This is a genomic window from Nocardioides sp. Z40_12, assembly GCF_058215795.1.
In genome coordinates, this window is the sequence record NZ_JBZAJA010000005.1 from 1 (window position 1) to 55,219 (window position 55,219).

Below are 55,219 nucleotides of genomic sequence, written 5' to 3' on the forward strand. Positions count from 1 at the left end.
GAATAGGTCGTCATCTAGACACCTCTCCGTGGTCTTTCGACCACTGTGACGGTGTCCACGAGACCGGGGGAAGACCACCTCGCACCAGGTGGCGGGAACGGTGCATCCCTCGGTGCCGCAGGTGTGTTGGGTGAGCATCGTGGCTTCGCGTTGCCAGTGCTTGAAGAACCGGGACTCCGCCCCCATGTCGAGGGGGACGGAGTCCGAGCCGAGCACCACGGGGACCAGACCCGCCTGGCAGGCCAGGCGGCGGACCTGGTGGGCACTGATCCGGGTGAGCTCGTCGCCGTTGGTCAGGATCGTCCCGACCCCGCCACCGCTGCTGCCCATCCCGCTGCTCGCCACCCCGCTGCTCCCCGTCCCGCTGCTGCCGCCGGGGTGGTCGCAGTCGCCGTGCCCGCTGAGCTGGTCGCGGAGCGCGGCCAGGGGGATGGTGATGAGGATCTTGGTGGCCGAGCCGCCGTGGGCGGGGATCCGCGTGGGGTCGGCGGCTTCGAGGAACGCGCAGAAGGCCTGTCCGCGGAGCCTCTCCTGCGGCAGCCGCACCCCGGTGGCGGCGTCGGTGTGGGGGAAGGCGCCCAGCCTGGTGGCGGCGCCGTGCTCGTTGCCGGAGTCCTGCTTGGGAGAGGTCCAGGCCTCCAGCACGGTCTTGAGCCGGGCGGCGACCGCGTCGGGGATCCGGGCGGTGAGGTCGGTGGCGCCGTCGCCGCGCCTGCGCAGCACGAGCCGGGTGGCGGCCTGGGCCCGTCGTTCGGCGCGTTCGAGGATCTTGCGTTCGTGCTCGTCGGCGGTCTCGGGCGCGACCTTCTCGAGGATCGCGGCACCGAGGGTCTCCAGGTGGGCGGGCCCGAACGTGGCGGCCGCGGCGATCAAGTGGGCCTCGGCCCGGTGCAGGACCTGGGCGGGGACCTCTTCGCCGGGGAGGGGGTCGGTGACGAGCGCGTCGAGGGCTCTCACGATGACCTTGGCCTGCGGGAGGTTCACCCGCCCGTCCTCCAGGGCCGCGGCGACCTGGCGCCACCTGGAGGCCAGCGCGACCGCGAGCTTCTCCGCGCCCCTCGGGGCGCCGTACCCGGTGCGGGTGCGCGCGTTGAGCCACGCCGCGGCACTCTTCGCCCCGTCGGCCTCCACCACCCCACCGGGCTGGATCGCGGCCTCGATGACCCGCATCCGCAGCGACTCCACCCGGTCGCCCAACCTCGTCAGGTCCAGCAGGGCCTGCCGGTGCGCGGCCGAGGTCAGGTAGAGCGGGTCGACCTCGACGAGGGAGTCCAGCGCCGACGCCATGGTCGCGCAGGCACGGGTGATCGGATGCGTCCCGGCCTGTCCGCCACCGTCCTCGAGGCACATCGCACGACCCCCGTCGCCTGGGCGCCGGGACCGCCGAACCGGCCCCGTTCACTGGTAGGAGTCAACCAGGGAGCGCCGACAGAACAGGCGCAGATCAGGGAGCTGGTGCCACGATGCGGACACCCCTCGTTCGTGGGGATCGTGTCCACCGGATCGAGGTGCGAGACCGCGTCGAAACGAGAAGAAGAGCCACGAGAAGAGAGGCCAACGACGAGGCTCAGTACCGCAGGCCTCCCCGGAGCGTCAGCGCCCGGGTCTTGCCATCACTGAACTACTCCTGCTCGTCTTGCCGCAGCATCCGACGAAGCCGTACCGCACTGATCACGAACATGCCGACAGGCAAGGGCAGGAATATGTACAGGAACGTCGGGTCCTCGGGTCGCAGAACGAACAGCACGAACAGGACGACGACGAAGATGCCAGCGAAGAACCACAGAGCCACCTTCTCCGTACGCACGGCAAAGGGGCCTACGAGACCATTCGAGTACTGCTTGTCAGCCGGCGTCATGCCCAGAATGTTCCACATGGCTCTTAACCGTTAACCGTTCAAGCGCCCTGCGGTCCCCGTTCGAGAGGATCGGAGGAGCGCTGCGGGGCGCTCTGACCCGACCCTCAGGCCTGAGCGAGCAGCCGGTCCACCGCGAGCCTCGCCGAGGCGATCACCGCCGGGATCCCGACGCCGTCGTACGCCGCCCCGGCGACCGCCACCCCGTCGGGCAGGCCCGCCCGGGCCCGGGCGACCAGGTCGAGGTGACCCACGGCGTACTGCGGCAGCCCGCCGCCCCAGCGCTGCACGTGGGTGTCGACCGGGACCGCCCGCAGGCCGGTGGCCTCCTCGAGGTCGCGCAGCGACCAGTCGACCAGCTCGTCGTCGCTTGCCTGGAGCGCGGTCTCCTCGCCGTGCCGCCCCAGGGAGGTGCGGAGGTGGACCACGCCCTGCTCGGCACCGGCCGCCCGGACCCAGCCCCACTTGGCGAAGGAGAAGGTGGAGGCCTTGATCCGGTGCCCGTCGACCGGGGGGACCAGGAAGCCCGACGAGCCCGACGCCTCCAGCTGTGCGACGTCCTCGGTCCGGAAGGCGAAGGTGACGACCGCCATCGAGGCGTACTCGATCCCGGCCAGCTCCGCGGCGGTCGCGGGAGCCACCTCACGGAGCAGGCGGGCGGTCGGGGCGGCGGGCGTGGCCAGCAGCACCGCCGAGGCCTCGACCCGCTCCGGCGCCGTGGTGGGCCCGACGGTGAGGGCGAAACCCTCCGGTGTGCGGACCAGCTCGCGCGCGGTGTGGCCGGTCCGGACGTCGAGCCCGGCGGCGAGCGCCTCGGGGAGCCGGCCCATCCCACCGGGGATGCCGGCGAAGACGGGGCGGTCGTAGGTGGTGGGGATGGCCGCGCCCTGCTCCAGCAGGGAGCCCCGCTCGGCGAAGGCGACCAGCTGCGGCACCGACGCGCGGGCCGAGAGCCGGCGCGCATGACCGGCGTAGACCCCGCCGAGCAGCGGCTCGACGAGCCGGTCGACCACCTCGTCACCGAAGCGGGCGGCCACCAGGTCGCCCACCGAGATGTCGCCGTCCACCGGGGTCGGCGGCAGGGAGGGCTCCCGGCGCACCCGGGCGACCCCCTCGTCGGAGAGGACGCCGGAGGCGACCAGCGCGTCGAGGTCCAGCGGCACGCCCATCAGCGAGCGCGGCAGCGGCCGGAGCCCTCCTCGGGTCCAGATCCGGGAGGAGGCCACGGTGGGGTGCTCCACGGGCAGGCCGACCTCGGCCGCCAGGTCGACGCCCTCGGGACGCCGGTTCAGCATCGCCTCGGCGCCGACGTCGACCTGGATGCCGGCGACCTCGTCACGCCGCAGCTTCCCGCCGACCTGGGGTGAGCCCTCCAGGACCATGACCTCGCGCCCCGCCCCGGCCAGGAGCCGGGCGGCGGCCAGGCCGGCCACACCGGCGCCCACCACCACGACGGGTCCGCCACGCGGCACAGCCTGTTGCATGCTCCCAATCTCTCAGACCTCCACGGGCTCCCGGTCGCCGGGGACCCGGGGCCGGTCGGCCCGAGGGGCGTCGTCCGCTCCCCCGTCCAGGGTGTCCAGGTCGCGCCCCAGCGTCTCGGGGAGGAACCGCGCACAGGTCAGCGAGATCACCGCGACCGCCACGTTGTAGGTGGCCACCCACCACAGCGTCCCGTCGCCGCGCGTCACCAGCCACGCGGCGATCAGGGGGGTGAGGCCCGAGGCCACGATCCCCGAGACCTGGTAGAGGGTGCTCAGCGCGGTGTAGCGGTAGCGGGTCTCGAAGAGCTCGGACCAGAAGGCCGCCAGCGGGCCGTAGACCACGCCGTAGATCAGGCCGAGCCCGCCGACGAAGGTGAGGAAGATCAGCCCACGGTGGCCGGACTGGACCATCGCCGCCGCCGGGAAGGCGAAGAGCAGCCCGATCCAGGCGCCGATCCGGTAGACCGGCTTGCGGCCGAACCGGTCGGACCAGGCACCGGCGAGCGGCACCAGCAGCACGCCGAGCCCGGCGCCGACCACGATGCCCTGGAGCGCCCAGTCGCGGGGCAGGCCCATGTTGGTGACGACGTAGGCGAGCAGGTAGACCGAGAAGAGGTTGAAGGTGAACCCCTCGATGAAGCGGGTCCCCATGCCGAGCAGCAGCGGACGCGGCTGGCTGAGCACCAGGTCCTTGAGCGGGAGCCGAGAGACCTCCTTGGCCTCCTGGACCTTGGCGAAGGCGGGCGTCTCCATCACCGACAGGCGGATCCAGGTGCCGACGGCGAGCAGCAGGATGCTGACCACGAAGCAGGCGCGCCAGCCCCAGGCCAGGAACTGGTCCTCGGGGAGCAGCCCGGCGATGGAGAAGGCGATGGCGGCGAGGAACATCCCACCGGGCACCCCGATGTGGGCGAAGCTGCCGAAGAAGCCGCGCCGGCCGGGCGGTGCGTACTCGACCGCCATCAGCACCGCACCGCCGTACTCCCCGCCGACGCCGATCCCCTGCAGCACCCGCAGCACCACCAGCGCGATCGGGGCCCAGACCCCGATCTGGTCGTAGGTGGGGAGCAGGCCGATGGCCGCGGTGCCGACCCCCATGATCAGCAGGGTGAGCAGCAGCATCTGCTTGCGGCCGATGCGGTCACCGAAGTGACCGAAGATGATCCCGCCGACCGGACGCGCCAGGAAGCCGACCGCGAAGGTGCCGAAGGCGGCGAACTGCGCCGCGGGCCCGCTGAGGCCGTTGAAGTAGAGCTTGTCGAAGACCACCGCCGCCGCGGTGCCGTAGAGGAAGAAGTCGTACCACTCGATCGTCGCGCCGACGGCCGAGGCGACCGCGACCTTGCGGGGGCGGGCGGTGGCCGAGTCGACCGCGGCCTTCACGCCGCGTCCTCCGCGCCGGAGCCGCCCGCGTCGCCCGCCTCGCCCGCGTCGCGGACGGGCTCGCCGTTGATCCGCCCGTGCAGGGTGGCGGGGTCGAGGTCGTCGCGGTGCAGCCGCTTGAAGCCGCTCTCGTGGAAGACCAGGGGCGAGCGGTCGCCCTCGGCGCGGACGCCGTGCACCCGCAGCAGCACCAGGGAGTGGTCGCCCGCGTCGACCTCCTGGTGGATCGTGCAGGTGAAGGAGGCCACGGCCTCGTCGAGCAGCACCGCGCCGCCCGGCGTGGTGCGCACGGCCAGGTCGTCGAAGCGCTGGTCGGCCGGACCGGCCAGCTGGCGGCAGAGCTGGTCGTGGTGGTCGGCCAGCACGCTGACCCCCAGCTGACCGGCCTCCCGCAGGGCCGGCCAGGTGTTGCTGGTCCGCGCGATGGAGAAGGAGACCAGCGGCGGGTCGATGCTCACCGACGTGAAGGAGCTGGCGGCGAGGCCGACCAGCCGGCCCCCCACCCGGCCGGCGACGGCGACCACCCCGCTGGGGAAGGTGCCGAAGACGTCACGCAGCACCCGCGGGTCGAGGTCGTGCTCGGCGGTCTCGGGGACGACGGTCATGAGAGGGCTCCTGTCAGGTGGGGCGAGGCGGACCCCGGCGGCGCCAGGTCGAGCAGGGCGGCGACCACCGGGCGGGCGGCGGCGAGCCACGGCTCGTACGCCGCGGGGTCGTCGTGCCGGCTGTCGAGCAGGTAGAGGCTGCGCACCGGCGTGGAGGCCCCGATCTCGGCCAGCACCGGGCGCAGGGTGAACTCCGGCGCCAGCGCGTGCGCCGGGCCGGCGCCGAGCATCAGCGGGACGGCGATCCCGCGCAGGGTGCCGGGGGCGAAGCGGTCCAGGAAGAGCTTGAGCAGCCCGGAGACCGATGCCTTGTAGGTGGGGCTGGCGAAGACCACCAGGTCGGCCTCCCCCACCTGCGCCACCAGCGACGCGACGTGCTCGTCGGACCAGTCGAGGATCGAGGGACCGAGGGTGGCCAGGTCGACCACCAGGTCGGGCTCGGAGCCGGTGAGCTCACGGGCCAGGTGGGTGGCCGCCGCCAGCGTCCGGCTCGCGGGCTTGGGGTTGCCGACGACGACGGCCACCCGTGGTCGGGCGCCGGTCACGAGGCGGCCCGGCCGACGGTGGCGAAGGGGACGGCGGCGGTGCTCGCCCGAGCCGTGGGGCGGGGGTCGTCCCACAGGCCGCGCTCGGCCAGGATCGGCAGCACGCCCTCACCGAAGGTGTAGGCGCCCTCGAGGTGCGGGTAGGCGGAGAGGACGAACTCCTCGATGCCGAGCGCGGCGTACTCGGCGATCCGGTCGGCCACCTCCTCGTGGCTGCCGACCAGGGCGGTGCCGGCCCCGCCGCGGACCAGGCCCACGCCGGCCCACAGGTTGGGGTAGACCTCGAGGTTGTCGCGCGAGCCGCCGTGCAGGGCGAGCATCCGCTTCTGGCCCTCGGACTCGCTCTTGGCGAGCCCGGACTGGACGTTGGCCAGCGTCTGCTCGTCGATCCCGGCGAGCAGACGGTCCGCCTCGGCCCACGCCTCCTCGGAGGTGTCGCGGGTGATGGTGTGGAGCCGGATGCCGAAGCGCATCGGGCGCCCGTTGCGGGTCGGCTCGGCGTCGGCGACCGAGCGGATCCACTCGATCTTCTCCTTGACCTGCGCCGGCGGCTCCCCCCAGGTCAGGTAGACGTCGGCGTGCCTGGCGGCCACGGTGCCGGCCGCGGGGGAGGAGCCGCCGAAGTAGATCTCCGGGATGGGGTCGGGCAGCTGGTTGAGGCTGGCCGCCTCGACCGAGAGGTGCTCGCCGGAGAAGTCGACGGTCTCGCCCTCCCACAGCCGCCGCACGATGGTGAGGAACTCGTCGGCGCGGGCGTACCGCGCGTCCTTGTCGAGGAAGTCGCCGAACATCCGCTGCTCGTGCGGCTCGCCGCCGGTGACCACGTTCAGCAGCAGCCGCCCGCCGGTCATGTTCTGGAAGGTGCCGGCCATCTGGGCGGCCAGGAACGGCGCGACCAGGCCGGGACGGAAGGCGACCAGGAAGCGGAGCCGGTCGGAGACCTGGCTGAGCATCGCGGTGGAGAGCCAGGCGTCGTCGCACCACGCGCCGGTCGGCGTGAGCGCGGCGTCGAAGCCGGACTGCTCGGCGGCCCGGGCGACCTGTCCCAGGTAGGGGACGTCGGAGGGGCGCCCCGCGGCGCCCGGGTTGACCCCGTGGCCGCCGCCGACGACGTGGCGGCCGTCACCGCCGTTGGTGGGCAGGAACCAGTGGAACTTCAGGGACATGACTTCCTCTCGGGCTGGGGTGGCCGGGGTGGCCGGGGGTGGTGGGTGGCGGGTACGCCGTCAGAGCTGGCCGTGGTTGGGGGGCAGCACGCCCTCGAGCGCCCAGCGGCCCAGGTGCTGGACCTTCCAGCCGGCGGGGTCGTGCAGGGTGTGGGTGCGGGCGTTGCGCCAGTGGCGGTGGAGGTTGAGGGAGTCGAGCGCCGCGCGGGTGCCGGCGACCTCGAAGAGCCGCGAGGAGACCGAGACCGACGCCTCGGTGGTGGCGGCGCGGGCCGCCGCGACGGCGAGGCTGGCGGCGCCGGCCGACTCCTCGGTGAGGTCTGCGTCGGCCTCGTCGACCGCCCGCGCCGCGGCCGCCAGCAGCAGCTCGCAGCCGCGCACGGCGACCTCCATCTGGCCGAAGGCCTGGACGACCAGCGGGTCCTCCACGGCGCGGGCGACCCCGGCGTCGGGGTAGGGGCGGCTCCTGGTGCCGACGAACTCGGCCGCCTCGAGGAGGGCGGTGCGTGCGATGCCGGCGTCCAGGGCCGCGTGGAGCACCTGGGCGAAGGCGCCGTAGGTCTGCGGACCGGTGAACGTCTCGGCGTATCCGGTGACCAGGTCGTCGGGGACGGCGACGTCGCGCAACGAGACGGTGCCGCTGGCCGTGGTGCGCTGGCCCATGCCGTCCCAGTCGTCGACCACCTCGACGCCCTCGGCGTCGCGGGGCACCCAGGCCACCACCTTCGGGCCCAGGGGCCCGCGGTGGGCGAGCACCGGGATCCAGTCGGCGAAGAGGGCCCCGGTGCAGTAGCCCTTCTCCCCGGTGAGCCGCCAGCCGCCGCGCCCGTCCTCCACCAGGGTGGTGCGGTGGTCCCGCACGTGCTTGCTGCCGATCTCGGACTGGGCGTTGCCGAAGGAGGCCCCGGCGAGCACGTCGGCGAAGAGCCTGGCCTGCTGCTGCTCGGTGCCCTGGTGCCGCAGGAGGTTGACGTAGACGAAGTGGCTGTGCGGGATCTGGGCGATGCTCGGGTCGCCGGTGGCGAGCAGGCGGAAGACCTCGGTCAGGGTGGCCACCGAGACGTCGGGGCCGCCGTGCTCGGCCGGCACCGTGAGGGCCAGCAGGCCGGACGCCTTGAGGGCCGCCACCTCCTCGTAGGGGGTGGCGCGCTCGGCGTCGCGCTGGGCCGCGCCCTTGGCGAAGAGGGAGCCGAGCTGCGCGGCCACCTCCAGGGCGGAGGTCTCGTCCAGCACCGGGGGTCGGCTCGTGGTGGGCACCCCCTCGCTCGTGCGTCCCATGCGGCACCCCTCCTGGTTGCTGGTCCTGGTCCCTCGGCGGCCACCCGGCCCCGAATAAGGTCAATCTGTATTGACTTGCTCGACTTTAGGGGTCACAGCCCCTCGCGGCCAAGGCGGATCGCCCGGCAGCGCGTCTCATTTCTCCGAGGGGGTGGACGGGAAAACCTATTAAGTCACCTGATTCGGTAGTCTTCTGCCATGCGTGTCGAACAGCTCGAGTGCCTGCTGGCCGTGACCCGTCACGGATCCCTGCGGCGCGCCAGCGAGCACCTCCATCTCTCCCAGCCCGCCCTGAGCGAGTCGATCACCCGCCTCGAGCGCGAGCTGGGGGTCGCACTGCTCGACCGTCGGCGCTCGGGAGCGCGGATCTCGCGCGACGGGCTCGAGCTGCTCCCGCACGTGGAGGCCGTCCTGGAGTCGGTGGCCCGGCTCCGCAGCGCCGCCGGCGACCGGTCGGTCGGCGAGCGGCTGCTCCGGGTCGGCACCGTCAGCGCCGCGACCTCCACCCTGCTCACCCCGGCCCTGCGGGCCTTCACCGCCGAGCAGCCCGGGAGCCGCGTCGAGGTGGTCAACGCTCGCCAGGTCGCGATCGACGCCGGCCTGCTCGACGGCAGCCTCGACCTCGGCCTGGTCAACGTGCTGGCCGGCGACGACCCGCCCGCCGGGCTGCTCGACACACCCCTGCTCAGCGGGCCGGTCGTCGCGGTCCTCCCGCACGACCACCGGCTCGCCGCGCAGCACTCCGTCGGCGTCGACGACCTGCGCCAGGAGCCCTTCGTGGCGATGCGCGAGGGCTACCTGATGCACCGGCTCTGCGTCCGGCTCTTCGGCGACGCCTGGCCACGGGCACTGACCAGCACCGACGGGGCCGAGCTGGGCAAGGCACTGGTCGCCGACGGCGCGGGACTGACCCTGCTCCCCCGGTTCAGCGTCGAGGGCGACCCGCTGCACCGGGCCGGGGCGCTGGTGTGCCGCCCGGTCCACGGGCTGGAGACCGCGGTCGCGCTGGTGCTGCGCCTGCGCCGTAGCACCAGGGCCGCCCCGCCGGAGCGTCACCTCCGCGACGCGCTGCTGGCCCAGGCGGGCCGGGTCGAGGCCCTCCGCGTCGTCGACGAGGCCCCGGCCGGCTGAGCGCCGGGGCCTCGTCGGCGACGCCGGCCTCAGGCCGTCACGGAGTCGGGCTCGACCTGCGGCCACGAGACCGGCCCGGCGCCGAAGGCGCCGCGGAGAGTCCCACCGGCGCTGGCGGCGGCGGGGCTGAGGAGACCCGTCGGGGAACCGTCGGGGAACCGTCGGGGAACCGTCGGGGATCCGCCGGCGTCCCAACGCCATGACGAGACGACACGCGGCACGGGGCCCGGCGTACGCCGCCCTGCTGATCACAGCCCTGCTCCTCACCGGCTGCGGGGGCGGTTCGTCGCAGGACGACGCCTCGTCCTCGGTCGGGGCACCCGCGGACGACGGCGCGGCGGCACCCGGCACGGACTCCGTCGCCCCGGGCCGCGACGGCAGCTCCCAGGACACCTCCGGGTCCGACGCCGAGGCCCCGGCGACCGGCAGCCGGGCGGCCCCGGCCGTGGCCCGGCGCGCGGTGATCGCCACCGCCACCGTCTCCCTCGACTCCCCCGACGTCGCCGTGGCCCGCCAGGAGGTGCAGCGGATCGCCGACGTGCTGAAGGGCGAGGTCAGCGACGAGCAGGCGAGGACCGACGAGGGGGAGCTGGCCTGGACCCGGATCGTGCTGCGGGTGCCGACGTCGCGCTACGGGGAGGCCATCGAGCGGATCGAGGCGACCGGGCGTCTGCTCGAGACCGAGCGCAGCACCGAGGACGTCACCACCCAGGTGATCGACAACGAGGTCCGGATCCGGGCCCAGGAGCGGAGCCTGCGGCGGGTGGAGGTGCTGCTGGACCGGGCCGACCGGCTCGCCGACGTGGTCAGCGTCGAGGCGGAGCTGACCCGACGCCAGGCCGAGCTGGACTCCCTCAAGCAGCAGCAGGCCTACCTGGCCGACCAGACGTCGATGGCCACCGTGACCGTCCACATCTCGCAGCGCGCCGCCGACGAGGAGCCGGTCGTCGAGGACGAGGAGACCGGCTTCCTGCACGGGCTCGCGACCGGGTGGAGCGGCCTCAGGGGCGCGGCGGTCGCGCTCGCCACCGTGGCCGGGGTGCTGCTGCCCTGGCTCCTCGTCCTCGTCCTGCTGGGCGCGCTCGCCCGGTGGGCCCTGCGCCGGCTCCCCCGTCGGGGCCGCGGCTCCGTCCGACCGGGTCAGGTCAGCGGGTAGGACTGCACGAACTCCGTCAGCCGGGCCAGCTGGTCGGGGTCGGTCGAGGGGATGACGCCGTGCCCGAGGTTGAAGACGTGGCCGCGCGCGGCCCGGCCGGCCTCGATCACCTGCGCGGCACGATCGGTCATCACCTCGGTGGGGGCGAAGACCAGGGTGGGGTCGAGGTTGCCCTGCACGGCACGGTCGCCGACCAGCTCGATCCCGCGCTCCAGCGGCGTGCGCCAGTCGATGCCCACCACGTCGGCCCCGGCCTCGCCCATCAGGCCCAGCAGGTTGGTGGTGCCGACGCCGAAGTGGATCCGGGGCACGCCGAGCTCGCCCGCGGCCGCCAGCACCCGGGCCGAGTGCGGCATCACGTGCTCGCGGTAGTCCTGCGGCGTGAGCGCCCCGGCCCAGGAGTCGAAGAGCTGCACGGCCGACGCCCCGGCCTCCACCTGCACCCGCAGGTAGTCGGCGGCGATGCCGGCGATCTTGCGCATCAGCGCGTCCCACACCTCGGGGGCGCCGAACATCATCGCCTTCGTCTTGGCGTGCTCCTTGGACGGGCCACCCTCGACCAGGTAGGAGGCGACGGTGAAGGGGGCGCCGGCGAAGCCGATCAGCGGGGTCGCCCCGAGCTCGGAGACGAGCCCCTGCACGGCCTGGGTGATGAAGGGGACGTGCTCGGGGGTCAGGTCGGGGATCGCCTCGACGTCGGCCAGGGTGCGCACCGGCGACGCCACCACCGGCCCGATCCCGGGCACGATGTCGAGGTCGACCCCGACCGCCTTGAGCGGCAGCACGATGTCGGAGAAGAAGATGGCCGCGTCCACGCCGTAGCGCCGGACGGGCTGCATGGTGATCTCCACGACCAGGTCGGGGTCCATGCAGGACTCCAGCATCCCGACGCCCTCGCGGACGCGCAGGTACTCCGGCAGCGAGCGGCCCGCCTGCCGCATGAACCACACCGGCGTGTGCGGCACCGGCTCACCCCGGACGGCCTTGAGGAACGCACTGTCACGGAGGGAGGGAGTCGAGGTCACACCTGCGATCATCGCAGGTCAGGCGGCGTGTTGGCACATCGCAGCACCAGCCCCGACGTAGGTTGGCGCCATGGTCGTCCACTCCGAGCCACACCCCGGCACGGGGCCGGCTGAGGCACCCGCGTCGTTCCGGACCGCTGTCGCGCAGCTGCGCGCCGCCACGCTGCGCCCGGAGGTCTTCTGCGAGGAGATGCCCGCGCCGCAGCGCATCGCCCCCTGGGCCTCGGCGCTGAGCGCCGACGTCACCGTGGGCGACCTCGAGGTCGGCACCGGGCGGCTCATCCTGCTCCACGACCCGGACGGCAACGACGCCTGGAACGGCACCTTCCGGTTCGTCGCCTACGCCCGCGCCGAGATCGACCCCGACCTGGTCACCGACCCCATGCTGGGCGCCGTCGGCTGGAGCTGGCTGGTCGAGGCGCTCTCGGCCCACGGGGCCCGGTGGGGCTCCGAGTCCGGCACCGTCACCCGGGTCGCCTCCGAGAGCTTCGGCGGCATGTCCCACGAGGACGGCACCGCCCAGCTGGAGGTCCGCGCCTCCTGGACCCCCCTCGAGGGTGACGACGACCTCGACCTGGCGCCGCACGTCGAGGCCTGGGGCGAGCTGCTGTGCACCGCCGCCGGCCTCCCGCCGGTGCCCGAGGGCGTGACCGCCATGCCCAGCCGCCGCGGACAGCGGGGTCCGGACGCCTGATGAGCCCCGATCCGCAGGAGAGGTCCGTGCCGGACCCCTCCCAGGCCAGCCCGGACGAGCCCCGCGAGACGGCCGGCCCCGACGACCAGCCCGAGGCCCCGCCGGCCCCGCTGCTCACCCTGCGTGACGGCGTACCCGACGTGGTCGAGACCCCCGAGGCGCTCGCCCGTGCCTGCGCGGCGCTGGCGGCGGCCACGGGACCGGTCGCCCTCGACGCCGAGCGGGCCTCCGGCTACCGCTACTCCAACCGCGCCTACCTGATCCAGCTGCGCCGCGGCGACTCCGGCACCTGGCTGATCGACCCCATCCCCTTCGGCTCCCGCCTCCCCCAGCTGGCCGACGCGCTGGGCGACGAGGAGTGGATCCTGCACGCGGCCACCCAGGACATCCCCTGCCTGCGCGAGGTCGGCCTGGAGCCGGTCAACCTCTTCGACACCGAGCTGGCGGGGCGCCTCCTCGGCTACCCACGCGTCGGGCTGGCCACCCTGGTGGAGCAGATCCTCGGGCTGAGGATGCGCAAGGAGCACTCCTCGGCCGACTGGTCGACCCGGCCGCTGCCCCGGTCCTGGCTCGAGTACGCCGCGCTCGACGTCGAGGTGCTCGTCGAGCTGCGCGACCACATGGCCGCCGAGCTCGTCGCCCAGGGCAAGGACGAGTGGGCGCGCCAGGAGTTCGCGCACCTCACCGGCTTCCAGCCGGCCGTCCGGGTCGAGGCCTGGCGCCGGGTCTCGGGGCTCAACAAGCTGCGCGGGCGCCGCGCACTGGGGGCCGCCCGGGCGCTGTGGGAGGCCCGCGACGAGATCGCGCGCCAGCGCGACGTCACCCCGAGCCGGATCATCCCGGACTCCGCCCTGGTCGCCGCCGCCGCCGCCATGCCCACCGACCGGCGGGCCCTGCTCCAGACGCCCGGGTTCCACGGCCGCGGCGCCGACCGCTACGCCAACCGGTGGATCGCGGTGCTCGACCAGGTGCGGACGATGCCGGAGTCGGAGCTGCCCACCCGCACGGCGCGCAGCGACGGTCCCCCGCACCCCCGCGCCTGGGCCGACCGCGACCCGGCCGCCGACCGGCGCTTCAAGGCCGCCCGGGAGGCGACCAAGGCGCTCGCGGACCGGCTCGGGCTCCCCGTGGAGAACCTGATCAGCCCCGACCCGGTGCGCCGTGCCATGTGGTCTCCCCCGGCCACCCGCGAGCCGGGAGCGCTGGCCGCCACGCTGGCCGACCAGCTCGCCGGGCTGGGGGTCCGCCCCTGGCAGGTCGACCTGGTGCTCGACCCCCTGGTCGAGGCCGTGCTCGCCGGCGACGTCGAGCCGGAGCCGGAGGAGCAGGGAGCGGAGCCGGCCTGAGCCGGTCCCGCCGCCCGGGTCACTCCTCGTCGTCGCCGCCCGGCTCCTCGGTCTCGGCCGCCTCGGCGGAGAGGACCACGCGCGAGGTCTCGTCGATCTCCTCGGTCACCGCCTCCAGGTCGAGGTCACCGGGCTCGGTGAGCAACGTCTGCAGCAGCGGTGCGACCGCCTGCTCCAGGTCGGGCCACGACTCCAGGAGCGGCTCGATGGCCATCCCGCGCACCGCGGTGTTGAAGACCCGGCTGCGCGAGGGCTGCCGGCCGGGCTGGAGGAAGTCGTCGGAGGCGGCCACGGCCAGGTTGGCGGGCACGATCGCCCCGGCGCGCGTCACCCGGGCCATCGCGCTCTCGCCGACGGCGTAGGCGACCAGGTCGGCAGCGGCCCCGGGGCTCTTGGTCCGCGCCGAGATGCACAGTCCGGTGACCTCGCCGACGGTGCTCGCGGTCTCGAGCGTCGGCATCGCCATGACGTTGAAGTTGAGACCCTTCACCTCCCGCAGCTCGGGGACCAGGTCGCGGTAGCCGGCGATCATGCCGAGCTTGCCGCGGCGGAACCAGTCCAGCGCGGAGCGCTTCTCCAGCTGCTCGTCGGTCAGCGTCAGGCTCGCGTCGCGGAGCACGGCCAACGCCTGCTCCAGCGCCGCCCGGCTGTCGTCGTCGGCGAAGCTCAGCGAGGTCGGGTCCTGGTCGTCGTCGAAGACCGAGCCGCCGCCGGACTGGATGAAGGGGGCGAGCCCGCGGATGGTGGCGTCGATGTGGAAGCCGCTGGTCCCCCGGCCCGGCCGCGCCGCGAAGTCGGCGGCGGCCTCGAACTCCGCCAGCGTCCACCGGTCCCAGCGGTAGGGGACGTCGAGCTCGCGCCGTTCCATCTTGTCGAAGTCGATCAGGTCGGTGTTGAGGAACATCACCATCGGCGAGATGGAGTAGGCCATGCACTGCAGCTCGCCGTCGAGGCTGAAGGACTCGACCGCGTCGCGGGAGAAGTCGTCACCGAAGTCGACCCCGCGCTCGTCGAGCAGCTCGCTGACGGGACGGGTCAGCCCCTCGCCGATCAGCTGGTCGAGGTCCTGGCGATCGACCATGAAGACGTCGGGGACCTCGCCCCCGGCGATCGCCTCCACCGCGGAGTCGTGGTCCTTCCACTCCACCAGGGTCGTGTCGCTGCCGTAGCCGGCGTTGAACTCGTCGGTCACCGTCGACCAGGCCGCCAGTTCCGCCTCGCTGCCGTAGACGCCCAGCGAGAGGGGCGTGGGCGCGCGGGGCGGCTCGGGCGTGGTCGGCGAGGCGGACGCGGAGGGACCGGGCGGGGCCGGCTCGTCGTCGGAGCAGCCGGCCGCGACCAGCGCCAGGGACAGCAGGGTGGCGGTCACCAGGGCGGGACGGCGGAACGGCATCGACGGGTCTCCTGAGGGGCGAGGAGGGCGGCCGGGGGTGAGCCACCCGCGCCGGTGGCGCGCGGCCACCTTATCGAGCGGCCGGTGGGCGCCTCAGAGCACGTCGTGGAACTTGCGCGCCTGCGCCACGACCGCCTCGAAGACCGACCTGTCCACGGCCGCCCCCTCCCGGCGGATGGCGGTCTCGTCGAGGCGGAGCAGCCGGTCCAGACGCACCTCGCTGGAGCGTCGCTGCCGGTCCCAGCCGCCGGCCCCGACGTCCATCCAGTGGCGCCCCCACCTGGCCTCGTCCTCGGCGTCCAGGTCGTGGTCCTTGCTGCTGAGCATCAGCCCCAGCCAGTCGCCCTCGTGGTGGGCCAGCAGCAGCACCGGGCGGTCCTTGCCCTGGGACGGGTCGTCCTCGTAGGGGACCCAGCCCCACACCACCTCGCCCGGGTCGGGCGCCCCGTCGGCCCGGGCGGCGTACTCCACGACCGGACGGTCGGTGGCGGGACGGCGGGGGACGGCCGGCCGGGTGGCGGGCCGGCGGGTGGCGGGCCGCGACGAGAGCACGCCGAGCGCGCGACGGAGGAGTCCCATGCGGCTCATGCTAGGCGGGGTGCGCCGGACCGGGAGCGCCTCACGGCGCGTGGCCGCTCGTAGCGGCTTATTTTGGGACCCGGGGCTGCCACGATCCGGCGCACCACCACGTCCCATTGTAGTCGCAGGACCAGGGCGGCCGCGCCGCTCAGGCCAGCTCGCCGCGCATCTCCAGGTGGGCCGCCGCCTCGAGCTGCTCGGCCAGGGTCAGCATCCGCGCGGCCGCGTCGTGCCGCGCCTCGGGCTCGGCCAGGGTCGCCCGGCCCACCGCCACCACGTGGGCGAAGGCCGCCGCCCGGTGCAGGACGTCGGCGAAGTCGCCACCGGAGATCCCGCGCAGCACCTGGTCGACCATCGCCTTGAGCTGCTCCACCCCCGGCGGGTCGGCCACCCCGGCCACCACCCGCGCGAACGGCGCCGCCGCGCGGCCCGCCTCGAACTGCTCCGCCACCTCCCGCGGCGCGGCGTGCACCCACGAGCGGAGGAGGTAGAGGCGCCACAGTGCCCCGGCCAGCGAGTCGACCGGCGAGCCCGACCACAGCTCGGCCAGCACCTCCAGCCCTTCGGTGTCGGCCAGGTGGACCACCCGCTCGGCGACCGAGGCGTCGCCGGAGGCGCGGGCACCCCGCACCAGCAGCGCGGCGGCGCGGTCCGCGGCCTCCTGCATGAGCAGCGGGTCCGCCCCCGCCTCGATCTCGGCGAAGAGCTTGTCCCCCGGCATCATCGGACGGTGGTGGGGTCGCTCGGCCATGCCCGTCAGCGTACGTCCGTGGCGGTGGCCGGACCGATCCCCGCCCGGGCGGACTCAGGTGGCGGCGAGCGCCTTGCGCAGGCGCTGGTCGGAGACCGGCTGGGCGGTGCCGAGCTGCTGGGCCCACAGCGAGACCCGGTACTCCTCGAGCAGCCAGCGCACCTTCCGCAGCGCCTCGCCCGGGGGGCGTCCGGGGGGCAGGGCGTCGACCTGGTGCAGGTAGGCGGCCTGCACGTGCGCGACCTGCTCCATCAGCTGCCGGTCGCGGGCGACCTGGCCGGCCAGCTTGTCGCGGCGGTGCTCGAGCGCGGCCAGGTAGCGGGGGTAGTGACGCAGCTGGCGCATCCCGGCCTCGCCCAGGAAGCCGCGGTGGACCAGGCGCTCAAGCTGGCCCCGCATGTCGGTCAGCGCCGGCAGCGTGTGCAGGTCGGCGCGGCCGGAGAGCGCCTTGTCGCAGGCGCGCCAGGCCGCCAGCACCTTGATCACGTCGTGGATCCCGGCGCGGACCGCCGACTCCAGGTCGCGGCCGGCCGCGGCGAGCAGCGCCTCGAACGCGGCGCGGTCGCGCACCGGCGGGTGGGCGTCGACGACGTCGGTCAGCACGGCGGCGCGCAGGTCCTCCAGCAGCTCGGCGACGCTCGGGTACGGCGAGGCCGCGAGACCGAGCTTCTCGGTGTTGGAGAGCCCCTCGAGCGCCGCCGCGGAGCCCGGCAGGGCGAGCAGCAGGAGCCGGCGTACGCCGAGCCGGTGCCGCGCCGCCGCCTCGTCGGCCGACCCGTAGACGCCGAGCCCGACGCTGGTCCCCTCGTCGTCGAGCGCCGGGAAGCCCCGTACCTCGTGGCCGGCCCGGCGCTGGCTGAAGGACTCCTCCAGGGTGCCGAAGGTCCAGTCGGTCTGCCCGGTCGCCGTCATCCCGGTGTCCTGGGCAACCTCGGCCACCGCCGCCGCGAAGGCCGGGCGCAGCGGGGCCTTGAGGGCCTCCAGGTCCTTGCCTCGGGCGGCCTCGACGCCGTCCTCGGTGACGACCCGGAAGGTGGGCCGCAGGTGCGCCGGCACCTTCTCCCAGTCCCACGCCTCGCGCGGCACGTGCACCCCGGTGGCCGCGCGCAGGTAGCGCTCCAGGGCGTCGAGCAGCGGCTCCTCCCCCGGCGGCACCGCGGCGAGGAAGTCCCGGGCGGTGTTGGGGGCGGGCACGAAGGAGACCCGCAGGTTCTTGGGCAGGCTGCGGATCAGGTGGGTGACCAGCTCCTCGCGCAGCCCCGGCACCAGCCAGGAGAAGTCGTCGACGTCGACCTGGTTGAGGGTCGCCACCGGCACGTCGATGGTGAGGCCGTCGTCGGCGGCGCCCGGCTCGAAGTGGTAGCTGATCGGGAAGGTCAGGTGGTCGCCCTCCCACTGCGTCGGGAAGTCGGCGGCCTCCACCTCGGCCACGGTGTCGTGGGTGAGCATGTCGAGGTCGAAGGTGAGCAGGTCGGGCCGCTCGCGTCGCTCCTTCTTCCACCACTGGGCGAAGTGCGCGCCGCTGACCACGTCGGCCGGAACGCGGGCGTCGTAGAAGTCGAAGAGGGTGTGCTCGTCGACCACCAGGTCGCGGCGGCGGGCGCGGTGCTCGAGCTCCTCGGCCTCCGCGAGCAGCTCCATGTTGTGGGTGTAGAAGCGGTACCGCCCGGAGGTGAGCTCGGCCCACTCCCCCTGGACCAGGGCGTGGCGGATGAAGAGCTCGCGGGAGACAGCCGGGTCGATCCGGCCGTAGTTGACCGGCCGGTCGGCGACCAGCGGGACCCCGTAGAGCGTCACCTTCTCCAGCGCCGTCACCGCCGCGCGCTTCTTGGACCAGTGCGGCTCGCTGTAGGACCGCTTGACCAGGTGGGCCCCCAGCCGCTCGGCCCACTCCGGCTTGATCGCGGCGTTCTGCCGCGCCCACAGGCGGCTGGTCTCGACCAGCTCCCCGGCCATCAGGAAGGCCGGGCTGCTGCCCTTGAGCACCGAGCCGGGGAAGATCGCGAACCGGGCGCCGCGGGCCCCGACGTACTCGCGCATGGGACGGCGGCCCGACGCTCCGGGGCGCGGCTTCTCCCGCTCCTCCAGGGCGCCGATGTGGGAGAGCAGGCCGGAGAGGAGTGCCTGGTGGATGCCGTCGGCGTCGGGGGTGTCGGCGGGCTGGCCGACGTCGATCTTCATCTCCTTGCAGACCTGGCGCAGCTGCGACTCGAAGTCCTGCCACTCCCGGACCCGCAGGTAGTTGAGGAACTCCCGGCGGCACATCCGGCGGAAGGCGCTGGAGGAGAGCTCGCGCTGCTGCTCCTTGAGGTGGCGCCACAGGTTGAGCCAGGTCAGGAAGTCCGACGACTTGTCCTTGAAGCGGGCGTGCAGCTGGTCGGCCTGGGCCTGCTTGTCGGCCGGCCGCTCGCGCGGGTCCTGCAGCGAGAGCGCGGCGGCGATCACGATGACCTCCCGCACGCACCCCAGACGCTCGGCCTCCAGCACCATCCGCCCCAGGCGCGGGTCGATCGGCAGCCGGGCGAGCCGCTGACCGAGCTTGGTCAGCCGTGGGCCGGACTGCTCCCCGCCCCGCCTCCTGCGGGACGTCATCGCGGCCGGCTTCGCCGGCGACCGCTCGCGATGACGTTGCGCGTCGGCGGGGGGCTGCGCACCCTCGGACGACCCGAGCGCGCCCAGCTCCTCCAGCAGCTGGATCCCGGCGGTGATGTTGCGCTGGTCCGGCGGGTCCACGAAGGGGAACCGAGCCAGGTCGCCCAGGCCCAGCGAGGTCATCTGCAGGATCACCGAGGCGAGGTTGGTGCGCAGGATCTCGGCGTCGGTGAACTCCGGACGGGACTCGAAGTCCTCCTCGGAGTAGAGCCGGATCGCGATCCCCTCCGCGACCCGACCGCACCGGCCCGAGCGCTGGTTGGCCGACGCCTGGCTGATCGGCTCGATCGGCAGGCGCTGCACCTTGGTCCGCGCCGAGTAGCGCGAGATCCGGGCGACGCCGGTGTCCACCACGTAGCGGATGCCGGGGACGGTCAGCGAGGTCTCGGCGACGTTGGTGGCCAGCACGACCCGGCGCACGGTCGAGGGGTGGCTGGAGAAGACCCGGTGCTGCTCGGCGGCGGAGAGCCGCGAGTAGAGCGGGACGATCTCGAGCCGGTCGGAGCCCAGCGCCTCCAGCGCCTCGGCGGTGTCGCGGATCTCGCGCTCGCCGGGCAGGAAGACCAGCACGTCGCCCGGGCCCTCCCGGGAGAGCTCGCGGACGGCGTCGAGGATCGCCTCGGTCTGGTCGCGGGTGACCGGCTCCCCCTCCTCGTCGGCCTCGGGCAGCTCGCGCAGGGCGCGGTAGCGGACCTCGACCGGCCAGGTCCGCCCCGAGACCTCGATCACCGGCGCCGGCCGGCCCCGGGAGTCGGCGAAGTGCTCGGCGAACCGGTCCACGTCGATGGTGGCCGAGGTGACGATCACCTTCAGGTCGGGACGGCGGGGCAGCAGCCGCTTGAGGTAGCCGAGCAGGAAGTCGATGTTGAGGCTGCGCTCGTGGGCCTCGTCGATGATGATCGTGTCGTAGCGGCGCAGCATCCGGTCGCGCTGGAGCTCGGCGAGCAGGATCCCGTCGGTCATCAGCTTGACCCGCGAGGACGCCGAGGTCCGGGCGGTGAACCGCACCTGGTAGCCGACCAGGTCGCCCAGCTCGGTGCCCAGCTCCTCCGCGATCCGCTCCGCCACCGAGCGGGCCGCGATCCGCCTGGGCTGGGTGTGGCCGATCAGGCCGCCGCGGCCGTCCTCGTCGCGCCGGCCCCGACCCAGCTCGAGACAGATCTTGGGCAGCTGGGTGGTCTTGCCCGAGCCGGTCTCGCCGGCCACGATCACCACCTGGTGGTCCCGGATCGCCTCGGCGATGTCGTCGCGGCGCTGCGAGACCGGGAGCTCGGCGGGGTAGGTGATCATCAGGTCACCGGGGCCGGGCTCCGCGTCGGGCCGGTCCCCGGGTCCGCTGACGGGATCGCTGCTGGGCATGGTGGGCACCATTGTGCCCGGCAGGTGTGCCGGGCACGCGCCAGCGGTCCGGGTGCGCCGCTCAGGGCGCGGGCGCCGGGACGCCGTCCAGCGTCAGCCTCGGGTCGGAGGCCGCGGCCAGGAGCGCCCCGGTCGGCGGCGGCTCGGTGCGAACCGGCACCTGCGAGCTGTTGCCGAAGAGCGGCTCGTAGGTGACCACCACCGTGCTCCCGTCCTGGTGGACCGCCATCACCGCCCGCCCGGTCACGCCGGGCGCGAGCAGCGCCTCCTGGGCCGCGCGCAGTCCGGGAGCCCGGAGCGAACGACAGACCGTCTCCTCCGGGACCACGTCGCAGGGCCAGACCACGTCCTCCCGGCTCAGCGCCACCTCCACCTGGAGCATCCCCAGACCGGACTGCCCCTCGACCCGCCAGTCGAACTTCGAGCCCAGCGAACGGAGCTCGCCGGCGGCCCCGGTGCTGGTCTGGAGGTTGGGGTGCGGCCCGGCGCCCGTCCCCAGGTGTGCCCGCTCCGGGTCCAGGTGCTCGGCGAGCACCGCGTGCCACGCCTGCAGGGTCGGGGCGAAGTCGCCGGGGGCGCCGGATCCCTCCCCCGACTCCGGTTCCGCAGTCGCGGTCTCGGTCGGAGTCCCTGGGGTCGGCGCGGCCGAGGGCTCGGTCGCGACGCTGGGGCTCCGGGCAGGATCGGGGTCGGCGGGGCCCCAGACGCCCGCCAGGGCCGGGACCGAGACCGCGACGGCCAGCACCGCCGCGGCCGAGCCCGCGGTGAGGGCCAGACGGCGACGGCGCAGCCGGCGACGACCGCGTGCCAGGTCGCCCGCGGCCGCCACCGCCGCCGGCAGCGAAGGCTCGGCCCGCTGCGCCAGCCGGTCCAGCTCGCGCTCCATGAGGGCGTGCTCGTCCATCAGTGCTCTCCGTTCGCGGCAGGGGCGAGCGCCACGCGCAGGTGCGCGAGGGCCGCCGAGGTCTGGCTCTTGACTGTGCCGACGCCGACCCCGAGGTCGCGTGCCGTCTCCTCCACCGAGAGCCCCCAGTAGTGACGCAGCACGACCACCCTGCGCTGGCCCGGGGCCAGCGCGCGCAGGGCCCGCCAGAGCGCGTCGTCCTCCTCCACCCGGTGCGGGCGGGCGGCACGGTCGGAGCGGGCGGCACGGTCGGAGCCGTCGAGCTCGGCGTCGGGCGAGGGCCGCTCGCGTCGCCAGGGACGCCTGGTCTCGTCGAGGTGGGCGTTGACCACGGTGCGACGGGCGTAGGCCTCCGGCGACTCCATCCGCGACACCCGCGGCCAGGCGACGTAGAGCTTGGCGAGCGCCACCTGCACGAGGTCTTCGGCCCGGTGGGCGTCCCCGCAGAGCAGGTACGCCGTGCGGTGCAGGCGGGCACGCTGGGCCACCACGAAGTCGGTGAACTCCTGGTCCCGCAGCTCGCCCATGGTCCTCCTGTCGCCTGCCTGTCACCTTCCTAACGGGGCGCAGGGGCGAGGGGTTGGCCCGGCGCGCCGATCACCCCGGATCCCCCGAGGGCGGCGCGGGCGGGCGGGGCGCGGCGGATCGGCCGTCGCCAGGCGGCGCTCAGGCGCCGGGCACGTCCGCGACCGTCGGGTGCGACCAGTCCTCGGCCCCGACCCTGCGCCCCGTCACGTCCTGGGCGGTGATGCTCAGCAGCAGCGAACGGTTGCCTCCGGCCCACGGCGCGGGAAGGTGCGCAGGCGGGTCGAAGACGGCGGCCGAGGGGTCCAGCACCCGCTCGCAGAGCCCCAGCACGACGACGCTCCACCCGCTCCGCATCTCGCGGTCGAGGTGGTCGATCTCGAACGCCACGGTGGCGCCGGGGCCGTGGGTGGCCAGCTCGGAGTAGGAGGTGGTGCGGATCTCCAGCACCCCGTCGTTCACGGTGTAGTTGACCGGCACGATCCGCGGCCCGTGCGGCGTGGTGAACGCGACCCGCCCGACCACGTCGGCGCGCAGCAGCGCACGGCACTCGTCGAGCGAGAGCTCGGCCACCTCGTCCATGCCCCCATGGTGGCACGGCTCGTTCCCCGCGGCGAGAGGTCCCGCACCGCTACGCTCGCCGCCATGAGGACACTGGACGCCAAGGTCGTCGCCATCACCGGAGCCGCGTCGGGGATCGGACGGGCGCTCGCCCTGGAGGCGGCGGGGCGCGGCGCCCTGCTCGCCCTCTCCGACGTGGACGAGACCGGGCTGGCCGAGACGGCCGAGCGTGCCCGGGCCGCCGGGGCACGGGAGGTCAGGGTCGACCGGCTCGACGTCGCCGACCGTGCCGCGTTCGCGACGTACGCCGACGAGGTCGCCGCATACTTCGGCCGGGTCAACATGATCGTCAACAACGCCGGAGTCGCGCTGGCCGGGGACTTCACCGACCTGGAGCCCACCGACATGGAGTGGATCATGGGGATCAACTTCTGGGGCGTCGTCCACGGGACCAAGGCCTTCCTGCCCCACCTGATCGCCTCGGGCGACGGGCACGTGGTCAACCTCTCCTCGCTCTTCGGCCTCGTCTCGATGCCGGGCCAGAGCATGTACTGCGCCTCGAAGTACGCGGTGCGGGGCATGTCCGAGGCGCTGCGCGAGGAGATGATCGTCGCCGGGCACCCGGTCGGCGTGACCGTCGTCCACCCCGGCGGGATCAGGACCGCGATCGCCCGCAACGCCCGGGTCGCCGACCCCGACGACAAGCAGCGCACCGCCGACTTCTTCGACAAGCAGCTGGCGCGCACCGAGCCCGAGGAGGCGGCGCGGGTGATCGTCAAGGGCGTGCTGGCCGGCAAGGCCCGGGTGCTGGTCGGGGCCGACGCGCACGCGCTGCACCACCTGGCCAAGACCACCGGCGCGCGCTACCAGGACCTGGTGGCCCGGGTCGCGCGGCGGGCGCTGCCGGCCCGCACCAAGGTCGTCTGACGACCGGGCTCGCCACCCGGGGGGCTCAGCGCTTCGAGCGGGCCCTGAAGACACCCACCAGCCGCGGACCGGCGAGCCGCTGCTCGAGCTTGCGCGCCTCCCGCTTCACCGGCTGGGCGACGTACTCCCCGAGGATCACCCCGGAGGCCAGCGCGATCGCCACCGAGGCTGCGGTGACCATCGCGAGCAGGCCCTGCGAGATCGCGTCGCCGCCCTCGGCCAGCAGCGAGAGCCCGCGATAGATCGAGAGCCCGGGCAGCAGCGGGACGATCGCGGAGACCACCACCACCAGCGGCGGCACCCGGACCCGGCCCGCCACCGCGTAGGCGACGAGGCCGATCGCGAACGCCGCCGTGGCCGCCGCCCAGGTGCGCCCGAGCCCGGCGTCGTCGATCACCCGGAAGATGGCCGCGGCAGCGCCGGCGACCACCGCGATCGGCAGCAGGATCCGCTTCGGCGAGTAGGCCGAGTAGGCGAAGGAGGCCGCGCAGAGTGCCGCCCCCACCGCCAGCACCCCGATGTCCTGCCAGCCGGAGCGTCCGGGCTCCAGCTGGCCCACGTCGACGCCGAGCAGCTCACCGAGGGTCAGTCCGCCGCTGACCCCCGCGATGATCCCCGCGGTGGCCAGGAGCGCCTCGATGATCCGTGCGCCCGCGGTGACGTAGAAGCCGGAGAGCGCGTCCTGCAGCGCACCCATGAAGCCGATCCCGGCGAGCAGCATGATGATGTTGGCCGTGACGACCAGCGAGGGGTCGACGTCGAAGCCGGAGGCGGCAGCCCCCACGGCGAAGAGGGTGGCCACCACCCCGCCGGCCACCTGGAGGTAGAAGGTCGGCAGCCGCCGGCGGCTCAGGAAGAGCTGCACCCGGTCGATGCAGGACGCCGCCACGAAGGCGATCGCGACCACCGCCGGGCCACCGCCGAGGAAGAGCGCGACCGAGGCGCACATCACCCCGGTGGCCAGCGTGACCGCCCAGCGCGGGCGGTTGTGGCCGACCGAGACGATCGTCGCCATCCGGTTGCGCGCCAGGTAGAGGTCGAGCTTGCCCGAGAGCAGGTCGCGGACCAGGTGGTCGACCTGGGTGAGGTCCTCGTAGTCGATGTCGCGCTGCTTGACCTGCCGCAGCATCACCAGCGACGGCATCGCCGCGTCGTACTGGTGGCCCATCGAGACCTGGGTGAAGGTCACGTCGATGTCGGTGTGCCGCAGTCCGAGGTGGTGGGCGACCGCGCCCATCGTCGCGGTCACGTCCGCGGCCCCGGCCCCGTTGGCGAGCAGCATCTCGCCGATCCGCAGGCACAGGTCGATCGTCAGGTTGAGCTCCTTGACGTCAACCTCGTTGTTCTGGTCAGGCACGGTCGTCATGCTGTCACGCGGCACTCGCGACGCCCCGGGCACCCGCCCCCTAGGCTGACGCCGTGCGCATCGACTTCCACGCCTCCCCGGCCCCCACGTTGGGGGTGGAGTGGGAGCTGGCCCTGGTCGACACGGAGTCGCGGGACCTCGTCAGCGCCGCCGCCGACCTCTTCGAGCTGGCGGTGCCCCGTCTGCCCCACCCGGAGCGGCTGCACCAGGAGCTGCTCCGCAACACCGTGGAGGCCGTCACCGGGATCTGCCACGACGTCCCGGAGGCGATGGGGCAGCTGCGCGAGACCCTCGGGGTGGTCGCCAAGGCGGGCGACGAGCTGGGTGTCGACCTCTTCGGCGCCGGGGCACACCCCTTCGCGAGCTGGTCGGCCCAGCAGATCACCGAGGGCCACCGCTACGAGGAGCTGATCAACCGCACCCAGTGGTGGGGCCGGCAGATGCTGATCTGGGGCGTCCACGTGCACGTCGGGCTCCCCGAGCGGGATCGGGTGATGCCGGTGCTCACCGGGCTCCTCAACTCCTACCCCCACCTGCTGGCCCTCTCGGCCTCCTCGCCGGTCTGGGCGGGCCAGGACACCGGCTACGCCTCGAACCGGGCCCTGATGTTCCAGCAGCTCCCCACCGCCGGGCTGCCCTTCCAGTTCCAGCGCTGGGAGGAGTTCGAGGCGTTCGCCCACGACCAGCTGACCACCGGGGTCATCTCCGAGCTCGACGAGGTGCGCTGGGACATCCGCCCGGCCCCCAAGCTCGGCACCCTGGAGAACCGGGTCTGCGACGGGGTCTCCACCCTCGACGAGCTCGGCGCCCTCACCGCCCTCATGCACTGCCTGGTGGTCGACCTCGACACCCGGATCGCCGCGGGCGAGCAGGTCAGCACGATGCCGCCGTGGCACGTGCAGGAGAACAAGTGGCGCGCGGCCCGCTACGGCCTCGACGCGATCATCATCCTCGACGGCGACTCCCGCGAGCGCCTGGTCACCGACGACCTGGCCGACCTGCTGGAGCGCCTCGAGCCGGTCGCCCGACGGCTCGGCTGCTCCGACGAGCTGCGGCGGGTCGCCGACATCCCCACCCGCGGCGCCTCCTACCAGCGCCAACGCGCGGTGGCCCACGAGTCGGGCGGCGACCTGGTGGCGGTCGTCGACTCGGTGGTCGGCGAGCTGCGCAACTCGCTCGCCTGACCGGGTCGCCGGCTTGGCCGGATCCCTGGACGCGGCACCCTCGGCCTGCCATCCTCGGGCCGTGGCCACACTCCCGGACCCCACGTCCCTCGGATTCCTGATGGTGGAGAGCCGTCAGATGCCGATGCACGTCGGTGGGCTCCACCTCTTCGCCCGTCCCGAGGACGCCGACGACGGCTACGAACGCGAGCTGGTGACCCAGCTGCGCACCGTCCCCGAGATGTCGCCGCTCTACCTGCGCCACCCGCACCGCTCCGTGCGGACGGGGGGCCAGCTGGTCTGGGAGACCGACGGGGCCTTCGACATCGAGCACCACGTGCGGCACAGCGCCCTGCCCCGCCCGGGCGGGGGCCGGGAGCTGCTCGAGCTGGTGAGCCGCCTGCACTCCACGCGGCTGCCCTGGGAGCGGCCGCTGTGGGAGTCGCACGTGATCGAGGGCCTGAACGACGGCCGGGTGGCGATCTACCACAAGATCCACCACGCGCTGATGGACGGCGTCTCCGCGATCCGGCTGCTCAACGTGGTGCTCAGCGACGACCCCGAGGAGCGCGGGATGCTCGCTCCCTGGGCGCTCCACCCGGCGCTGGTCGACGGGGCCTCCCGGGGCGCGGTCGACGGGGCCTCCCGGAGCCCGGTCGGCGGCGCAGACCTCGCACACGTGCCCGTCACCGCCGTGCGCTCGGCGCTCGGCCTGCTCGCCGAGGCGGCCGGGATGCCCGGCGCGCTGGTCCGCACCCTGTCCCGGTCGGTGCGGGACCAGCCCTCCACGCTCTCGCTCCACTCCCCCCGGACGATGCTCGACCGGGAGTTCACCGGAGCCCGGCGCTTCGCGGCCCAGGACTGGCCGGTGGAGCGGCTGCACGCGGTCGCCCGGTCCAGCGGGACCACGATCAACGACGTGGTGGTCGCGATGACCTCGGGCACGCTGCGCCGCTACCTGCTCCAGCACGACGAGCTGCCGCGGCAGAGCCTGGTGGCCATGGTCCCGGTCGGGCTCAAGGCGAAGGAGTCACACCGCCCGTCCGCCGACGGGGGGAACGCCGTCGGCGCGGTGATGGTCCGGATGGGCACGGAGATCGCCGACCCCGCCGGCCGGCTCCGCGCGGTCCACGAGTCGATGAAGGCGGGCAAGGCGGCGCTGGCCTCGATGACGCCGCTGCAGATCGTGGCGATGAGCGGGCTGGGCCAGCTCCAGGCGATGCTCCCGGCGATCTGGGGAGCCAGCGGGCTCACGCGTCCGCCGTACAACGTGATCGTGAGCAACGTGCCCGGCCCCCGGCAGGCCAAGTACTTCAACGGCGCCCGGCTGCTGGGCAACTACCCGGCCTCCATCCCGATCCCGGGCGCTTCGCTCAACATCACCTGCACCTCCTACGACGGCAAGATGTGCTTCGGCCTCACCGGCTGCCGGCGCGCGGTGCCGCGCCTGCAGCAGATGCTGCCGTTCCTGGACGATGAGCTGGCGCTGCTCGAGGAGGCCGTCGGCCTCTGAGCCGCCCTACCGCTCCTCGAGGCCGCCGCCGAGCTGCTCGGCGACTGCGCGCAGGCGGGCCCGGGTGATGTCGGCGACCGTCCCGAAGCCGGCCAGGTCGGCGTTGGAGCCCGGCCGGGTGGGCTCGGCGGAGTTGACCGAGAGGCACTGCCGGGTGCCCCCGTCCTCCAGGTTGGCCAGCGCGACCGCGTGGCCGGTGGTGCCGCTGCCCGCGAAGGGGTCGAGCACCCGGGCGTCGGCCGGCATCGTGTGCAGGATCCGGCGCAGCAGGCCGGTCGGCTTCGGCGACTCGAAGACGTGGCCCACCAGCGCCTTGAGCTCGGCGACCGCGGAGTCGGTGGAGCCGACCTCCTCGGCGTGCCAGATGGTGCGCAGCTTCTTGCGGCGCCCCCCGGGCCGCTCCAGCCAGTCGCGCTGGAAGACGTCGACCCGCGGACCCCGCTGGCCCTTGATCCGCCGGCAGACCAGGTCGTCGGGCCGCGACCCGATCAACGGCCGCGACCAGCGCCAGACCGCGGCCGTGCCGTCGCCGAAGACCGGGTGCACCTCCACGGCTCCCGGGAAGGGCTCCAGCGCCACCCGCCCGCCCTCGGGGTCGCCGTAGACCGGGAAGTGCAGCGTCGGGGCCGTCAGCGGGTTGAACTTCTTGTTGGTGTTGCGCAGCGGCAGGTGCCGGAAGCGGCGGCCGTCCTCGGCGACCTCGGGGAAGTCGGCGGCGACCACGCTGTGGGAGGTCGAGGCGTCCAGCCGGCAGGCACGGGCGTCGCGGGCGAAGACCAGCAGGTACTCGTGGTCGGTGGCGAAGCCGCCCCCCAGCTGTCGTCCCTTGGGGTTGAGGTTGACCACCACCTGGGCCAGGAAGTTCTGCTCGCCGAAGACGTCGTCCATCAGCAGCCGCAGCCTGGCCGCCTCGTTGTCGTCGATGCTGACGAAGACGGCGCCACCGGGGTCGAGCACGCGGCGTACCTCCTCCAGGCGGGGCCGCATCATCGCCAGCCACGCCTCGTGGCGCCCGGCGCGGCCGCCGTCGGCGGTCCGGAAGCGGTCCGCGTAGGCGAAGTCGTTGCCGGTGTTGTACGGCGGGTCGGCGTAGACGAGATCGATCGAGCCGGTGCCGAGCGAGGCCAGCACCTCGAGGTTGTCCCCCTCGACGAACGCGTTCCAGGTCGCCACGTCCGCCACATTAGTGCTCATCCGTCCTACTCTGGAGAGCATGCCCTCCTTCACACGACCGCCTGCCCCCGCTCGCCGTGCCGCCTCGGCGGCCGTCGCCGGCCTCGCCACCGGCGCCTGCGTACTGGCCCTCACCGCGCCGACCGCCGCCACCCCGACCCCCGCCGCAGCCCCGGGCGGCGACCGCGCCCCGGGGACCGGCACCGACCACCAGCCGCGCCACGCCAGCGACGGCAAGGCCGGCTGGGTGGCCGAGCCGCTGCCGGCCGGTCGCCGCGCCCCGGCCACCGTGATCTCCGAGACCGGCTGGAGCATGGCTCCCGGCATCGACTACCGCACCTGGGACCAGCTCGAGCCCCGCGGGGCGAACATCCCCCAGACCGTGCGCTTCCAGCTGCTCACCATCGACATCGCCAACCCGGGCAACACCTTCGACCTGGTCTCCACCGACAAGGTCGCCGACGGCACGTCGGTGGAGTGGATGGCCAAGCAGTCGGGTGCCGTGGCCGCCATCAACGGCGACTTCTTCGACATCGGCGACACCGGCGCCCCGCTGGGTGTGGGCAAGGCCCGCAAGGGCGGCCTGCGCCACGCCCCCGCCTCGGGGTGGAACAGCAGCTTCTGGGTGGACAAGGCCGGCCGGCCCCGGGTGGGCGACCTGCCGTTCGTCGGGAAGTTCCGCAACGGCAAGCGACCCAACATCACCTTCTCGGGCTTCAACTCCCCCCTCGTGCCCAAGGGCGGCATCGGCCTCTACACCCCCAAGTGGGGCAAGACCAGCGGCTACTCGGTCACCGACGGGCAGAAGCGGGCCCGCCAGGTGATCATCAAGAACGGCCGGGTCGTCTCCAACCGCTACGGCCTGACCCGCGGGAAGAAGATCCAGGGCAAGCTGCTGGTCGGGCGCGGCAAGGGCGCCGCGCTGCTCAAGAAGCTCAAGCGCGGCGAGCGTCTGGGCCTGAAGTGGCGGGTCAAGGGCTCGCCGACAGTCGCCATCTCGGGTGACCGGCCGCTGCTGCTCGACAACCAGCGCGTGGTCATCAACGACCAGCTGATGCACCCCCGCACCGCGGTCGGCATCGACGAGGACGGCCACAAGGTCTTCTTCCTCACCGTCGACGGCCGGCAGGCGCACAGCCGCGGGTACACGATGGTCGAGCTGGCCAACATGATGCAGGCCCTGGGCGCCGAGAACGCACTCAACCTCGACGGCGGCGGCTCCACCACCATGGTCGGCCACACCGACCTGGGACAGCTCGCCGTGCTCAACACGCCCTCGGACGGCACCCAGCGCAAGGTCCCCAACGGCCTGGCGGTCTTCTCCACCCCCTTCAGCTGAGGGCGGGCCGGCCCCTCAGACGGGGCCGGCCACCCCTCGCGCCTGTTCCCCGTCGACGGCGAGCAGCGCGACCGTCGTCATCGGCACCAGGCACTGCACGGTCTGCTTGGGCATCCGGACCCGGACGCGCAGCTCGCCGTCCTCGCGTCGCAGGGACCAGCGCTCCGGCGCCTCGCAACCGACCGCCAGCACGGCGCCCAGCAGCGCCTCCCCGGCGCGCAGCTCCTGCCGCGCCTCCTCCAGCGCCCGGTCGAGGTCGTCGCGGAACCGCGCCGAGGTGAACTGCACCAGCCACGCCTCCTGCGCTGCCACGTCGGGCAGGAGCACCAGGGAGCCGCTGCCGGGGCCGCTGCCGGTGTCGCTCCCGGTGACCTCCACGAGGGGCCGGTACGCCACCGCACCCTCCGGGGCGCCGCCCCCGGTCGTCGGCGTGGCAGTCGGCGTCGGCGTGGGCGTGGCCGTCGGCGTCGGCGTGGCGGCGGGGGACGACGGGTCGGCGCCGCCCTCGCGGCCGTCCGTGTCACCGCCGCACCCGGCCACGAGCATGAGCACGCCCGCCGCGACGAGGCCGGACAGGACGCGGACGGCCGCCGTACTCGCTCGCACCTGTGGCACCCGTGACACCTCCTGCCCGGGCGGCGGCCGCGGGCCCGGGGCCGCCACGTACCCGTTACGCGCCCTGGCTACCCTGCGGGACATGGCTCGATTCACCCGCGCGGAGCTCGAGGCGTTCCGCGACACCGAGGTGCCCGACCTGCTCGGGCCCGACGTCCGCCTGCTCTTCGTCGGCATCAACCCGGGCCTGTGGACCGCGGCGACGCAGACCCACTTCGCCCACCCGGCCAACCGGTTCTACCCTGCCCTGTACCTGTCGGGCATCCTCGAGCGGCGCATCGACCCGGCCGCCGGGATGACCGACGACGACCGGGACCACCTGCGCGCCCGCGGCCTCGGCATCACCAACCTGGTGCCGCGGGCGACGGCGCGGGCCGACGAGCTGACCCCGGCCGAGCTGGCCGCCGGAGGCGCCCGGCTGGAGCAGCTGGTGGCCCGGGTGCGGCCCCGCGTCGTGGCCGTCCTCGGCATCACCGCCTACCGGCAGGCCTTCGGCGACCGCAAGGCGGTCACCGGCCGCCAGCCGGAGCCCTTCGCCGGGTCCGAGCTCTGGGTGCTGCCCAACCCGTCGGGCCTCAACGCGCACCAGACCGTGAGCACCCTCGCCGAGGCGTACGCCGCCCCCGCCCGCGCCGCCGGCCTGCTCCCACCCGGCGCGGACACGGGCCCCTGACCGGCCCTGCCGCACCCGCGGGGCCCCCGGACGTCATCACCAACGGCGCCCCGAACGACCACTCGCGATGACGTCCCCCCGGGGCCTGCCGGACGTCATCACCAACGGCGCCCCGAACGACCGCTCGCGATGACCTCCCAAGGGGGCTCCGGACGTCATCACCAACGGCGCCCCGAACGACCACTGACGATGACGTCCCCGGGGGCCTGCCGGACGTCATCACCAACGGCGCCCCGAACGACCACAGACGATGACGTCCCCCGGGGGCTGTCGGACGTCATCACCAACGGCGCCCCGAACGACCGCTCGCGATGACGTCCCAAGGAGACCTGCCGGACGGCTGCCGGACGTCATCGTGGGTGGTGCCTCGGACGACCGCTCGTGATGACGTCCGGGGGCGGGGCGGGGGGCAGGGGTGCGCTCAGCCCTTGGGGCCGACGTCGTCGATCGTGGTCACCACGTCGGTCAGCACCGGACGCCGGGGCGCCGAGCTGAACCCGAAGCGGCACGGCGGGTCCAGGGCGGTCAGCGACCCCAGGCGTACGCCGTCGAAGCGCCCGGCGGCCGAGTCGAGCGCGTGCACGTCGGTTGCCCCGTAGTACTCGCGGCGGCCCCGGCCGGCGGTCCCGCGGGTCCGTACGCCGGGCAGCAGCAACCGGGCGAGCGGGTCGGTGACCCGCGACCAGCCGGGCGCGGTGGCCAGCGGCCTCGGCACCAGGCGCAGCGCGTGCCCCAGCACGGTCCGCCGGCCGATGCCGCAGACGAGCTCCAACGACGGCGTCCGCACCTGCCAGCGCTCCCGCCCGGCGGGCATCCCGAAGCCGCTCGCCACCCGCCCCGCCTCGACCTCGACCGGCTCCACCCGGACCTCGTCGAAGAGGTAGGTGCCGGCGACCAGGTCGGCGACCTCGCGGGTGGGAGCCAGCAGGACCCGGTGGCCCTCGGCCGTCTCCACCATCACGTCGGCGAAGGCCCCCAGCGGCGACTCCCGCCATCGGCCGACGACGGCACGCAGCCCGCTGGTGGTGCCGACCCCGGCGATCTGTCCGACGAAACGTGCGCGCGCCATGGGTTCGACGGTAGTGGTGCCGGGGTCATCGGGGCCCCCACGCGATCGTGCCAGGTCCGTACGGCCGGGCCCGTCCGGGTCAGTACGGCCAGCCGAAGGGCGGGACGTCGACGACGGTCACCGACTCGCAGTCCTTGCCGTCGTACTTGTTGACCAGCCCGATCTTGTCGCGGGGGTCGATCGACCCGATGTAGATCACCTGGTCGTAGCCCTCCTGGCAGTAGATCTGGTCGTAGTCGCCGTCGTTGAGGACGTAGAAGATGTCGTCGCCCTCCTCGGAGTAGAACTCGTCCGAGCCGCTGCCGAGGAAGATGATGTCGTTGCCCTCGTCGGCGGTGCCCCGGTCGTCGCCCGCGCCGTCGATGAGGACGTCGTTGCCGTCGCCGCCGTCCAGCTCGTCGTTGCCGGCGCCACCGTCGAGGAAGTCGTTGCCCACGGCCCCGGAGACGTGGTCGTTGCCGTCGTCGCCGTAGACCTTGTCGTCGCCCTGGGCGCCCATCAGTCCGCCCACGCGGGTGCCGCGACGGAGGTTGTCGTCGCCGGGCCCGCCGTAGATGACGTCGTTGTCGGGACCGCCGGAGATGCTGTCGCGGCCGTCCCCGCCGTCGAGGGTGTCGTTGCCGACCATGCCGTCGACGACGTCGTCCCCGGCCTCACCCCAGGCCGAGTCGTCGCCGTTGTGCATCAGGATCGTGTCGTTCCCGAGCCCACCCCACGCCTGGTCGTTGCCGGCGTGACCGTTGAGCCGGTCGACGCCCCCCTCCCCGTGGAGGAGGTCGTCCCCGGCGTTGCCGTCGAGCTGGTCCTTGCCGGGGCCGCCGAAGATGGTGTCGTTGCCCGGGTGTCCGTAGAGGCGGTCGGCGCCGCCTCGGCCCTTGATGATGTCGTCCCCGGCGAGCGCCTTGATGACGTTGGGCTTGCGGTTGCCGGTGAGCAAGTCATCACCCTTGGTCGCCTTCTTGGCCGCGACAGCGGGGGCGGCGAGGCCGAGGATCAGCAGAAGGAGCGGAAGGAAGACGAAAGAGCGTCGGATGGTGGGCCTCCTGTGTCTCGAAGCGGACCGCGCGGGAACTGGACCGGCGGCGTGCGCGTCAATTATTCCAAAAGGGGGTGAGGGAAACTGAGGAACACCCGATCCACCACCTCTTCCGCCCCCGTCCCGTCCCATGACTGGCAGGCTTCTCCCATGTCCGACCTTCCCCCTCCCGCCGACGACCCGCCGGGCACCCCCGCGGCCCCAGCGCCTCCTGAGGCACCGGTCCGGGAGGCGGTGCGCCGTTATGCCGCCATGCAACCCGGTCTGCTGGGTCCGACGCAGCGCTTCGTCGAGCTGGTCACCTCCCTGCTCGACGAGGCCGGGATCAACTACCTCTCGGTGGACGGGCGGACCAAGAGCGTGGCCTCCTTCGCGGCCAAGGCGGCGCGACAGGTCGACGGGCAGCCGGAGTACGCCGACCCGCTGAGCGAGATCACCGACCAGGTCGGCGTCCGCGTCATCACCTACGTGCACAGCGACGTGGCGGCGGTCGCCGACGTCTTCGACGACCAGCTGGTCGTGGTCGACGACCGTGACCTGGGTCTGGAGACCGCCCGGGAGGGCCGGTTCGGCTACTCCAGCCGCCACCTCCTGGTCGCGGTCGGCGAGCCCGGCCCGGAGAGCTTCACCGACCTGGCGGGACTGCGCGCCAGCATCCAGGTCCGCACGGTGCTCCAGCACGCCTGGGCCGAGTTCGAGCACGACATCCGCTACAAGGGCACCGTGCCGGAGGAGCACGCCCCCGACCTCGACCGCCGTTTCACCCTGGCGGCGGGCCTGCTGGAGCTGGCCGACCAGGAGTTCTCGGCGATCCGCGCCAGGCTGCAGGGCTCCGGGCAGACCCGGCTCGCCGACGCCGACCCCAGCGACCCCCGGATCAGCGGGCAGGAGCTGGCCGCCTTCCTGGCCGGCCAGTACGCCGACGCCGGGTGGTCCCACACCGACCACTACGGGTGGATCGCGGGACTGCTGCTGGAGCTGGGGGTGACCTCGCTCGACGAGCTCGCGGCGCTGCTGACGTCCGTCGACCCGGAGGCGGTGATCCGCCGGATGGGCTACCGCTACCCCGCGGGAGCCGTGCGCCGCCTCGACGACGCGCTGCTGGCCATCTTCGGCGAGCGGTACGTCGCCCTCACCGGCAACGCGCACCGGGTGCCGCAGCTGCGAGCCCGGCTGGCGAAGCTGGTCGACCAGGAGGAGCCCGGACGCTGAGCTGCCGGGTGCGGCTCACGAGGGAGCCGCACCCGGCAGGCGTCGCCTTCCGGCGCGGGTCGGGCCTTCGCTCAGGCGTCGGAGAGCGGCAGCTGGTCGGCCGGGCTGGCCGGGGTCTTCTCAGTCGGTGTCTTGGCGGCCGGGGTCTTCTTCGCCGGGACCTTCTTCGCCGACGCCTTCTTGGCCGGGGCCTGCTTCGCCGACGCCTTCTTGGCCGGGGCCGTCGCGGCGGACGCCTTCTCGGCCGTGGTGGCGCTCGCGGTCCCCGACGCGGGCGTCGTGGCGGCCGGCTCGGCGGCGACCGGCACGCTGGTGTCCACGTCGGAGGCGGCGGCCACCTGGGCGATGGCCGCCGGCGCCGGGGTGCCCTCGGCGACCTTCCGCTCCGCGGCCTTGCGGCTCGGGAGCTTGGCGCCGGGGCCGGCGGTCTTGGCCGCCGGCGCCTTCTTCGCCGCCGGGACCTTCTCGGCGGGAGCCTTCGCCGCCGGCGCCTTCTTCGCGGCCGGAGCCTTCTTCGCCGCCGGGACCTTCTCGGCGGGAGCCTTCGCCGCGGGCGCCTTCTTGGCGGCGGGCTTGGCGGCAGGCTCAGCGGCAGGCGTGGCGGCCGGCGCCTTCTTGGCGGCGGGCTTGGCGGCGGGCTCAGCGGCAGGCGTGGCGGCCGGCGCCTTCCTGGCAGCCGGCTTGGCGGCGGGCGCCTTCTTGGCCGGCTTGGCCTTCACCGGCGCGTAGGCCTCGCGGGGGGCGAGCGGGTCACCGTGCGGCGCGGCCGTCTCGGTCTGCTTCACGGGTGCTTTGGCGGGCGCCTCGTCGGGCGCCGCCGACGGCGGCTCGCTGGGCGTGACGCGCGGCGAGTCCACGGGCCAGCTCACGCCGCCCTGCGCGTCCCCACGCTCCAGCAGCTGGCCGGCGCGGGCGACTGCGCCCCCCACGACCTGACCGGCCAGGCCGACGCCGGTCCCGACGACGTCCTTGACGTCGTCGACGATCTCCTGGACGGTCTCCTGCGGGCGGGTGACGAGGCCAGTCGTGCGCCGGGCCACCTGGGCGAGTGCTTTGCGTGGGTCCATGGTGTCTCCTATACCCCGTTGTGCTCCTCGGCATGGGTGAGGAACACGCCACATGATCCCCTACCCCGCGCCGGCGCCCCGTCCGCGCCGCCGGACGTGGACGGCACCCTCAGGGTGCGGGCGACACGGGACCGTCCGAGGTGCGGCCGAGCTCCTCGTAGGGGCCCACCAGGAAGCGGCCGTCGGTGCGCACCCGCACCCACTGGATCCCCACGGGGACGCCCTCGTCGTCGTAGGTGATCAGGGTCATCTCCGCGTCGCGGCGGGGCTTGCTGCCGATCGCGAGGGCGTACGCCGCCCCGCCGGTGGTCCCGTTGGTCCAGCTGTAGCCGACCTCGCCGTCGGGGCCGACCACCTCGGTCGGCCCGTTCTGGACGTGCAGGTGGCCGCCGACCGCGAGATCGGCGCAGCCGCGCTCCAGCGCCTCCTGGGCCAGCTTGACGTCGTGCACGAGCAGGGTGTTGATCCGCTCCTCGGAGTCGCAGGCGGTGTCGGCGAGCCGCTCACCCACCTCCTCGAAGCTCAGGCCGGTCTCGTCGCGCCAGCTGCCCAGCCCGCTGCTGCGGGGGTCGTCGACCCCGAGGATGCGGCCCCCGCCGGGCCCCTCCTCCACCTCTCCGACCAGACGGGTCCAGCCCAGGTCGTCGAGGTAGTCGCCGACGAAGCCGCCGTGGTCGTGGTTCCCGGTGACCGCCCAGCGGTCGAGGTCCTCGAAGGAGGCCTGGAGGGAGTCCAGGGAGAACGCCTCCCACGGCTTCCCGGTCGAGGTGTCGTCCCCCGCCCCGAGGATCGCGGTGGCGCCCGCGCGGTCGGCGACGGCCCGGGCGACCCGGTCCATGCCGACGTTGTCGTGCCGGTCCGAGACCAGCAGCGCCACGGTCTGGTCCTCCTCCGGCTCGTGCACCTCGATGTCGGCGGCCGCCTCCGCGGCGGCGTCGTACCACTCGCGGCTCTTGGCGTAGGTGTCGACGGCGCTGGCGATCAGTCGCTTGGTCTGGGTGCCGGTGACGTCCGCCCGCACCTCCAGCCCGGCTGCCTCCTCCGGCACCGGCACCTGGTCGCCCAGGAACTCGGGCAGCGGGATCCAGCTCCGGGTCTGGTCCAGCGGCGCCTGCTCGCGGTGCCAGGGCTGCCAGAGCGCCACCGCCAGGACGACGACCAGCGAGGCCACCAGCAGCGGTCTGGGCCGCAGGGTGCGCAGGTCCCGGAGCAGGTCGCGGCGGCGGACCGGGCCGAGCAGGAGGTAGGCGAGCACCGGGAGCGCGCCGATGGCCGCGCCCCGCAGGCCGGAGGCGATCGCCATGTCCACGACGAGCCCCTGCACCTTCGCGATCTGCGCCTCGGGGTTGGAGGCGATCAGCGTGTAGCGCTCGAAGAGCTCCTCGGTGGAGGCCGCGTCGCTCTTGCCGAGGGCGATCCGCACCCCCAGCCCGCCCGGGACGTCGAGGCGGACGTCGGGGAGCACCGGCCCCGTCGCCAGCACGGCGTACCCGTCGAGGGTGGGGGTGACCACCGCGTCGTGGCCGGCCAGCACCGTGGTGCGGCTGCTGTTGAGGAAGAGCGCGGACCCCACGGCGACCGCGGTGACCACCCAGACCGCGGCCGTCAGGACCCACCGCAGCACGGAGGCGGCATCGGGACGGAACGACATCGACCTCACCGTAGCCAACGGCCGACGCCGGCCGACGACCCAGGTCGGGTCAGGCGCGGGCCTGGGAGATGGCGTAGAGCGCCACGGAGGCCGCCACCCCCGCGTTGAGCGACTCCAGGTTGTTGGCCATCGGGATCGAGACCAGCTGGTCGCAGGTCTCGGCGACCAGGCGGGACAGGCCCTTGCCCTCGGAGCCCACCACCAGGACCAGCGGACCCTCGGCCAGCCCGCCCTCGGCGGCCAGCTCGGGCAGCGACATGGTGCCCTCGGCGTCGAGGCCCACCACCATGCAGCCGGCGTCCTGGTAGGCCTTCAGCTGACGGACCAGGTTGACCGCCTGGGCCACCGGGGTCCGGGCCGCGGCGCCGGCAGAGGTCTTCCAGGCCGAGGCGGTCATCCCGGCCGCCCGGCGCTCGGGGATCAGCACGCCGTGCGCGCCGAAGCCGGAGGCGGAGCGGACGACGGCCCCGAGGTTGCGCGGGTCGGTGACCGAGTCGAGGGCCACGACGAGCGGCGGCTCCTTGGCCTCGGCGGCCCGGTCGAGCAGGTCGTCGCCGTGGGCGTACTCGTAGGACGGGATGCGCGCGGCCAGGCCCTGGTGGACCGCGCCGGCGGTCATCCGGTCCATCTCGTTGCGTGTGACCTCCATCATCGACAGGCCCTGCTCGGCGGCGAGCTTGAAGGCCTCCCGCAGGCGGCCGTCCCGCTCGGCGCCCTCGGCGACGTAGACGCCGGTGATCGGCACGCCGGCACGCAGCACCTCGACCACGCTGTTGCGGCCGGCCACCCACTCGGCGTCGCTGCTCTTCGTGTTGCGGTGCCGCGGCTTGGCCGTCGCCTCGCGCTCCGAGCGCGCCTTGGCCTTGTGCGCCTTGTGGTAGGGCCGGTCCTCAGCCTTGGGCGTCGGTCCCCTGCCCTCCAGCCCGCGCTTGACGCGGCCTCCGGAGCCGATGGTGGCGCCCTTCTTCGACTTGCGGATGGATCCCTTGCGCTGGGAGTTGCCTGCCATGTCAGTCCTTCCCCTGCGCCTGGGCCAGCGACCAGCGCGGCCCCGACGGGGTGTCCTCGATCTCGATGCCGGCCGCCTTGAGGCGGTCGCGGAGGGCGTCCGCGGTGGCGAACTCCCGTGCTGCACGTGCGGCGGCGCGCTCCTCCAGGAGCGCTCCGACCAGGACGTCGACCGCGTCGGTGAGCAGCGCGGTCTCGGTGTCGTCGCCGCCCGACCAGGCCGGGTCGGCGGGGTGGAGGCCGAGCACGTCGAGCATCGCCAGCACCTGCGCGCCGGCCCGCCCGGCGTCGCCGCCCTCGGCGAGCAGCCGGTTGCCCTCGCGGACCGTCTCGTGCACCACCGCCACCGCGGCGGGGGTGCCGAGGTCGTCGTCCATCGCGACCACGAAGGCCTCGGGCAGCTGCTCGAGCCGCACCTGGCCGGCCTCGCCCGGGACGCCGGCGCGCTCCAGGAACGCCTCGACGCGGCGGAAGCCGGTGGCGGCCTCGTCGAGGGCCTCGAAGGAGAACTCGACGTGGCTGCGGTAGTGGGCGGCGACCAGGTAGTAGCGCAGCTCGACGCCGCGGTAGCGCTGTAGGACGGCCGGGATGGTCAGGCTGTTGCCGAGCGACTTGCTCATCTTCTCGCCCGCGGTGGTGATCCAGGCGTTGTGCATCCAGTAGGCCGCGAAGGGGTGGCCGGCGGCGCGCGACTGGGCCTGCTCGTTCTCGTGGTGCGGGAAGCGCAGGTCCATGCCGCCGCCGTGGATGTCGAAGGCGGTGCCGAGGTACTTGCCGGCCATCGCCGAGCACTCGATGTGCCAGCCGGGGCGCCCGCGGCCCCAGGGCGAGGGCCACGACGCGGTGGCCGGCTCGCTCCCGGACTTCCAGCCCTTCCACAGGGCGAAGTCGCGGGGGTCGCGCTTGCCGCGCGGGTCGGCGTCCTCGGCGGCCTCCATGTCGTCGATCCGCTGCCGGGTGAGCTCGCCGTAGGTCGGCCACGAGCGGACGTCGAAGTAGACGTCGCCCGAGCCGTCGTCGGCGGCGTAGGCGTGGCCGCGCTTGATCAGGGAGGCGATCATCTCGATCATCTCGGGCACGTGGCCGGTGGCCGCCGGCTCGTAGGTCGGCGGGGCGACGTTGAGGGCGTCGTAGGCGCGGTCCAGCTCGCGCTTCATGGCGTAGGCGAGGTTGTACCAGGGGCGGCCCTGCTCGGCGGCCTTGGCCAGGATCTTGTCGTCGATGTCGGTGGTGTTGCGGATGAAGGTGACCTCGTAGCCGCGCACCCGGAGCCAGCGCTGCAGGACGTCGAAGTTGACCCCGGAGCGGACGTGGCCGACGTGCGGCTCAGACTGAACGGTGAGCCCACAGACGTAGAGACCGACCTTCCCCTCCTCGAGGGGGACGAAGTCGCGGACTTCGCGAGACGCGGTGTCATGGAGCCTGAGAGTCACCCGCTCAGTCTAGGGGCGGGCGAGGCCGGGATTCGCATCCCCGAACTCGGTGACGGGTGGGGCTGGTGTGACGTATCGTCCCGAGGATGAATCGCCTGCCCCACGCGCCCTCCTCCCGCCCCCTGCCCCGGCTGGTGGCCGGAGCGGCCGCGCTGGTCCTGCCGGCGACCCTCCTCGGCGTGCTCGCCGCCCCCGCCGTGGCCGAGCGGGAGCCCGCGCCGCGTCGCTCGGCGACGCAGATCTCCGACACCTCCTTCGACGCGGGTCACGAGCTGCGCCCGGGTGCACGGGTCGGCACCAGGATCGCCAAGGGGTCGGTGCGGCTCAAGCGGCCCACCCGCGCCCGGACCGTCGAGGGCCTCCGCTACGACATGGGCATCTGGACCTCGCCGTGGGTCACCGAGGCCTTCGGCTTCACCGAGCTCATCCCCTCCTGGCAGGCGACCACCCCGCGGGACAGCTGGATCGAGGTCAAGGCCCGGCTGCGCGCCCCGGACGGCACCGTCGGGTCGTGGGACACCATGGCCCGCTGGACCTCCGGCAACCGCTGGCTGCGGCGCACCACCCTGGGCAGCCAGGACGACGACCTGGCCCGGGTGGCGACCGACACGCTCAAGGTGCACGACGCCGCGGGCGCGGTCGGCTGGCAGCTCAAGGTCCAGCTGATGCGGCGCCAGGGGACCAAGGCGGCGCCCTCCCTGGACCGGGTCGGCGCGATGGCCAGCCGGGTCGCCCCCCGGGGCGCGACCTCGGCGCCGGGCCCGGCCGTGGGCACGGTCCTCGACGTGCCGGCGTACTCCCAGATGACGCACCGGGGCCACTACCCCCAGTGGGGCAACGGCGGTGAGGCGTGGTGCTCGCCGACCTCGCTGGCCATGGTGCTCGACCACTACGGCGTGCTGCCCGACGCGGCCCGCGCCTTCGGCGGTGGCGCCCACACCGACCCGGTGGTGGACCACACCGCCCAGCAGGTCTACGACCACGGCTACCGCGGCACCGGCAACTGGGCCTTCAACACCGCCTACGCGGGCACCCTGCTGCCCCACACCCGGGTCACCCGGCTGGCCGACCTGCGGGCGGCCGAGGAGCACGTGAGCGCCGGCACCCCGCTGATCGTCTCGGTCGCCTTCGGCGCCGGCGAGCTGGACGGCGCCCCGATCACCGCCACCGCCGGTCACCTGATGGTGCTGGTGGGCTTCACCCCCGCCGGCGAAGTGGTGGTCAACGACCCGGCGGCGCCGAGCAACTCCTCCGTCCGGCGCACCTACGACCGGGCCCAGTTCGAGAAGGTCTGGCTCGACGGGTCCGGCGGGCTCACCTACCTGCTCGAGGACTAGGGCGTGTCTCCTAAGCCCGGATCCACCTAGCTGATCGGTGGATCCGAGGCTATGGCACTCGGAGGATGCGTACCGGGTCTTGTGCTGCGGCGATGGTTGCAGGCGGGACTGCGGCCAGGAGGGCGGTGAGCAGCGTCAGGGTGGGGACCCCGAGGATGAACGGGATTCCTGGGACGGTGCCTTGGGTGGCGTTCACCATGGCCACCCCGAACCCGGTGCCCAGCGTGACGCCTGCGAGGGCGCCGAGCCCGGTAGGGAGCAGCACCAGTACGACTAGAGCGGACCGGGTCGCTCCGAGCGCGCGGCGGCGGCCGAAGTCGCGTTTGCGCGCTGCGGTCGCGCCGTAGAGGCTGACCGCGATGAGGACCAGGCCGCTGGCCAAGGCAAGGAGCATGAGCTGTCGGCCACTGTCGCCGAGCTCGCCGCGGAGCACCTCCTGGAGGTCGACGAGCACCGCGGGAGAGTCGATGCGCAGCTGGCTGGGGTCGGTCATGTGGAGCATGGTGGGGATCGCCCGTTCGAGGGTGCGTACGTCAGCGACGGTCTCAGCAACGACGTAGACCTCTCGCATCAGGCGGTCGTCGCTTGGGACGGTGCGGATCAGGACGCTCTGCTGGAGCTCTGTCACCGGGGAAGCCGCGTCGAAGGTGCCGACGACGGGGCCGTCGAAAAGTGGGCCGCGCACACCGCCGGTCCGATCGGCCAGACCGAGGGCGATCATGGCCTCGGTGCCCGCGATCGCCTCCTCGAGGCGAGGCGCGCGGCCCGCGGTGAGCCGGACCGAGGGTGGAAGCTCGCTGAAGAGCGCTGCGCTGGGAACGGGTCGGCCGACCTGTGGCATGGCGCTGTTGCGCACGTCGACGGTGTCCCCGATGGCCAGCATCCAGTCGACGCCGGGAAGCTCGGCAACGTGCTGCACACCCATGGCGGTCAGACCCGCCTCCCCGGACGGATCAGAGAACCGGATCGTGCGGGCGCCGGCTCCGTCGACTTGACTGACCACGGCGGCCTCGGCAGCGGCGGCACGGCCGGCGGTGACGAAGACCGAGAGGCAGACCGCGGCTGTGATGAATGCGGTGACGACCGAGACCAGGGGTTGGGCACGGAAGATCTGCCACCCCTCCCCGAGCAGCGCGCGGGTGCCTGGCCGGCCAGGCGGCACGTCGGCTCCCCTCATGCGCCGACCGTCAGTCGTGCGTCGGCGCGTTCCGCGAGCGCATCATCGTGCGTGGCGACGATGACGGTCGCGCCCTCCGCAGCAGCGTCGATGAAGGCCTGCCAGACGACGACGGTGGTGTCCGCGTCGAGGTTGCCGGTCGGCTCGTCCCCGATGATGACGGGCGGCTGCTTGACCAGGGCCCGGCAGACCGCGACGCGCTGCGCCTGGCCTCCGGAGATCTCGCCGGGCCGGTGATCGGCGCGATGACTGACCTCCAGACGCTCAAGGAGCCCGTAGGCCCGTGCGGCGGCGTCCGTGCGGGTGATGCCGGCGTACAGGGCTCCTTCAAGCACGTTGTCCAGCACCGACCGGGACAGATCGAGCATCGCGTCCTGGAACACGAATCCCACACTCGCGCTCCGGACCTGGGTGCGGGCAGCGTCAGACAGAGAGGTCACTTCCCGATCGCCGTAAAAGACCGCACCCTCCCGGGCACGCAGCATCAACGCGATGAGGTAGAGCAACGTCGACTTCCCCCCGCCGGAGGGCCCGGTCACCGCCGTGATCGCTCCGGACGGAAACGAGTGCGTCAGCCCCTCGAACACCCGATCGCCTCCGGCGCGGTAGGCGAAGCTCAGCTCCTCGACGCGGATCATCCGCCCTGCGCCTCGGCCTGGCCGAACAGCAGGATCTCTGTACCGATCTCCACGCCATCCACGATTGCCTGACCGCCGTCCGCGGCCAGCACCTCCACGGGTCGCTGTTCCCCGGAGGTGTCGGTCACGAAGAGCCCACCGCTCACGTCGGACTGGATCGCCGCCGCGGGAACCATCGGACCGGACGTGCGGGGCACGACCACCACGGTCGCGCGCAACCGCTGCGGTCCGTCGGTGCCGACGTACCGATCACACCGGGCACCGCACACCTCGCCTCCTCGGGCGCCTCGTAGCACCAGGGTGGTTTCACCCGGCTCACCGGCTTGGAGCGAGGCAACCTGGGCCTTCCACGTTTGACCGCCGGTGCTGACGCGCACCCGCGCGTTCGGCGGCACGGAGTCCAGCTGTTCATCTGACAGGGTCATGGTGAAGCGCGGGGAGGCGGCGAGCACGTGCACTGCCTCGGTGCCAGGGGAAACCTGCGCACCCACGGTGATCGATTCCGCCAGTCTCACGCGGGAAGGCAGCCGATCAACGAAGAGGAGATCGCCTCGCGGGACCACACCCGTCTCGCGGACCCCACTGGATCGTTGCCACGCTCGCACCGCCGACTCAGTGGCCGTGCCGAACGTCCCCGATGGAGTCGAACTGAGGTACCCACGATCGGAAAGCAGTTGCTGAAGCTGACGGACATCCTGCCCCACGTCCCCCGCGGACAAGTCCCGGTACTGCGGCACAGCACCTGAAGCCACGAACACCGGCCGCTCGTCGACGCGATAGAGGACGTCCCCGCTCCGCACGCTGCTCCCCGGCCTGACGAGGACGCCCGTGACGGTTCCGCTAGCGGCGTTGGTCGCCCTCCTCACCACCTGCCACTCGGCGGTGGCGCCGAAGTCGAAACCTCGCTCCACCCTGCCCTTGTCAACCGTGTACGTCACCGCCTCGGCATCGGGTAGATCCACCGCTGGCGGAGCAAGCGTTGCTCGACCAGCTCCCCAGCCCAGGGCAGCCACCATTGCGGCCCCGGCCGCCCAGAGCACGATCGTCCTCACACGGCCCACATGTACCCCCGCCCCGTCCTCTCCGTCCAAGCGCGTGCGCGTTCTCAACCCTTGACGGCCGCCCCCGCCGCACGCATGCTCATAGTCCACTACATCAACGGGGAAAATCATGCACCGACGAAAGATCATCGTTGCTGGAGCAACAATAGGGCTAGTGGCTCTTGCAGCCGTGCCAGCCAATGCGGTGTCCTCGACCGGCAATCGATCCTGCAACCCTACGAACGGCTACGGCTGGGTCGAGGCCCAGCACAAGGGATCCGCCGAGCAGCGGCCTCCTGGCGGGATTAACCAGTTGCTCGGCTCTTCTTCCGGGTGGAGCACCTACAAGACATTCGCAAGCGTTCCCGGAGGAGGATCTTGGCGGGCATACGGCAGCGTCGGCTTGCAGAACGTCAGCACCGGCTGTGTAGGCGGATGACCGCTAAATCTCTCCAGTCCCGTCAGCACCTAGCCCGCCTTGCGGCTCTGACGCTCATCGCAGTCGCTCCTCTCACCGCTGGGTGCACTGGGGAGCAGACCGGCGCTGACCTCGAAGCGCTCCCGTCTTCGCCTCCGGCTTCTACCTCCCCATCGCCCCAAGAAGAGAGCCGCTCTATCTTCGACGGGACCCAAAGGGAATGGCTCTACGCCTACGCAGGCTGCATGGAGGACGGCGGCTTCGCGGTCAAGGTCAACGAGGAACAGGGCAACTTCGACTCCGTCGACCTGCCACCGGAGCAGTACGACGCATGGAACTCGCACATGGAGAAGTGCGGCCAAAAGGTCGGTGACCCCAAGATCGACGAACTCACCGATGCCCAAGTGCGGGATCACTTCGATGATTACCTCGCCACCGCGAACTGTCTCGAGGAACTGGGCTACGAAATCAGTGAGCCCCCGTCTCGGGAGTCCTGGGTGAAGTCCTGGGACACAGCACTCAATTGGATGCCACATGGAGAAGTCAGCGACGTCATCGACGACCCGTCTGAGTGGGAGCGAGTGAACCAGGAGTGCCCGCAACCGCAACCCCTGACCTAAGTTGCCAGCCAGATGGTGATGGCGCGTAGGACGACGGCTCCTCGGTAGACGGTGGCGAGTTTGTCGTAGCGGGTGGCGATGCCGCGCCATTGCTTGTGGTCGTTGAAGGACCGTTCCACGACGTTGCGGCCCTTGTAGACCGCGGCGTCGAAGGCGGGCGGTCGTCCGCCCGCAGAGCCACGCCGCTTGCGGTGCGCGATCTGGTCGGAGGGTTGAGGGATCACCGCGGTGATGCCGCGGTCGCGGAGCATGGTGCGGGTGCCGCGGGAGGAGTAGGCCTTGTCCGCGAGCACGGCGTCGGGTCGGGTCCGTGGCCGGCCTGACCCGAGTCGGGCGACGGCGAGCTGGGCCAGGAGCGGCTTGAGCATCGTGGAGTCACCGGCCTGGCCCGCGGTCAGGGCGATAACCAGAGGCCGCCCGCGGCCGTCGACGAGCTGGTGGATCTTGGTCGACAAGCCCCCACGAGAGCGACCGATGGCGTGATCGGGTGGCTCGATCCAGGGGTTCTTGTAACTCGACTCAGCCCCCTGTGCGGGCCGCGGCTCGTGCCTCGCGTGCTGCTCGGGAGTCCCCGGTGGGTTGCTCGACCCGGGTGGTGTTGGTGGCGTGTTGATGAGCGCGGTTGATCGTGGAGTCGACGCTGACCATCCAGTCCAGCTTGCCGGCGGCGTCGGCCTCGGCGAGGAGACGGGCGTGGATCTTGTCCCAGGTGCCATCGGTGGAGAACCGGTGGTGTCGCTTCCACACGGTCTGCCAGGGTCCGAACGAGGAAGGCAGATCGCGCCAGGCGATGCCGGTGCGGAACCGGTAGATCACGCCCTCGACCACCTGCCGATGCTCACGGAACGGCCGCGACTTCACACCATCCGAGGACGGCATCAGCGGCGCGATCTGCTCCCACTGAGCATCGGTCAGGACCCGTTCGCGAGACATGACCGCAGCAAATCAGGCCGCCACGCCCGGACTAGGGAGACACGCCCTAGCCGGCCCCGGGGCCGACCCCGCTAGGCGTCGTCGGCGGCCGTGAACGAGATCTCGTGCCACCCGGTGGCGCCGTCGGGCACCACGTCGCGGCGAACCCCGGTCTGCACCTCGCCGCGCTTGTCGCGCGCCCTGACCCGCAGCAGGTGCTCCCCCGGCTCGACGTCGAGGGTGGCCGCCCACTGCACCCAGGTGTCGTTGGTGCGGGGCAGGGCCACCTCCGCCTCCTGCCAGTCGCCGCCGTCGAGCGCGACCTGCACCGCGGAGATCCCCACGTGCTGGTGCCAGGCCATGCCGCCGACCCGGAGCCGTCCGGCCGGGACGGTGTCGCCCGACGACGGGACGTCGATCCGTGAGGAGAGCCGCACCGGCCCCTGCTCCGACCAGCCCCGCTGGGTCCAGAAGGCGTCGACGTCGACGAACCGGGTCACCTCCCAGTCGACCACCCACTTGCAGGCCGAGACGTAGCCGTAGAGGCCGGGCACCACGGTGCGCGCCGGGAAGCCGTGCTCGAGCGGCAGCGGCTCGCCGTTCATCGCCACCGCGACCATCGAGTCGCGGACGTCGGTGAGCGCGCTGAGCGGGGTGCTGCACGTCCACCCGTCGTCGGAGGTCTGCAGCACCGCGTCGGCACCGGGGCGCACGCCCGCCCGCTCCAGCAGGGTCGCGGTGCGCACCCCGCTCCACCAGGCGTTGCCGACCAGCGGGCCGGCGACGGGGTTGGAGACACAGCTCAGGGTGATCCACGCCTCGCTGAGCTCCATGGCGATGAGGTCGCGGTAGGTCAGCACGACCTCGCGCTCGACCATGCCGTGGATGCGCAGCCGCCACTGAGAGGGATTGATGGTGGGCACCGCCAGGGTGGTGTCGATCCGGTAGAACTCCGCGTTCGGCGTCTGCCAGCTCGTCACCCCGGCCAGGTCGACCCGGGCCCGCGGCGGAGCCTCCCGGTCGGTGACGCCGGGGATGCGCAGCAGGCGCCGGCTCTCCTGGACCGCCCGCTTGCGATTGCCCACGACCCGGCCCAGGGTGCCGGCGGAGACCGCCACCAGGCCGGCCACGCCGAGGCCGGCCAGCAGGCCCCGGCGACCGGACGCCCACCCGCCGTCCGACTCGCGTCCGGCGAGCAGCCCCAGCAGGCCGGTGGCGAGCACCGAGGTCACCAGGCCCACCCCGATCGGGACCGCGTCGACCACCGTCGCGCCCGGCTGCAGCATCACCGCCACCAGGCCGGCGCCGGCCAGCAGCACCCACACCAGCACCGAGCGCCACCAGCCGCGGCCCCAGGCCCACCCGGCCAGCGAGAAGCCGGCCAGGAGCACCAGGACCACCAGCAGCATCAGCACCGGCTTGTCGGCCCGGCCGAGGGTCTCGATCGCCCACTCGACCACCGGGCCCGGGGTGAACCGGACCACCAGCTCGGCGGCGGCGACCAGCGGAGGGTCCCGGATGGTCAGCGACTTGGCCGCCAGGTAGCTCGTGGCGAGCCCGGTGGCCCCGGCGACGACACCGATGAGGGCCCACGGGCGAGTCGACTGCATGGGAGTGATTGTGGCTCAGGCATCATCGTGCGCGTGAGCCCCCGTCCCACTCGGTCCGAGACGCCCCTGCCCCGCGTCGGCGTGGGCACCGATGTGCACCGCCTCGTCGAGGGGGTGCCGATGCACCTCGCCGGGCTGGCGTGGCCCGAGGAGACGCACGGCCTGGAGGGGCACTCCGACGCCGACGTGGCCGCCCATGCCGCCTGCGACGCCCTGCTCTCCGCGGCCGGGCTCGGCGACCTGGGCAGCAACTTCGGCACCGCCGAGCCGCAGTGGGCCGGGGCGTCCGGCGCCACGCTCCTGCGCGAGACCGCGGCCCGGGTCCGGGCCGCGGGCTTCGAGATCGGCAACGTCGCGGTGCAGGTGATCGGCAACCGCCCCCGGCTCGGCCCGCGGCGGGCCGAGGCCCAGCTGGCCCTGGGCGACGCCGTCGGGGCGCCGGTCTCGCTCTCCGCGACCACCACCGACGGCCTCGGCCTCACCGGGCGGGGCGAGGGCGTGGCGGCGGTCGCGACCGCGGTGGTGATCGGATGAGGACCTTCGACGGGCTCCAGCTCCACGTCCGCGTCCACGGTCCGGCCGCGGACGCTGGGCCGGGCACGGGCTTAGGCACCGGCGGGCGGCCCGAGCCGATCACCGTGGTGCTGGCCCACTGCTGGACCGCCGACACCGACGACTGGCACTACCAGGTCCTCGACCTGCTCTCCCGCTTCGGTCACGACGTGCGCATCCTGACCTGGGACCACCGGGGCCACGGCCGCTCCGACCCCGCACCGGAGGCGAGCTGCACGGTGGCCAACCTGGCCCGCGACATGGGCGACCTGATCGACCTGCACGCGCCCCGCGGCCCCCTGGTGCTGGCCGGTCACTCCATCGGCGGGATGACGTTGATGGCGCTGGCCGAGCAGCGCCCGGACCTGGCCGCCCGGACGGCCGGGGCCGTCTTCGTCTCCACCTCGGCCGGCGACCTGGACACCATCACCCTCGGCATGCCCGAGCTCGGCCCGCGCGCCAGGGCGCAGCTCCCCCAGCTCCTGGCGCGGCGCGCGCGCACCCTCAGCCGCCGGGCCCGGCGGCGTACGCCGACCATCGAACGCGCCGTGGTCAACCGGTTCCTCTTCGGGGAGCCGCTACGCCCCCGCGACGCCGGCCTGGTGGTCGACCAGCTCATCAACTGCTCCCCCGCGACGATGCGTGGCTTCTACAACGACATGCAGGGCCACGACCGGGCGGCGGCCCTGGCGGCCTTCGACCACGCCCCCACCCGGGTGCTGGTCGGCAGCCGGGACCTGCTCACCCCGGTCGACCACGCCCGGCGGATCGCCCGGCACCTGCGTCGCTCCCGGCTGGTCGTCGCCCCGGGCGCGGGCCACATGCTCACCCTGGAGCGCAGCGACCTGGTGACCGAGCACCTCGTCGACCTGGTCCTCGGGGCCAGGGACGCACAGGTGGCGGAGCCGGGGGCCGGGGCGGACGGACCGGCTCAGCCCAGCGCCAGCCGGTAGCCCCGCTTGACCACCGTCTGCACCGCGGCGCTGCCGATGGTCCGGCGCAGCCGGGCGACCGCCATCTCGACCGCGTGCTCGGAGCCGGCAGTCCCCGAGGGCAGGGCGGCGAGCAGCTCGGCGCGGCCCACGACGTGTCCGGGGCGGGCCGTCAGCGCTCGCAGCACCGCCAGCGGCGCCGGGGTGAGCCGCACCTCGCTGCCGTCGAGCAGCACCGTGTCGCCGTGCAGCCGCAGCAGGCGCCCGTCGGCGACGTCGAAGCTCAGCCCGCTGCGCCGCCTCGGCAGCTCCGTCGCGAGCATGGTGACCATCGCCGCCACGCGGGAGCGGGTCGGCCAGATGGTCGGCACCCCCAGCGGCTGGAGCGCGGCGGCGGTGACCGGGCCCACGCTCGCCGCGAGGACGTCGCTGCGGAAGGCGTCCAGCGCCGCCTCGTGACGGCCGGCCGCCTCGGCGGCGTCCAGGAAGGCCCGCACGGTGAGGGCTCCGGTGAAGGTGACGGCGTCGAGCTCGCGCTCCGCGACCAGGTCGACGAGGTGGCAGGTGGCCACGCGCAGGGCCTCGTCCTCGGCCTGCAGCACCGCGGCCCAGGTCACCTCGGCGCCGCGGCGCTCCAGCAGGGCGATCTGCTCCTCGGCCTTGCGGGAGGCGGTGACGCCGACCCGGAAGCCGGTCAGCGGCGCCCCGATCGGGAGCCCCTCAGGCGCTGGCACGTCTGTCCTGACGGGGGCCCACCTCGACCATGCCCCCCTCGATGCGTACCTCGTAGCTGGCGACCGAGACGTGCTCGTCGTCCAGGCACCGCCCGGTGCGCAGGTCGAAGGCGTGCTTGTGCATGGGCGAGGCCACGAAGTCCACGTCGCCGCGGGTGCCGACGATGCCGCGGGCCAGCACCGAGGCCCGGCTGAACGGGTCGTGGTTGGCCAGCGCGTAGACCTGGTCGTCGTGGGTGCGGAAGAGCGCGACCGCCTGGCCGTGCACCAGGGCGGCGGCCCCGCGCTCCACCTCGAGGTCCTCCAGGCGACAGACGGGCTCCCACTCCTGCCCGGCGCGGGGGGTCATCGCGCCTCCTCACGCAGCCCGATGGTCGCGCCGACGAGCGGCTCGGGCACGCCCCCGTCGGGGGCCCCCGGCTGGAGTCGGCCGCGCGCGGTGGTGAACGAGGTCGACGGGTCGGGGGTGTGGTAGCCGACCTCCTCACCGTCGGAGCGGGTGAGGGTCCGGGCGGCGGCGACGACGACGACGTCGACGACCGCGGTGCCCGGACGCAACCTGCGCTGGCGGGTGCGGGGCGCTCGATCCGTCATGCCCGAAACGTAGGTCGGCGATGTTGTCCCCGATGTTTCCCCATGTTTCGGCCAGGAAAACCCTGACTCACGACCTCCCGGCCGGGTGCCGGTCGCGAGGCCCCGGCCGGCAGCCGGAGCGGGCCGCCGGCCCCGCGTATCCTGCGGGGCGTGCCTGCCTCCGCCTTCGTCGTCCTCGCCGCCGGTGCCGGCACCCGGGTGGGCGCGGTCGTCGACGGGGTCGCGACCAACAAGGTGCTCCTCCCGCTGGCCGGCCTCCCGGTGCTGGCCCACTCGGTGCTGACCGGGCTCGCCGTGCCCGGCGTGCGCCGGGTGGTGGTGGTCGCCAGGCCCGGGGAGGAGACCGAGGTCGGCGAGGCGCTGGCGCCGCACCTGGGCGAGCACGAGGTGCTGCTGGTGACCGGAGGCGCCACCCGGCACGCCTCCGAGCTGGCCGCGCTGCGGGTCCTCCGCCCGGAGGTGGAGTCCGGCGCGATCGAGGTGGTGGCGATCCACGACGGGGCACGTCCCCTGCTCTCGCCGGACCTGCTCGAGCACCTGCTGACGGCCGCCACCGAGCACGGGGGCGCCGTGCCGGTCGCCGCCGCTCCCCCGATGGTCCGCACCGACGGGTCGGTGGCCCCGGCCGGGCTGGGCACGGTGCAGACCCCCCAGGCCTTCCGCGCCCGGGCCCTGGTCGCCGCCTACGACGCCGCGGAGCGGGACGGCTTCGCCGGCACCGACACGGCCTCCTGCGTGGAGCGCTGCGCCGACCCGCTCCCGGGCGGGCCGGTGCGGATCCGGGCGGTCCCCTCGTCGGGGCGCAACCTCAAGATCACCTTCCCCGAGGACGTCGCGCTGGCCGAGGCCCTGCTCGAGGGTGCTGCTGCTCAGGGGCGATGAGGGCGCGGCGACGACCCGCTGGTGAGCTCCTCGAGGAGCCGCACGTCGTCGGCGTCCTGCACCCGCCGGGCCTCCGGCGGGGCGTCTACCAGCTCAAGCCAGCGCGATCGCTCCTGGCCCAGCGGCAGCACCAGCGCGTCCAGGACGGCGGCCAGGTCGGTGGCCGGCAGGGCGGGCAGGCGGCGCACCACCTCCGCGGGCAGCACCACCGGGGAGCAGATCGCGCGCAGCCCCTCCCGGTCGACGGTGCCGCCGACCATCCCCTCGACGACCTCCTTGACGGTGTCGGTCACCGGCCGGACGCCGACCACCACCCGGCCGGTCTCCCGGGCCCGCTCCGCACAGTCGGCGAGGAAGGCGGACGGGGTCATCGGGCACAGGGAGTCGTGCAGCACCAGCGGCCCGCCGGCCGCCTGCACCTCCGCCCACTCGGTGCCGTGGTCGAGCAGCCGGACCCCCGCCTCGCCCAGGGCCCAGGCCGCGCAGGCGACCAGCGCCTCCCCGTGGATGAGGAGGTAGGGCAGCCGGCCACGGTCCTCGTCGAGCACCCGGCCGAGCGGACGCGGCGGCTCGTCGTCGTCGTAGACGTCGTAGGGGTCTGCAGTCATGGCGCGACCAGCCTAGGGGCAGCCGGCCCGCGCCGGGCAGGCGACGAGCGAAGAGGCCACTGAGCAGCCACTGGGCAGCCACTGGGCAGCCACTGGGCGGAGGGAGGCCAGACCAGCGGCAGACACACGACAGGGCCCCGACGACCGGCTCGGTCGTCGGGGCCCTGTCACGAGCGGGGTCTGCGCCTCAGGAGGCGAGCACCTCGTCGAGGATGGCCTCGGCCTTGTCCTCGTTGGTGCGCTCGGCGAGCGCGAGCTCGGAGACCAGGATCTGCCGGGCCTTGGCCAGCATCCGCTTCTCGCCCGCGGAGAGACCGCGGTCGCGCTCGCGGCGCCACAGGTCGCGCACGACCTCGGAGACCTTCATGACGTCGCCCGAGTGGAGCTTCTCGAGGTTGGCCTTGTAGCGTCGCGACCAGTTGGTCGGCTCCTCGACGTGTGCCGCACGCAGCACGTCGAAGACCCGGTCGAGACCGGCCTTGTCGACGACGTCGCGGACACCGACCAGGTCGAGGTTGCACGCAGGCACCCTGACGACGAGGTCCTGCTGGGCCACGATGCGGAGGACGAGGTATTCACGATCCTCGCCCTTGATCTTCCGCATCTCGATGTCCTCGATGATCGCGGCCCCGTGATTCGGGTAGACAACCGTTTCGCCCACGGTGAAAGTCATATGGTGAGTTCCCCTTTCAAGGAGACCCAGTCTAGCACGCCACTTATACACCTCAGACCTTCGTTTCCGCAGGTCAGAGGCTTGCGACGCCTTGACAGAACCACGGCGGCTGTGGTGCGGGGTGATCGGCACCACTTCACGGCGCGGCCCCCCGAGGTCGGTCGCGGCCGGTCGACGCTACGCTCTGCACCATGCACACGCCCCACCGTCGTACGACCGCGCTGGCCGGCCTCGCGCTCGTCCTCACCCCCGTGCTGAGCTCCTGCGGCTTCGACTACGCCACCGACCGGGACTACACCCCCGCCGTCGGCACCAACCACCGTGAGGGCCAGGTCAACGTGCTGGGCGCCACCGTGGTGACCGCCGACTCGGGCGAGGCCGTCTTCATCGCCTCGATGACCAACCTCGGCGACGCGGAGTCGACCCTCGAGGGCATCAGCAGCCTCGACGGGCTCACGTTCTCCGGGGTCGAGGACGTCACCGTCCCCCCCGGCGGCCTGGTCAACCTCGCCGCCTCCGACGACCCCGTCACCGTCGAGGGCGAGATCGAGCCGGGCTCCTTCGTCGACATGTCCCTGGAGTTCTCCCACGGTGACACCGTGACCCTCAAGGTCCCGGTACGGCCCAACTGCGGCGACTACGCCAACGTCCCGGGCGTCCCCCCGGGCGACCCGGTGTGCGAGGTCTCCACCGGCGACGATCACTGACGAGGACTGAGGGGTCGACGATGACGTACACGCTTGTTCTGCTCCGCCACGGCGAGAGCGAGTGGAACGCCAAGAACCTCTTCACCGGCTGGGTCGACGTGGCCCTCACCGAGAAGGGCCGGGCCGAGGCGGTCCGGGGCGGCGAGCTGATGCGCAGCGAAGGCGTGCTGCCCGACGTCGTGCACACCTCCCTCCAGCGGCGCGCCATCAACACCGCGGCCATGGCCCTCGACGCCGCCGACCGGCACTGGATCCCGGTGAAGCGCTCGTGGCGGCTCAACGAGCGCCACTACGGCGCCCTGCAGGGCAAGGACAAGAAGCAGACCCTCGAGGAGTACGGCGAGGAGCAGTTCATGCTCTGGCGCCGCAGCTTCGACACCCCGCCGCCGCCGATCGACGACGCGGACGAGTTCTCCCAGTCCGGCGACCCGCGCTACGCCGACCTCGGCGACGAGATGCCCCGCACCGAGTGCCTCAAGGACGTGATCGCCCGCTTCCTGCCCTACTGGGAGTCGGAGATCGTGCCGGACCTCCGGGCCGGCCGGACCGTGCTGGTCGCGGCCCACGGCAACAGCCTGCGCGCCCTGGTCAAGCATCTCGACCAGATCAGCGACGCAGACATCGCCGGGCTCAACATCCCGACCGGGATGCCGCTGGTCTACGAGCTCGACGAGGAGCTCCGCCCGGTGACCGCCGGCGGGCGCTACCTCGACCCGGAGGCCGCCGCCGCGGCTGCCGCCGCGGTCGCCAACCAGGGCCGCTGAGCCCCGCTCCGGGCAGTCGCCCGGGGCCTCACTGCGACAACGCAGGGCGGCCGGTGACCACGAAGACCACCCGGGTCGCCACCGAGACCGCGTGGTCGGCGATCCGCTCGTAGTAGCGCCCCAGCAGCGCCACGTCGACTGCCGCCTCGACGCCGTGCTCCCAGTCGTCGGAGAGCAGCGTGACGAAGCTGGAGCTGCGCAGCAGGTCCATCTCCTCGTCGTCGCGCGCCAGCGAGTGCGCCGCCTCGACGTCGCGGTCGGCCACGATCCGGGTCACCTGCGCGACCATGTCCTCGGCCACCTCGGCCATCCTGGTCACCGTCGGACGCATCGCCTCGGGGACGGCCACCGCCGGCGCCCGCAGGCGCGCCACCTTGGCGACGTGCACCGACAGGTCGCCCATCCGCTCCAGCTCGGTGACCATCCGCAGGGCCGCCACGATCAGCCGCAGGTCGCCCGCGACGGGCGCCTGGAGGCTCAGCAGCGCGAACGCCTTGTCCTCGACCCGCTCGCGGGCCACGTCGATCTCGGCGTCGGCGGAGATGACCTGTTCGGCCAGGGCGGCGTCGCCGTGCAGCAGCGCACCAGTGGCCCGGTGCACCGCGGTCCTGACCAGGCGACAGATGTCGACCAGGTCGTCGAAGACGGAATCGAGCTGTTCGTGGAAGACCTCGCGCATGCCGGTCACCGTAGAGCGGCGAGGTGACCGGCGGGCGACGTGAGTTGAACGCCGGGTGAACACTCCCCGACGGCGAGCTCCGCGGGCGGGAGGGCCGAGGCCCCTGGCCTACGATCGACCTGTGGATCCGACGACCCAGGCCGCCCTGGCCGCCCTCCTGGGGCTGGTCGTCGGCGTGGTCGGCGTGCTGGCCTGGCACATCAGCGACCGGCAGCAGCGCACCGGGCACCCGGCCCCCGAGCCGGAGGTGCCCCCCGGTGTCGACACGGTGCTGTCGGTGCTGCGCAGCAGCGCGGTCGTCGTGGACGAGGACGACCGGGTGCTCAAGGCCTCCGCGCCTGCCTACGCCTTCGGCCTGGTCCGCGAGCAGCAGCTGGTCCCGGCGGAGCTGGCCGACCTGGTCGCGCAGGTGCGCCGCGACGGCGAGATCCGGGAGACCGAGCTGAGCCTGCGCCGGGAGCGCTCGGCTCCCCTGGTGGTGAGCGCCCGGGTGGCGCCCCTGGGTGCCAGGCTGGTCCTGGTCCTGGCCGAGGACCGCACCCGGGAGCGACGGGTGGAGGAGGTGCGCCGCGACTTCGTGGCCAACGTGAGCCACGAGCTGAAGACCCCGGTGGGCGCCATCGGGCTGCTGGCCGAAGCGGTCGCCGAGGCCGCCGACGACGCCGAGGCGGTGGAGCGCTTCGCCGGGCGGATGCGGGTGGAGAG

General features: G+C 73.4%; 53 protein-coding genes and 1 pseudogene (1 of these 54 cut by a window edge). 18 read left to right on the forward strand and 36 right to left on the reverse strand.

What is annotated here, in order from left to right:
- The 8 genes from AC4BG9_RS10650 to AC4BG9_RS10685 all read right to left on the reverse strand — a co-directional run.
- A partial coding sequence (locus AC4BG9_RS10650) for a DUF222 domain-containing protein (protein ID WP_490571077.1) occupies positions 1-1,350 on the reverse strand: 1,350 nt, incomplete at its 3' end.
- A gap of 271 nt (positions 1,351-1,621) precedes the next feature.
- On the reverse strand, positions 1,622-1,876 hold the full coding sequence (locus tag AC4BG9_RS10655) for a hypothetical protein (protein ID WP_490571078.1): 255 nt from the start codon (positions 1,874-1,876) through the stop codon (positions 1,622-1,624).
- 86 nt (positions 1,877-1,962) lie between these two features.
- Positions 1,963-3,339, reverse strand: coding sequence for a protoporphyrinogen oxidase (hemG, locus tag AC4BG9_RS10660; RefSeq protein WP_490571079.1), 1,377 nt, complete (start codon positions 3,337-3,339; stop codon positions 1,963-1,965).
- Positions 3,340-3,351: 12 nt separating this feature from the next.
- Positions 3,352-4,722 (reverse strand): MFS transporter, encoded by a 1,371-nt coding sequence (locus tag AC4BG9_RS10665; protein WP_490571080.1) that lies wholly within the window; start codon positions 4,720-4,722, stop codon positions 3,352-3,354.
- Positions 4,719-5,327, reverse strand: a complete 609-nt coding sequence (locus AC4BG9_RS10670; protein ID WP_490571081.1) for a flavin reductase family protein — start codon at positions 5,325-5,327, stop codon at positions 4,719-4,721. Before AC4BG9_RS10670 ends, AC4BG9_RS10665 begins: the two co-directional genes overlap by 4 nt.
- Positions 5,324-5,872 carry an NADPH-dependent FMN reductase gene (locus AC4BG9_RS10675; RefSeq protein WP_490571082.1) on the reverse strand — a complete coding sequence of 183 codons (549 nt, stop codon included), beginning with the start codon at positions 5,870-5,872 and terminating at the stop codon, positions 5,324-5,326. The genes AC4BG9_RS10670 and AC4BG9_RS10675 overlap by 4 nt, the downstream gene beginning before the upstream one ends.
- On the reverse strand, positions 5,869-7,038 hold the full coding sequence (locus tag AC4BG9_RS10680; protein WP_490571083.1) for an LLM class flavin-dependent oxidoreductase: 1,170 nt from the start codon (positions 7,036-7,038) through the stop codon (positions 5,869-5,871). The genes AC4BG9_RS10675 and AC4BG9_RS10680 overlap by 4 nt, the downstream gene beginning before the upstream one ends.
- 60 nt (positions 7,039-7,098) lie before the next feature.
- On the reverse strand, positions 7,099-8,316 hold the full coding sequence (locus AC4BG9_RS10685; RefSeq protein WP_490571084.1) for an SfnB family sulfur acquisition oxidoreductase: 1,218 nt from the start codon (positions 8,314-8,316) through the stop codon (positions 7,099-7,101).
- A gap of 198 nt (positions 8,317-8,514) precedes the next feature.
- Here AC4BG9_RS10685 and AC4BG9_RS10690 point away from each other — a divergent pair, with 198 nt between their 5' ends.
- Both AC4BG9_RS10690 and AC4BG9_RS10695 read left to right on the forward strand, forming a co-directional pair.
- Positions 8,515-9,447, forward strand: a complete 933-nt coding sequence (locus tag AC4BG9_RS10690) for a LysR family transcriptional regulator (protein ID WP_490571085.1) — start codon at positions 8,515-8,517, stop codon at positions 9,445-9,447.
- A gap of 199 nt (positions 9,448-9,646) precedes the next feature.
- Positions 9,647-10,603, forward strand: coding sequence for a DUF4349 domain-containing protein (locus AC4BG9_RS10695; protein ID WP_490571086.1), 957 nt, complete (start codon positions 9,647-9,649; stop codon positions 10,601-10,603).
- Here the strand turns inward: AC4BG9_RS10695 and hemE are convergent.
- Positions 10,588-11,628: a uroporphyrinogen decarboxylase gene (gene hemE / locus AC4BG9_RS10700; protein ID WP_490571087.1), complete on the reverse strand. Its 1,041-nt coding sequence runs from the start codon at positions 11,626-11,628 to the stop codon at positions 10,588-10,590. The two genes, AC4BG9_RS10695 and hemE, sit on opposite strands and share 16 nt — an antisense overlap.
- A gap of 70 nt (positions 11,629-11,698) precedes the next feature.
- Between hemE and AC4BG9_RS10705 the strand changes: the two genes are divergently transcribed.
- Positions 11,699-12,322, forward strand: a complete 624-nt coding sequence (locus AC4BG9_RS10705; RefSeq protein ID WP_490571088.1) for a DUF3000 domain-containing protein — start codon at positions 11,699-11,701, stop codon at positions 12,320-12,322.
- A 26-nt stretch (positions 12,323-12,348) separates the two neighbouring features.
- Complete coding sequence (locus tag AC4BG9_RS10710; protein WP_490571089.1) at positions 12,349-13,668, forward strand: HRDC domain-containing protein; 1,320 nt, start codon at positions 12,349-12,351, stop codon at positions 13,666-13,668.
- Positions 13,669-13,687: 19 nt separating this feature from the next.
- Here the strand turns inward: AC4BG9_RS10710 and AC4BG9_RS10715 are convergent, their stop codons facing one another.
- The 7 genes from AC4BG9_RS10715 to AC4BG9_RS10745 all read right to left on the reverse strand — a co-directional run bounded on the left by AC4BG9_RS10715 (position 13,688) and on the right by AC4BG9_RS10745 (position 22,413).
- Positions 13,688-15,061 (reverse strand): sugar ABC transporter substrate-binding protein, encoded by a 1,374-nt coding sequence (locus AC4BG9_RS10715; RefSeq protein ID WP_490571090.1) that lies wholly within the window; start codon positions 15,059-15,061, stop codon positions 13,688-13,690.
- A gap of 93 nt (positions 15,062-15,154) precedes the next feature.
- The gene (locus AC4BG9_RS10720) at positions 15,155-15,640 is read right to left on the reverse strand and encodes a type II toxin-antitoxin system PemK/MazF family toxin (RefSeq protein WP_490571091.1); all 486 of its coding nucleotides are present in this window, start codon (positions 15,638-15,640) and stop codon (positions 15,155-15,157) included.
- Positions 15,641-15,788: 148 nt separating this feature from the next.
- Positions 15,789-16,391: a hypothetical protein gene (locus tag AC4BG9_RS10725; RefSeq protein WP_490571092.1), complete on the reverse strand. Its 603-nt coding sequence runs from the start codon at positions 16,389-16,391 to the stop codon at positions 15,789-15,791.
- A gap of 54 nt (positions 16,392-16,445) precedes the next feature.
- On the reverse strand, positions 16,446-20,333 hold the full coding sequence (gene hrpA / locus AC4BG9_RS10730; protein ID WP_490571366.1) for an ATP-dependent RNA helicase HrpA: 3,888 nt from the start codon (positions 20,331-20,333) through the stop codon (positions 16,446-16,448).
- A 130-nt stretch (positions 20,334-20,463) separates the two neighbouring features.
- Positions 20,464-21,306, reverse strand: a complete 843-nt coding sequence (locus tag AC4BG9_RS10735; protein WP_490571093.1) for a hypothetical protein — start codon at positions 21,304-21,306, stop codon at positions 20,464-20,466.
- The gene (locus AC4BG9_RS10740) at positions 21,306-21,833 is read right to left on the reverse strand and encodes a SigE family RNA polymerase sigma factor (protein WP_490571094.1); all 528 of its coding nucleotides are present in this window, start codon (positions 21,831-21,833) and stop codon (positions 21,306-21,308) included. The genes AC4BG9_RS10735 and AC4BG9_RS10740 overlap by 1 nt, the downstream gene beginning before the upstream one ends.
- A gap of 139 nt (positions 21,834-21,972) precedes the next feature.
- Positions 21,973-22,413 (reverse strand): pyridoxamine 5'-phosphate oxidase family protein, encoded by a 441-nt coding sequence (locus AC4BG9_RS10745; protein ID WP_490571095.1) that lies wholly within the window; start codon positions 22,411-22,413, stop codon positions 21,973-21,975.
- Positions 22,414-22,476: 63 nt separating this feature from the next.
- On the opposite strand from AC4BG9_RS10745, the gene AC4BG9_RS10750 reads away from it, so the two are divergent.
- A complete protein-coding gene (locus tag AC4BG9_RS10750) occupies positions 22,477-23,319 on the forward strand; it encodes an SDR family NAD(P)-dependent oxidoreductase (protein WP_490571096.1) in 843 nt (280 codons plus the stop codon).
- 25 nt (positions 23,320-23,344) lie between these two features.
- Here AC4BG9_RS10750 and AC4BG9_RS10755 read toward each other — a convergent pair whose 3' ends face one another.
- Entirely contained in the window at positions 23,345-24,685 is a 1,341-nt protein-coding gene (locus tag AC4BG9_RS10755; protein ID WP_490571097.1) for a threonine/serine exporter family protein, read from the reverse strand.
- A 53-nt stretch (positions 24,686-24,738) separates the two neighbouring features.
- On the opposite strand from AC4BG9_RS10755, the gene AC4BG9_RS10760 reads away from it, so the two are divergent.
- Together AC4BG9_RS10760 and AC4BG9_RS10765 are read left to right on the forward strand one after the other, a co-directional pair.
- Positions 24,739-25,869: a glutamate--cysteine ligase gene (locus tag AC4BG9_RS10760; protein ID WP_490571098.1), complete on the forward strand. Its 1,131-nt coding sequence runs from the start codon at positions 24,739-24,741 to the stop codon at positions 25,867-25,869.
- A gap of 61 nt (positions 25,870-25,930) precedes the next feature.
- Positions 25,931-27,361 carry a WS/DGAT/MGAT family O-acyltransferase gene (locus tag AC4BG9_RS10765; protein WP_490571099.1) on the forward strand — a complete coding sequence of 477 codons (1,431 nt, stop codon included), beginning with the start codon at positions 25,931-25,933 and terminating at the stop codon, positions 27,359-27,361.
- A 6-nt stretch (positions 27,362-27,367) separates the two neighbouring features.
- Here AC4BG9_RS10765 and AC4BG9_RS10770 read toward each other — a convergent pair whose 3' ends face one another.
- Entirely contained in the window at positions 27,368-28,555 is a 1,188-nt protein-coding gene (locus AC4BG9_RS10770) for a site-specific DNA-methyltransferase (RefSeq protein ID WP_490571100.1), read from the reverse strand.
- 19 nt (positions 28,556-28,574) lie between these two features.
- On the opposite strand from AC4BG9_RS10770, the gene AC4BG9_RS10775 reads away from it, so the two are divergent.
- Positions 28,575-29,873 carry a phosphodiester glycosidase family protein gene (locus tag AC4BG9_RS10775; RefSeq protein WP_490571101.1) on the forward strand — a complete coding sequence of 433 codons (1,299 nt, stop codon included), beginning with the start codon at positions 28,575-28,577 and terminating at the stop codon, positions 29,871-29,873.
- A gap of 15 nt (positions 29,874-29,888) precedes the next feature.
- Here the strand turns inward: AC4BG9_RS10775 and AC4BG9_RS10780 are convergent, their stop codons facing one another.
- Positions 29,889-30,488: a hypothetical protein gene (locus tag AC4BG9_RS10780; RefSeq protein ID WP_490571102.1), complete on the reverse strand. Its 600-nt coding sequence runs from the start codon at positions 30,486-30,488 to the stop codon at positions 29,889-29,891.
- Between the two features lie 82 nt (positions 30,489-30,570).
- Between AC4BG9_RS10780 and AC4BG9_RS10785 the strand changes: the two genes are divergently transcribed.
- Positions 30,571-31,161, forward strand: a complete 591-nt coding sequence (locus AC4BG9_RS10785) for a mismatch-specific DNA-glycosylase (protein ID WP_490571103.1) — start codon at positions 30,571-30,573, stop codon at positions 31,159-31,161.
- 421 nt (positions 31,162-31,582) lie between these two features.
- Here the strand turns inward: AC4BG9_RS10785 and AC4BG9_RS10790 are convergent, their stop codons facing one another.
- Positions 31,583-32,230 carry a hypothetical protein gene (locus AC4BG9_RS10790; RefSeq protein WP_490571104.1) on the reverse strand — a complete coding sequence of 216 codons (648 nt, stop codon included), beginning with the start codon at positions 32,228-32,230 and terminating at the stop codon, positions 31,583-31,585.
- A gap of 79 nt (positions 32,231-32,309) precedes the next feature.
- Positions 32,310-33,167, reverse strand: a complete 858-nt coding sequence (locus AC4BG9_RS10795; protein ID WP_490571105.1) for a calcium-binding protein — start codon at positions 33,165-33,167, stop codon at positions 32,310-32,312.
- 249 nt (positions 33,168-33,416) lie between these two features.
- Between AC4BG9_RS10795 and AC4BG9_RS10800 the strand changes: the two genes are divergently transcribed.
- Entirely contained in the window at positions 33,417-34,478 is a 1,062-nt protein-coding gene (locus AC4BG9_RS10800) for a GTP pyrophosphokinase (protein ID WP_490571106.1), read from the forward strand.
- 71 nt (positions 34,479-34,549) lie between these two features.
- Here AC4BG9_RS10800 and AC4BG9_RS10805 read toward each other — a convergent pair whose 3' ends face one another.
- The 4 genes from AC4BG9_RS10805 to cysS form a co-directional block, all read right to left on the reverse strand.
- Entirely contained in the window at positions 34,550-35,545 is a 996-nt protein-coding gene (locus AC4BG9_RS10805) for a hypothetical protein (protein ID WP_490571107.1), read from the reverse strand.
- A 109-nt stretch (positions 35,546-35,654) separates the two neighbouring features.
- Complete coding sequence (locus tag AC4BG9_RS10810) at positions 35,655-37,196, reverse strand: metallophosphoesterase (RefSeq protein WP_490571108.1); 1,542 nt, start codon at positions 37,194-37,196, stop codon at positions 35,655-35,657.
- 49 nt (positions 37,197-37,245) lie between these two features.
- Entirely contained in the window at positions 37,246-38,205 is a 960-nt protein-coding gene (gene rlmB / locus AC4BG9_RS10815) for a 23S rRNA (guanosine(2251)-2'-O)-methyltransferase RlmB (RefSeq protein WP_490571109.1), read from the reverse strand.
- Between the two features lies 1 nt (position 38,206).
- Entirely contained in the window at positions 38,207-39,637 is a 1,431-nt protein-coding gene (gene cysS, locus AC4BG9_RS10820; protein WP_490571110.1) for a cysteine--tRNA ligase, read from the reverse strand.
- Between the two features lie 86 nt (positions 39,638-39,723).
- On the opposite strand from cysS, the gene AC4BG9_RS10825 reads away from it, so the two are divergent.
- Positions 39,724-40,974, forward strand: a complete 1,251-nt coding sequence (locus AC4BG9_RS10825) for a C39 family peptidase (RefSeq protein WP_490571111.1) — start codon at positions 39,724-39,726, stop codon at positions 40,972-40,974.
- 49 nt (positions 40,975-41,023) lie between these two features.
- Here AC4BG9_RS10825 and AC4BG9_RS10830 read toward each other — a convergent pair whose 3' ends face one another.
- From AC4BG9_RS10830 to AC4BG9_RS10840, 3 genes are read right to left on the reverse strand one after another with little or no spacing between them, the layout of a single operon-like run.
- Positions 41,024-42,151 carry an FtsX-like permease family protein gene (locus AC4BG9_RS10830; RefSeq protein WP_489966297.1) on the reverse strand — a complete coding sequence of 376 codons (1,128 nt, stop codon included), beginning with the start codon at positions 42,149-42,151 and terminating at the stop codon, positions 41,024-41,026.
- Positions 42,148-42,789: an ABC transporter ATP-binding protein gene (locus AC4BG9_RS10835; protein WP_489966296.1), complete on the reverse strand. Its 642-nt coding sequence runs from the start codon at positions 42,787-42,789 to the stop codon at positions 42,148-42,150. The genes AC4BG9_RS10830 and AC4BG9_RS10835 overlap by 4 nt, the downstream gene beginning before the upstream one ends.
- The gene (locus tag AC4BG9_RS10840; protein ID WP_489966295.1) at positions 42,786-43,751 is read right to left on the reverse strand and encodes a peptidoglycan-binding protein; all 966 of its coding nucleotides are present in this window, start codon (positions 43,749-43,751) and stop codon (positions 42,786-42,788) included. Before AC4BG9_RS10840 ends, AC4BG9_RS10835 begins: the two co-directional genes overlap by 4 nt.
- A gap of 741 nt (positions 43,752-44,492) precedes the next feature.
- On the opposite strand from AC4BG9_RS10840, the gene AC4BG9_RS10845 reads away from it, so the two are divergent.
- Positions 44,493-44,867 carry a hypothetical protein gene (locus AC4BG9_RS10845; protein WP_181313030.1) on the forward strand — a complete coding sequence of 125 codons (375 nt, stop codon included), beginning with the start codon at positions 44,493-44,495 and terminating at the stop codon, positions 44,865-44,867.
- Here the strand turns inward: AC4BG9_RS10845 and AC4BG9_RS10850 are convergent.
- Together AC4BG9_RS10850 and AC4BG9_RS10855 are read right to left on the reverse strand one after the other, a co-directional pair.
- Positions 44,864-45,800, reverse strand: a pseudogene (locus tag AC4BG9_RS10850) (IS5 family transposase). The gene AC4BG9_RS10845 and the pseudogene AC4BG9_RS10850 overlap by 4 nt on opposite strands.
- Before the next feature lie 71 nt (positions 45,801-45,871).
- Positions 45,872-47,389 carry a molybdopterin-dependent oxidoreductase gene (locus AC4BG9_RS10855; RefSeq protein WP_490571112.1) on the reverse strand — a complete coding sequence of 506 codons (1,518 nt, stop codon included), beginning with the start codon at positions 47,387-47,389 and terminating at the stop codon, positions 45,872-45,874.
- Between the two features lie 33 nt (positions 47,390-47,422).
- On the opposite strand from AC4BG9_RS10855, the gene ispF reads away from it, so the two are divergent.
- Together ispF and AC4BG9_RS10865 are read left to right on the forward strand one after the other, a co-directional pair.
- Complete coding sequence (gene ispF / locus AC4BG9_RS10860) at positions 47,423-47,923, forward strand: 2-C-methyl-D-erythritol 2,4-cyclodiphosphate synthase (protein WP_490571113.1); 501 nt, start codon at positions 47,423-47,425, stop codon at positions 47,921-47,923.
- Positions 47,920-48,894 (forward strand): alpha/beta fold hydrolase, encoded by a 975-nt coding sequence (locus AC4BG9_RS10865; protein WP_490571114.1) that lies wholly within the window; start codon positions 47,920-47,922, stop codon positions 48,892-48,894. Before ispF ends, AC4BG9_RS10865 begins: the two co-directional genes overlap by 4 nt.
- On the opposite strand, the gene AC4BG9_RS10870 is transcribed toward AC4BG9_RS10865, so the two are convergent.
- The 3 genes from AC4BG9_RS10870 to AC4BG9_RS10880 are packed head-to-tail and all read right to left on the reverse strand — an operon-like array spanning position 48,873 to position 50,201.
- Positions 48,873-49,607 (reverse strand): winged helix-turn-helix domain-containing protein, encoded by a 735-nt coding sequence (locus AC4BG9_RS10870; RefSeq protein WP_490571115.1) that lies wholly within the window; start codon positions 49,605-49,607, stop codon positions 48,873-48,875. The two genes, AC4BG9_RS10865 and AC4BG9_RS10870, sit on opposite strands and share 22 nt — an antisense overlap.
- Positions 49,594-49,956 carry a nitrite reductase small subunit NirD gene (gene nirD / locus AC4BG9_RS10875; RefSeq protein ID WP_490571116.1) on the reverse strand — a complete coding sequence of 121 codons (363 nt, stop codon included), beginning with the start codon at positions 49,954-49,956 and terminating at the stop codon, positions 49,594-49,596. Before nirD ends, AC4BG9_RS10870 begins: the two co-directional genes overlap by 14 nt.
- Entirely contained in the window at positions 49,953-50,201 is a 249-nt protein-coding gene (locus tag AC4BG9_RS10880; protein ID WP_490571117.1) for a hypothetical protein, read from the reverse strand. Before AC4BG9_RS10880 ends, nirD begins: the two co-directional genes overlap by 4 nt.
- A gap of 150 nt (positions 50,202-50,351) precedes the next feature.
- Here AC4BG9_RS10880 and AC4BG9_RS10885 point away from each other — a divergent pair, with 150 nt between their 5' ends.
- Complete coding sequence (locus tag AC4BG9_RS10885) at positions 50,352-51,083, forward strand: IspD/TarI family cytidylyltransferase (protein ID WP_490571118.1); 732 nt, start codon at positions 50,352-50,354, stop codon at positions 51,081-51,083.
- Here the strand turns inward: AC4BG9_RS10885 and AC4BG9_RS10890 are convergent.
- Entirely contained in the window at positions 51,071-51,691 is a 621-nt protein-coding gene (locus AC4BG9_RS10890; protein WP_490571119.1) for a 2-C-methyl-D-erythritol 4-phosphate cytidylyltransferase, read from the reverse strand. The two genes, AC4BG9_RS10885 and AC4BG9_RS10890, sit on opposite strands and share 13 nt — an antisense overlap.
- A gap of 187 nt (positions 51,692-51,878) precedes the next feature.
- Positions 51,879-52,364, reverse strand: coding sequence for a CarD family transcriptional regulator (locus AC4BG9_RS10895; protein WP_489963785.1), 486 nt, complete (start codon positions 52,362-52,364; stop codon positions 51,879-51,881).
- Between the two features lie 191 nt (positions 52,365-52,555).
- On the opposite strand from AC4BG9_RS10895, the gene AC4BG9_RS10900 reads away from it, so the two are divergent.
- Together AC4BG9_RS10900 and AC4BG9_RS10905 are read left to right on the forward strand one after the other, a co-directional pair.
- Complete coding sequence (locus AC4BG9_RS10900; RefSeq protein ID WP_490571120.1) at positions 52,556-53,071, forward strand: copper chaperone PCu(A)C; 516 nt, start codon at positions 52,556-52,558, stop codon at positions 53,069-53,071.
- A 20-nt stretch (positions 53,072-53,091) separates the two neighbouring features.
- Positions 53,092-53,835, forward strand: a complete 744-nt coding sequence (locus tag AC4BG9_RS10905) for a phosphoglyceromutase (RefSeq protein WP_490571121.1) — start codon at positions 53,092-53,094, stop codon at positions 53,833-53,835.
- A 28-nt stretch (positions 53,836-53,863) separates the two neighbouring features.
- Here the strand turns inward: AC4BG9_RS10905 and phoU are convergent, their stop codons facing one another.
- The gene (phoU, locus tag AC4BG9_RS10910; RefSeq protein ID WP_490571122.1) at positions 53,864-54,514 is read right to left on the reverse strand and encodes a phosphate signaling complex protein PhoU; all 651 of its coding nucleotides are present in this window, start codon (positions 54,512-54,514) and stop codon (positions 53,864-53,866) included.
- Positions 54,515-54,635: 121 nt separating this feature from the next.
- On the opposite strand from phoU, the gene AC4BG9_RS10915 reads away from it, so the two are divergent.
- A protein-coding gene (locus AC4BG9_RS10915) for a sensor histidine kinase (RefSeq protein WP_490571123.1) crosses the window boundary here: on the forward strand, positions 54,636-55,219 show its 5' portion. 553 nt of this gene lie beyond the right edge of the window; the window shows 584 of its 1,137 coding nt (coding positions 1-584); the start codon lies at positions 54,636-54,638; its stop codon lies beyond the right edge, outside the window.

Coding starts and splice junctions, on each gene's coding strand:
- AC4BG9_RS10655 (WP_490571078.1), bottom strand. CDS start 1,876: ATGTGGAACATTCTGGGCATGACGCCGGCTGACAAGCAGTACTCGAAT.
- hemG (WP_490571079.1), bottom strand. CDS start 3,339: ATGCAACAGGCTGTGCCGCGTGGCGGACCCGTCGTGGTGGTGGGCGCC.
- AC4BG9_RS10670 (WP_490571081.1), bottom strand. CDS start 5,327: ATGACCGTCGTCCCCGAGACCGCCGAGCACGACCTCGACCCGCGGGTG.
- AC4BG9_RS10680 (WP_490571083.1), bottom strand. CDS start 7,038: ATGTCCCTGAAGTTCCACTGGTTCCTGCCCACCAACGGCGGTGACGGC.
- AC4BG9_RS10685 (WP_490571084.1), bottom strand. CDS start 8,316: ATGGGACGCACGAGCGAGGGGGTGCCCACCACGAGCCGACCCCCGGTG.
- AC4BG9_RS10690 (WP_490571085.1), top strand. CDS start 8,515: ATGCGTGTCGAACAGCTCGAGTGCCTGCTGGCCGTGACCCGTCACGGA.
- AC4BG9_RS10695 (WP_490571086.1), top strand. CDS start 9,647: ATGACGAGACGACACGCGGCACGGGGCCCGGCGTACGCCGCCCTGCTG.
- AC4BG9_RS10705 (WP_490571088.1), top strand. CDS start 11,699: ATGGTCGTCCACTCCGAGCCACACCCCGGCACGGGGCCGGCTGAGGCA.
- AC4BG9_RS10715 (WP_490571090.1), bottom strand. CDS start 15,061: ATGCCGTTCCGCCGTCCCGCCCTGGTGACCGCCACCCTGCTGTCCCTG.
- AC4BG9_RS10720 (WP_490571091.1), bottom strand. CDS start 15,640: ATGGGACTCCTCCGTCGCGCGCTCGGCGTGCTCTCGTCGCGGCCCGCC.
- AC4BG9_RS10725 (WP_490571092.1), bottom strand. CDS start 16,391: ATGGCCGAGCGACCCCACCACCGTCCGATGATGCCGGGGGACAAGCTC.
- hrpA (WP_490571366.1), bottom strand. CDS start 20,333: ATGATCACCTACCCCGCCGAGCTCCCGGTCTCGCAGCGCCGCGACGAC.
- AC4BG9_RS10735 (WP_490571093.1), bottom strand. CDS start 21,306: ATGGACGAGCACGCCCTCATGGAGCGCGAGCTGGACCGGCTGGCGCAG.
- AC4BG9_RS10740 (WP_490571094.1), bottom strand. CDS start 21,833: ATGGGCGAGCTGCGGGACCAGGAGTTCACCGACTTCGTGGTGGCCCAG.
- AC4BG9_RS10745 (WP_490571095.1), bottom strand. CDS start 22,413: ATGGACGAGGTGGCCGAGCTCTCGCTCGACGAGTGCCGTGCGCTGCTG.
- AC4BG9_RS10750 (WP_490571096.1), top strand. CDS start 22,477: ATGAGGACACTGGACGCCAAGGTCGTCGCCATCACCGGAGCCGCGTCG.
- AC4BG9_RS10755 (WP_490571097.1), bottom strand. CDS start 24,685: ATGACGACCGTGCCTGACCAGAACAACGAGGTTGACGTCAAGGAGCTC.
- AC4BG9_RS10770 (WP_490571100.1), bottom strand. CDS start 28,555: ATGAGCACTAATGTGGCGGACGTGGCGACCTGGAACGCGTTCGTCGAG.
- AC4BG9_RS10775 (WP_490571101.1), top strand. CDS start 28,575: ATGCCCTCCTTCACACGACCGCCTGCCCCCGCTCGCCGTGCCGCCTCG.
- AC4BG9_RS10785 (WP_490571103.1), top strand. CDS start 30,571: ATGGCTCGATTCACCCGCGCGGAGCTCGAGGCGTTCCGCGACACCGAG.
- AC4BG9_RS10790 (WP_490571104.1), bottom strand. CDS start 32,230: ATGGCGCGCGCACGTTTCGTCGGACAGATCGCCGGGGTCGGCACCACC.
- AC4BG9_RS10800 (WP_490571106.1), top strand. CDS start 33,417: ATGTCCGACCTTCCCCCTCCCGCCGACGACCCGCCGGGCACCCCCGCG.
- AC4BG9_RS10805 (WP_490571107.1), bottom strand. CDS start 35,545: ATGGACCCACGCAAAGCACTCGCCCAGGTGGCCCGGCGCACGACTGGC.
- AC4BG9_RS10810 (WP_490571108.1), bottom strand. CDS start 37,196: ATGTCGTTCCGTCCCGATGCCGCCTCCGTGCTGCGGTGGGTCCTGACG.
- rlmB (WP_490571109.1), bottom strand. CDS start 38,205: ATGGCAGGCAACTCCCAGCGCAAGGGATCCATCCGCAAGTCGAAGAAG.
- AC4BG9_RS10825 (WP_490571111.1), top strand. CDS start 39,724: ATGAATCGCCTGCCCCACGCGCCCTCCTCCCGCCCCCTGCCCCGGCTG.
- AC4BG9_RS10830 (WP_489966297.1), bottom strand. CDS start 42,151: ATGAGGGGAGCCGACGTGCCGCCTGGCCGGCCAGGCACCCGCGCGCTG.
- AC4BG9_RS10835 (WP_489966296.1), bottom strand. CDS start 42,789: ATGATCCGCGTCGAGGAGCTGAGCTTCGCCTACCGCGCCGGAGGCGAT.
- AC4BG9_RS10845 (WP_181313030.1), top strand. CDS start 44,493: ATGGAGGACGGCGGCTTCGCGGTCAAGGTCAACGAGGAACAGGGCAAC.
- AC4BG9_RS10855 (WP_490571112.1), bottom strand. CDS start 47,389: ATGCAGTCGACTCGCCCGTGGGCCCTCATCGGTGTCGTCGCCGGGGCC.
- AC4BG9_RS10865 (WP_490571114.1), top strand. CDS start 47,920: ATGAGGACCTTCGACGGGCTCCAGCTCCACGTCCGCGTCCACGGTCCG.
- nirD (WP_490571116.1), bottom strand. CDS start 49,956: ATGACCCCCCGCGCCGGGCAGGAGTGGGAGCCCGTCTGTCGCCTGGAG.
- AC4BG9_RS10880 (WP_490571117.1), bottom strand. CDS start 50,201: ATGACGGATCGAGCGCCCCGCACCCGCCAGCGCAGGTTGCGTCCGGGC.
- AC4BG9_RS10890 (WP_490571119.1), bottom strand. CDS start 51,691: ATGACTGCAGACCCCTACGACGTCTACGACGACGACGAGCCGCCGCGT.
- AC4BG9_RS10895 (WP_489963785.1), bottom strand. CDS start 52,364: ATGACTTTCACCGTGGGCGAAACGGTTGTCTACCCGAATCACGGGGCC.
- AC4BG9_RS10900 (WP_490571120.1), top strand. CDS start 52,556: ATGCACACGCCCCACCGTCGTACGACCGCGCTGGCCGGCCTCGCGCTC.
- AC4BG9_RS10905 (WP_490571121.1), top strand. CDS start 53,092: ATGACGTACACGCTTGTTCTGCTCCGCCACGGCGAGAGCGAGTGGAAC.
- phoU (WP_490571122.1), bottom strand. CDS start 54,514: ATGCGCGAGGTCTTCCACGAACAGCTCGATTCCGTCTTCGACGACCTG.